The organism is Staphylococcus ureilyticus (assembly GCF_002902235.1).
In the GTDB taxonomy this organism is placed as follows: Bacteria; Bacillota; Bacilli; order Staphylococcales; family Staphylococcaceae; genus Staphylococcus; species Staphylococcus ureilyticus.
In genome coordinates, this window is record NZ_PPRL01000012.1 from 1 (window position 1) to 54,705 (window position 54,705).

The 54,705-nt window shown below is 33.4% G+C and carries 77 protein-coding genes and 1 riboswitch (1 of these 78 only partly in view); of the genes, 66 read left to right on the top strand and 11 right to left on the bottom strand.

The features are described 5' to 3' along the window. Positions 1–194 precede the first annotated feature (194 nt). The 3 genes from CD150_RS01350 to CD150_RS01360 all read right to left on the bottom strand — a co-directional run bounded on the left by CD150_RS01350 (position 195) and on the right by CD150_RS01360 (position 2,123). Positions 195–461: a hypothetical protein gene (locus CD150_RS01350; RefSeq protein WP_046207485.1), complete on the bottom strand. Its 267-nt coding sequence runs from the start codon at positions 459–461 to the stop codon at positions 195–197. Positions 462–673: 212 nt separating this feature from the next. Next, positions 674–1,210, bottom strand: coding sequence for a GNAT family N-acetyltransferase (locus CD150_RS01355; RefSeq protein WP_103161263.1), 537 nt, complete (start codon positions 1,208–1,210; stop codon positions 674–676). Between the two features lie 487 nt (positions 1,211–1,697). Continuing rightward, the gene (locus CD150_RS01360; protein ID WP_046207487.1) at positions 1,698–2,123 is read right to left on the bottom strand and encodes an organic hydroperoxide resistance protein; all 426 of its coding nucleotides are present in this window, start codon (positions 2,121–2,123) and stop codon (positions 1,698–1,700) included. Positions 2,124–2,297: 174 nt separating this feature from the next. On the opposite strand from CD150_RS01360, the gene aroD reads away from it, so the two are divergent. Both aroD and CD150_RS01370 read left to right on the top strand, forming a co-directional pair. Further along, positions 2,298–3,017 (top strand): type I 3-dehydroquinate dehydratase, encoded by a 720-nt coding sequence (gene aroD / locus CD150_RS01365; RefSeq protein ID WP_103161264.1) that lies wholly within the window; start codon positions 2,298–2,300, stop codon positions 3,015–3,017. A 66-nt stretch (positions 3,018–3,083) separates the two neighbouring features. Further along, positions 3,084–3,629: a nitroreductase family protein gene (locus CD150_RS01370; protein WP_073342933.1), complete on the top strand. Its 546-nt coding sequence runs from the start codon at positions 3,084–3,086 to the stop codon at positions 3,627–3,629. Positions 3,630–3,751: 122 nt separating this feature from the next. Here the strand turns inward: CD150_RS01370 and CD150_RS01375 are convergent, their stop codons facing one another. Next, on the bottom strand, positions 3,752–4,072 hold the full coding sequence (locus tag CD150_RS01375) for a thioredoxin family protein (RefSeq protein WP_046207490.1): 321 nt from the start codon (positions 4,070–4,072) through the stop codon (positions 3,752–3,754). 143 nt (positions 4,073–4,215) lie between these two features. On the opposite strand from CD150_RS01375, the gene CD150_RS01380 reads away from it, so the two are divergent. The 7 genes from CD150_RS01380 to CD150_RS01410 all read left to right on the top strand — a co-directional run bounded on the left by CD150_RS01380 (position 4,216) and on the right by CD150_RS01410 (position 8,853). After that, entirely contained in the window at positions 4,216–4,569 is a 354-nt protein-coding gene (locus CD150_RS01380; protein WP_046207491.1) for an arsenate reductase family protein, read from the top strand. A 179-nt stretch (positions 4,570–4,748) separates the two neighbouring features. Beyond that, positions 4,749–5,129 (top strand): glycine cleavage system protein GcvH, encoded by a 381-nt coding sequence (gene gcvH / locus CD150_RS01385; RefSeq protein WP_046207492.1) that lies wholly within the window; start codon positions 4,749–4,751, stop codon positions 5,127–5,129. 247 nt (positions 5,130–5,376) lie between these two features. Next, entirely contained in the window at positions 5,377–5,769 is a 393-nt protein-coding gene (locus CD150_RS01390; RefSeq protein WP_046207493.1) for a toprim domain-containing protein, read from the top strand. Beyond that, on the top strand, positions 5,766–6,065 hold the full coding sequence (locus CD150_RS01395; protein WP_046207494.1) for a thioredoxin family protein: 300 nt from the start codon (positions 5,766–5,768) through the stop codon (positions 6,063–6,065). Before CD150_RS01390 ends, CD150_RS01395 begins: the two co-directional genes overlap by 4 nt. A 53-nt stretch (positions 6,066–6,118) precedes the next feature. Continuing rightward, positions 6,119–6,224: riboswitch (SAM riboswitch) on the top strand. 81 nt (positions 6,225–6,305) lie between these two features. Beyond that, positions 6,306–7,331, top strand: a complete 1,026-nt coding sequence (locus CD150_RS01400; protein ID WP_046207495.1) for a methionine ABC transporter ATP-binding protein — start codon at positions 6,306–6,308, stop codon at positions 7,329–7,331. Beyond that, positions 7,324–8,019, top strand: a complete 696-nt coding sequence (locus tag CD150_RS01405; RefSeq protein ID WP_046207496.1) for a methionine ABC transporter permease — start codon at positions 7,324–7,326, stop codon at positions 8,017–8,019. The genes CD150_RS01400 and CD150_RS01405 overlap by 8 nt, the downstream gene beginning before the upstream one ends. A gap of 18 nt (positions 8,020–8,037) precedes the next feature. Continuing rightward, on the top strand, positions 8,038–8,853 hold the full coding sequence (locus CD150_RS01410; protein ID WP_046207497.1) for a MetQ/NlpA family ABC transporter substrate-binding protein: 816 nt from the start codon (positions 8,038–8,040) through the stop codon (positions 8,851–8,853). 699 nt (positions 8,854–9,552) lie between these two features. Here CD150_RS01410 and popT read toward each other — a convergent pair. Further along, positions 9,553–10,404, bottom strand: a complete 852-nt coding sequence (gene popT, locus CD150_RS01415) for a polyprenyl-phosphate transporter PopT (RefSeq protein WP_070039165.1) — start codon at positions 10,402–10,404, stop codon at positions 9,553–9,555. 365 nt (positions 10,405–10,769) lie between these two features. On the opposite strand from popT, the gene sufC reads away from it, so the two are divergent. The 5 genes from sufC (at position 10,770) to sufB (ending at position 16,320) form a co-directional block, all read left to right on the top strand. Beyond that, positions 10,770–11,531, top strand: a complete 762-nt coding sequence (sufC, locus tag CD150_RS01420; protein ID WP_046207499.1) for a Fe-S cluster assembly ATPase SufC — start codon at positions 10,770–10,772, stop codon at positions 11,529–11,531. Between the two features lie 98 nt (positions 11,532–11,629). Continuing rightward, entirely contained in the window at positions 11,630–12,937 is a 1,308-nt protein-coding gene (gene sufD, locus CD150_RS01425) for a Fe-S cluster assembly protein SufD (protein WP_046207500.1), read from the top strand. 171 nt (positions 12,938–13,108) lie between these two features. Next, entirely contained in the window at positions 13,109–14,347 is a 1,239-nt protein-coding gene (locus CD150_RS01430) for a cysteine desulfurase (RefSeq protein WP_397610341.1), read from the top strand. Further along, positions 14,337–14,786, top strand: a complete 450-nt coding sequence (gene sufU / locus CD150_RS01435; RefSeq protein ID WP_046207502.1) for a Fe-S cluster assembly sulfur transfer protein SufU — start codon at positions 14,337–14,339, stop codon at positions 14,784–14,786. The genes CD150_RS01430 and sufU overlap by 11 nt, the downstream gene beginning before the upstream one ends. 136 nt (positions 14,787–14,922) lie before the next feature. Continuing rightward, complete coding sequence (gene sufB / locus CD150_RS01440; protein WP_046207503.1) at positions 14,923–16,320, top strand: Fe-S cluster assembly protein SufB; 1,398 nt, start codon at positions 14,923–14,925, stop codon at positions 16,318–16,320. 68 nt (positions 16,321–16,388) lie between these two features. On the opposite strand, the gene CD150_RS01445 is transcribed toward sufB, so the two are convergent. The 6 genes from CD150_RS01445 to CD150_RS01470 form a co-directional block, all read right to left on the bottom strand. Next, positions 16,389–17,447: a site-specific integrase gene (locus CD150_RS01445; protein ID WP_073342926.1), complete on the bottom strand. Its 1,059-nt coding sequence runs from the start codon at positions 17,445–17,447 to the stop codon at positions 16,389–16,391. A gap of 56 nt (positions 17,448–17,503) precedes the next feature. After that, a complete protein-coding gene (locus CD150_RS01450) occupies positions 17,504–18,001 on the bottom strand; it encodes a restriction endonuclease subunit S (protein WP_073342923.1) in 498 nt (165 codons plus the stop codon). Then, positions 17,985–19,892: an HsdM family class I SAM-dependent methyltransferase gene (locus CD150_RS01455; RefSeq protein WP_103161266.1), complete on the bottom strand. Its 1,908-nt coding sequence runs from the start codon at positions 19,890–19,892 to the stop codon at positions 17,985–17,987. The genes CD150_RS01450 and CD150_RS01455 overlap by 17 nt, the downstream gene beginning before the upstream one ends. Continuing rightward, the gene (locus CD150_RS01460; RefSeq protein WP_103161267.1) at positions 19,889–20,380 is read right to left on the bottom strand and encodes an ImmA/IrrE family metallo-endopeptidase; all 492 of its coding nucleotides are present in this window, start codon (positions 20,378–20,380) and stop codon (positions 19,889–19,891) included. Before CD150_RS01460 ends, CD150_RS01455 begins: the two co-directional genes overlap by 4 nt. Before the next feature lie 158 nt (positions 20,381–20,538). After that, on the bottom strand, positions 20,539–20,787 hold the full coding sequence (locus CD150_RS01465) for a hypothetical protein (protein WP_073342914.1): 249 nt from the start codon (positions 20,785–20,787) through the stop codon (positions 20,539–20,541). Between the two features lie 88 nt (positions 20,788–20,875). Further along, a complete protein-coding gene (locus tag CD150_RS01470) occupies positions 20,876–21,208 on the bottom strand; it encodes a helix-turn-helix domain-containing protein (protein ID WP_073342911.1) in 333 nt (110 codons plus the stop codon). A gap of 193 nt (positions 21,209–21,401) precedes the next feature. Between CD150_RS01470 and CD150_RS01475 the strand changes: the two genes are divergently transcribed. The 52 genes from CD150_RS01475 to CD150_RS01720 all read left to right on the top strand — a co-directional run. After that, positions 21,402–21,653: a helix-turn-helix domain-containing protein gene (locus CD150_RS01475; RefSeq protein WP_103161268.1), complete on the top strand. Its 252-nt coding sequence runs from the start codon at positions 21,402–21,404 to the stop codon at positions 21,651–21,653. Beyond that, positions 21,654–22,556 (top strand): DUF3102 domain-containing protein, encoded by a 903-nt coding sequence (locus tag CD150_RS01480; protein WP_073342908.1) that lies wholly within the window; start codon positions 21,654–21,656, stop codon positions 22,554–22,556. Positions 22,557–22,558: 2 nt separating this feature from the next. Further along, a complete protein-coding gene (locus tag CD150_RS01485) occupies positions 22,559–23,326 on the top strand; it encodes a DUF6551 family protein (protein WP_069973581.1) in 768 nt (255 codons plus the stop codon). A gap of 131 nt (positions 23,327–23,457) precedes the next feature. Beyond that, complete coding sequence (locus CD150_RS13320; RefSeq protein WP_142219001.1) at positions 23,458–23,646, top strand: hypothetical protein; 189 nt, start codon at positions 23,458–23,460, stop codon at positions 23,644–23,646. Between the two features lie 69 nt (positions 23,647–23,715). Next, positions 23,716–23,949, top strand: a complete 234-nt coding sequence (locus tag CD150_RS01490) for a hypothetical protein (protein ID WP_046208794.1) — start codon at positions 23,716–23,718, stop codon at positions 23,947–23,949. 183 nt (positions 23,950–24,132) lie between these two features. Then, positions 24,133–24,339, top strand: coding sequence for a hypothetical protein (locus CD150_RS01495; RefSeq protein ID WP_073342906.1), 207 nt, complete (start codon positions 24,133–24,135; stop codon positions 24,337–24,339). A 4-nt stretch (positions 24,340–24,343) separates the two neighbouring features. Beyond that, positions 24,344–24,520: a hypothetical protein gene (locus CD150_RS13325; protein WP_169926873.1), complete on the top strand. Its 177-nt coding sequence runs from the start codon at positions 24,344–24,346 to the stop codon at positions 24,518–24,520. A gap of 61 nt (positions 24,521–24,581) precedes the next feature. After that, positions 24,582–24,806, top strand: coding sequence for a DUF2483 family protein (locus tag CD150_RS01500; RefSeq protein ID WP_073342903.1), 225 nt, complete (start codon positions 24,582–24,584; stop codon positions 24,804–24,806). Further along, complete coding sequence (locus CD150_RS01505) at positions 24,799–25,425, top strand: Sak single strand annealing protein (RefSeq protein WP_073342901.1); 627 nt, start codon at positions 24,799–24,801, stop codon at positions 25,423–25,425. The genes CD150_RS01500 and CD150_RS01505 overlap by 8 nt, the downstream gene beginning before the upstream one ends. Continuing rightward, positions 25,422–25,826: a single-stranded DNA-binding protein gene (locus CD150_RS01510; protein ID WP_073342898.1), complete on the top strand. Its 405-nt coding sequence runs from the start codon at positions 25,422–25,424 to the stop codon at positions 25,824–25,826. Before CD150_RS01505 ends, CD150_RS01510 begins: the two co-directional genes overlap by 4 nt. A gap of 13 nt (positions 25,827–25,839) precedes the next feature. Beyond that, the gene (locus CD150_RS01515; protein ID WP_073342893.1) at positions 25,840–26,514 is read left to right on the top strand and encodes a putative HNHc nuclease; all 675 of its coding nucleotides are present in this window, start codon (positions 25,840–25,842) and stop codon (positions 26,512–26,514) included. Then, positions 26,507–27,298, top strand: a complete 792-nt coding sequence (locus tag CD150_RS01520) for a phage replisome organizer N-terminal domain-containing protein (RefSeq protein WP_073342888.1) — start codon at positions 26,507–26,509, stop codon at positions 27,296–27,298. Before CD150_RS01515 ends, CD150_RS01520 begins: the two co-directional genes overlap by 8 nt. Positions 27,299–27,302: 4 nt before the next feature. Then, positions 27,303–27,659 (top strand): replicative helicase loader/inhibitor, encoded by a 357-nt coding sequence (locus CD150_RS01525; RefSeq protein WP_073342884.1) that lies wholly within the window; start codon positions 27,303–27,305, stop codon positions 27,657–27,659. Next, positions 27,652–28,902: a DnaB helicase C-terminal domain-containing protein gene (locus tag CD150_RS01530; RefSeq protein WP_073342879.1), complete on the top strand. Its 1,251-nt coding sequence runs from the start codon at positions 27,652–27,654 to the stop codon at positions 28,900–28,902. The genes CD150_RS01525 and CD150_RS01530 overlap by 8 nt, the downstream gene beginning before the upstream one ends. Then, positions 28,899–29,102, top strand: coding sequence for a hypothetical protein (locus tag CD150_RS01535; RefSeq protein WP_073342874.1), 204 nt, complete (start codon positions 28,899–28,901; stop codon positions 29,100–29,102). The genes CD150_RS01530 and CD150_RS01535 overlap by 4 nt, the downstream gene beginning before the upstream one ends. Next, positions 29,099–29,317 (top strand): DUF3269 family protein, encoded by a 219-nt coding sequence (locus CD150_RS01540; protein ID WP_073342869.1) that lies wholly within the window; start codon positions 29,099–29,101, stop codon positions 29,315–29,317. The genes CD150_RS01535 and CD150_RS01540 overlap by 4 nt, the downstream gene beginning before the upstream one ends. A 10-nt stretch (positions 29,318–29,327) precedes the next feature. Next, positions 29,328–29,729 carry a DUF1064 domain-containing protein gene (locus tag CD150_RS01545; protein WP_073342865.1) on the top strand — a complete coding sequence of 134 codons (402 nt, stop codon included), beginning with the start codon at positions 29,328–29,330 and terminating at the stop codon, positions 29,727–29,729. 195 nt (positions 29,730–29,924) lie between these two features. After that, positions 29,925–30,278 (top strand): SA1788 family PVL leukocidin-associated protein, encoded by a 354-nt coding sequence (locus CD150_RS01555; RefSeq protein WP_073342857.1) that lies wholly within the window; start codon positions 29,925–29,927, stop codon positions 30,276–30,278. Further along, on the top strand, positions 30,279–31,055 hold the full coding sequence (locus CD150_RS13655; RefSeq protein ID WP_240621207.1) for a DUF3310 domain-containing protein: 777 nt from the start codon (positions 30,279–30,281) through the stop codon (positions 31,053–31,055). Then, positions 31,056–31,736, top strand: a complete 681-nt coding sequence (locus CD150_RS01565) for an N-6 DNA methylase (RefSeq protein WP_103161269.1) — start codon at positions 31,056–31,058, stop codon at positions 31,734–31,736. A 4-nt stretch (positions 31,737–31,740) separates the two neighbouring features. Beyond that, on the top strand, positions 31,741–31,947 hold the full coding sequence (locus CD150_RS01570) for a hypothetical protein (RefSeq protein WP_103161270.1): 207 nt from the start codon (positions 31,741–31,743) through the stop codon (positions 31,945–31,947). Further along, a complete protein-coding gene (locus tag CD150_RS01575) occupies positions 31,948–32,337 on the top strand; it encodes a YopX family protein (protein ID WP_103161271.1) in 390 nt (129 codons plus the stop codon). It begins immediately after the preceding gene. A gap of 5 nt (positions 32,338–32,342) precedes the next feature. After that, positions 32,343–32,534: a hypothetical protein gene (locus tag CD150_RS01580; RefSeq protein WP_103161303.1), complete on the top strand. Its 192-nt coding sequence runs from the start codon at positions 32,343–32,345 to the stop codon at positions 32,532–32,534. Between the two features lie 12 nt (positions 32,535–32,546). Further along, the gene (locus CD150_RS01585) at positions 32,547–32,822 is read left to right on the top strand and encodes a hypothetical protein (RefSeq protein ID WP_103161272.1); all 276 of its coding nucleotides are present in this window, start codon (positions 32,547–32,549) and stop codon (positions 32,820–32,822) included. 1 nt (position 32,823) lies between these two features. Beyond that, the gene (dut, locus tag CD150_RS01590; RefSeq protein WP_103161273.1) at positions 32,824–33,246 is read left to right on the top strand and encodes a dUTP diphosphatase; all 423 of its coding nucleotides are present in this window, start codon (positions 32,824–32,826) and stop codon (positions 33,244–33,246) included. A 47-nt stretch (positions 33,247–33,293) separates the two neighbouring features. Beyond that, positions 33,294–33,446, top strand: coding sequence for a DUF1381 domain-containing protein (locus CD150_RS01595; protein WP_103161274.1), 153 nt, complete (start codon positions 33,294–33,296; stop codon positions 33,444–33,446). Beyond that, positions 33,443–33,571, top strand: a complete 129-nt coding sequence (gene rinB, locus CD150_RS01600) for a transcriptional activator RinB (RefSeq protein ID WP_103161275.1) — start codon at positions 33,443–33,445, stop codon at positions 33,569–33,571. Before CD150_RS01595 ends, rinB begins: the two co-directional genes overlap by 4 nt. 1 nt (position 33,572) lies before the next feature. Then, a complete protein-coding gene (locus CD150_RS01605) occupies positions 33,573–33,875 on the top strand; it encodes a hypothetical protein (RefSeq protein WP_103161276.1) in 303 nt (100 codons plus the stop codon). Position 33,876: 1 nt separating this feature from the next. Continuing rightward, complete coding sequence (locus tag CD150_RS01610; RefSeq protein WP_103161277.1) at positions 33,877–34,083, top strand: DUF1514 family protein; 207 nt, start codon at positions 33,877–33,879, stop codon at positions 34,081–34,083. Positions 34,084–34,096: 13 nt separating this feature from the next. Beyond that, positions 34,097–34,492, top strand: a complete 396-nt coding sequence (locus CD150_RS01615) for a hypothetical protein (RefSeq protein ID WP_103161278.1) — start codon at positions 34,097–34,099, stop codon at positions 34,490–34,492. 614 nt (positions 34,493–35,106) lie between these two features. Then, a complete protein-coding gene (locus CD150_RS01620) occupies positions 35,107–35,400 on the top strand; it encodes an HNH endonuclease (protein WP_103161304.1) in 294 nt (97 codons plus the stop codon). 171 nt (positions 35,401–35,571) lie between these two features. Then, complete coding sequence (locus tag CD150_RS01625; protein WP_103161279.1) at positions 35,572–35,928, top strand: hypothetical protein; 357 nt, start codon at positions 35,572–35,574, stop codon at positions 35,926–35,928. Next, complete coding sequence (locus tag CD150_RS01630; RefSeq protein ID WP_073342804.1) at positions 35,925–37,556, top strand: terminase TerL endonuclease subunit; 1,632 nt, start codon at positions 35,925–35,927, stop codon at positions 37,554–37,556. Before CD150_RS01625 ends, CD150_RS01630 begins: the two co-directional genes overlap by 4 nt. An 11-nt stretch (positions 37,557–37,567) precedes the next feature. Continuing rightward, positions 37,568–38,731, top strand: coding sequence for a phage portal protein (locus tag CD150_RS01635; protein ID WP_103161280.1), 1,164 nt, complete (start codon positions 37,568–37,570; stop codon positions 38,729–38,731). Then, positions 38,724–39,512, top strand: coding sequence for a head maturation protease, ClpP-related (locus CD150_RS01640; RefSeq protein WP_073342795.1), 789 nt, complete (start codon positions 38,724–38,726; stop codon positions 39,510–39,512). The genes CD150_RS01635 and CD150_RS01640 overlap by 8 nt, the downstream gene beginning before the upstream one ends. 23 nt (positions 39,513–39,535) lie before the next feature. Then, positions 39,536–40,747 carry a phage major capsid protein gene (locus tag CD150_RS01645; protein ID WP_073342790.1) on the top strand — a complete coding sequence of 404 codons (1,212 nt, stop codon included), beginning with the start codon at positions 39,536–39,538 and terminating at the stop codon, positions 40,745–40,747. A gap of 16 nt (positions 40,748–40,763) precedes the next feature. Next, a complete protein-coding gene (locus CD150_RS13330) occupies positions 40,764–40,934 on the top strand; it encodes a hypothetical protein (protein ID WP_169926874.1) in 171 nt (56 codons plus the stop codon). 5 nt (positions 40,935–40,939) lie between these two features. Further along, the gene (locus CD150_RS01650) at positions 40,940–41,227 is read left to right on the top strand and encodes a hypothetical protein (protein WP_040030417.1); all 288 of its coding nucleotides are present in this window, start codon (positions 40,940–40,942) and stop codon (positions 41,225–41,227) included. Beyond that, entirely contained in the window at positions 41,211–41,561 is a 351-nt protein-coding gene (locus tag CD150_RS01655; protein WP_073342783.1) for a phage head-tail adapter protein, read from the top strand. Before CD150_RS01650 ends, CD150_RS01655 begins: the two co-directional genes overlap by 17 nt. Next, positions 41,558–41,953, top strand: coding sequence for a hypothetical protein (locus CD150_RS01660; RefSeq protein ID WP_073342780.1), 396 nt, complete (start codon positions 41,558–41,560; stop codon positions 41,951–41,953). Before CD150_RS01655 ends, CD150_RS01660 begins: the two co-directional genes overlap by 4 nt. Further along, on the top strand, positions 41,954–42,364 hold the full coding sequence (locus CD150_RS01665) for a hypothetical protein (RefSeq protein WP_103161281.1): 411 nt from the start codon (positions 41,954–41,956) through the stop codon (positions 42,362–42,364). It abuts the gene before it with no gap. 61 nt (positions 42,365–42,425) lie between these two features. Then, on the top strand, positions 42,426–43,046 hold the full coding sequence (locus CD150_RS01670) for a major tail protein (RefSeq protein ID WP_103161282.1): 621 nt from the start codon (positions 42,426–42,428) through the stop codon (positions 43,044–43,046). A gap of 103 nt (positions 43,047–43,149) precedes the next feature. After that, the gene (gpG, locus tag CD150_RS01675; protein WP_103161283.1) at positions 43,150–43,476 is read left to right on the top strand and encodes a phage tail assembly chaperone G; all 327 of its coding nucleotides are present in this window, start codon (positions 43,150–43,152) and stop codon (positions 43,474–43,476) included. A gap of 41 nt (positions 43,477–43,517) precedes the next feature. Beyond that, complete coding sequence (locus tag CD150_RS01680; protein ID WP_073342768.1) at positions 43,518–43,718, top strand: hypothetical protein; 201 nt, start codon at positions 43,518–43,520, stop codon at positions 43,716–43,718. Between the two features lie 38 nt (positions 43,719–43,756). Beyond that, entirely contained in the window at positions 43,757–43,987 is a 231-nt protein-coding gene (locus tag CD150_RS13660) for a hypothetical protein (protein ID WP_103161284.1), read from the top strand. 45 nt (positions 43,988–44,032) lie between these two features. Continuing rightward, positions 44,033–45,325 carry a coiled-coil domain-containing protein gene (locus CD150_RS13665; RefSeq protein ID WP_103161285.1) on the top strand — a complete coding sequence of 431 codons (1,293 nt, stop codon included), beginning with the start codon at positions 44,033–44,035 and terminating at the stop codon, positions 45,323–45,325. A 222-nt stretch (positions 45,326–45,547) separates the two neighbouring features. Next, entirely contained in the window at positions 45,548–49,351 is a 3,804-nt protein-coding gene (locus tag CD150_RS01695) for a peptidoglycan DD-metalloendopeptidase family protein (RefSeq protein ID WP_103161286.1), read from the top strand. Then, positions 49,352–50,179, top strand: a complete 828-nt coding sequence (locus tag CD150_RS01700; RefSeq protein ID WP_103161287.1) for a phage tail family protein — start codon at positions 49,352–49,354, stop codon at positions 50,177–50,179. It begins immediately after the preceding gene. After that, complete coding sequence (locus CD150_RS01705) at positions 50,180–51,754, top strand: phage tail protein (RefSeq protein WP_240621209.1); 1,575 nt, start codon at positions 50,180–50,182, stop codon at positions 51,752–51,754. It begins immediately after the preceding gene. Beyond that, positions 51,747–51,965, top strand: coding sequence for a hypothetical protein (locus tag CD150_RS01710; protein ID WP_103161289.1), 219 nt, complete (start codon positions 51,747–51,749; stop codon positions 51,963–51,965). The genes CD150_RS01705 and CD150_RS01710 overlap by 8 nt, the downstream gene beginning before the upstream one ends. A gap of 4 nt (positions 51,966–51,969) precedes the next feature. Then, entirely contained in the window at positions 51,970–53,925 is a 1,956-nt protein-coding gene (locus CD150_RS01715; RefSeq protein WP_103161290.1) for a glycosyl hydrolase family 28-related protein, read from the top strand. Positions 53,926–53,927: 2 nt separating this feature from the next. Further along, positions 53,928–54,705 carry the 5' portion of a BppU family phage baseplate upper protein gene (locus CD150_RS01720; protein WP_103161291.1) on the top strand. Its footprint extends 647 nt past the window's final position, so only the first 778 of its 1,425 coding nucleotides appear in the window; it begins with the start codon at positions 53,928–53,930; its stop codon lies off the right edge, out of view.

Below are 54,705 nucleotides of genomic sequence, written 5' to 3' on the forward strand. Positions count from 1 at the left end.
AACCGAGAATTGCTAAGTTCATATATTCAATTTTCCCCCTTTGTTTTAATCATTATATACTTTTCAGAAAATTTTAAAAATAAAATTTTTTTCTTTTTTAAAAAATGTATATAGAAAAAACACTTCATAACTAAAATGTATAGTTATGAAGTGTTTTGATAATTAAATATTATAAAAAATATGTATTCATAAAATTAAATGAAAAAGTTTATTACATACGATTTCCAAAATGGATAACTTAATAATGCGAATGAAAATAACGATACCAACATTGCAAATATATTAGCAATACGATCCCCACGTAAACATGCATATAAATTAATGAGTAGTACGCCTAAAATGAATAATAGACCAGCTAATAATTGCATATCTTCTTCTAAAATTTTATTAACAGCTAATAATGGGGTAGTTAATGTAATTAATGACAAGAACAGTGATAATAATGTCGTTGCATATTTCAAATTGTTCAGTCCTCTCTAAGAAATACTTTTATTAATCTAATGTTTTAAATGATAGCTTAATAAAATAATATTTGCTTAACAATTTAATTGCAAGTCATTTTTAAATATGTCATAACATTTATTAAAAAGGTTATTAACAAAAATGCTAAATAATCATAGGTAGTGGAACGTATATTGATTGAAAGAGGTGGTTTCAATAACTAGGTCATATGTTATTCGAATAATGCCATATCTTCTCCGTTGAAATAATAAATCAACCAGTGTTCGTCAACATAACCCACTTCATATTTCCGAGCAAATTTTTCTATTGCAAGTAATTCAAAATTTAAATTGCTAAAAAAAACTTTGCCACTAATATTATTTGATATAAGTGAAGTCATTAGAATTTCAATTTGTTTTTTTTGACAGATTTGGAATACATATTCCATTAATTGTTTAGCAAGATATTCTCTAGATTCATGGTTTTCACCCATAACACACATATTCTCAATAACTGCTTTGTGTACCAAGCTATAACTCTGATTAAATATAAGTGTTACAGCACCTATCAAAACGCTATCTTGAAAGGCTCCAATGACAATTGATTTATTTGAATTGGTAGAAAGTAAATCTTGTAAATTTAGTTCGGCCAAGCAGCGATCATTTTGCAATTTCCATGCAAATACGTCAAGATCTTCATGAATGCCACGTTTTAATAATGTTCTATAGTTGGATATATCATCGATTGATAAGTAACGTATATTTGTCATTGAGTGCCTCCTAAATTTTATAAACCATTTATATAATAGTTTAATTAATTTTAACGCCGTATTAAATTTGATTTTAAGGGAAAAAGTAAAATTGAGCAACACTATATTTAATTTTATTCAAAAACATGGAATCATGTTTATTTCGAAAGCCAAAAAAATATAAAATTATTAAGTATATAATTGTATTTTATTTAATTTTTAAATGACGCGAATGGATAGGATGGTTATGGTATAATATGGTGAGTGATATATTATGAGCGGAGGCACGATAAGTGGAATCTTTAATGACTATTATAGTTTCGCTAATTTTGCTTATCTTGATTTCTTTTGCCATATTAATGATTTACATATGGATTAATTATAAAGATGAAGACAATTAAAAAAAGAGGAAATAATCAAAAGACATCATGACATAAGCATAAGCAGTATTAATTTAACAATAAAAGCCCCCAAAATTCGATTAGAATTTTGGGGGCTTTTATTGTTACTATTCTACTACTTGTACATTTAAATCTACGTCAATATTACCGCGTGTCGCTTTTGAATATGGACAAAATTCGTGTGCATCTTGTAGATATTTTTCAGCATCTTCTTGTGATAAAACATTTTTAACTTTTGCATCTATTGAAACACTTAATTTAGGGCTTTCTGCATCTGGGTCATCTTCTAAACGTACTGTTAAAGTGACTTCAGGTTCAGCGCCTCTGACTTTGTTTTGTTTAAGAATTAAATCAAATGCACCATTAAAGCATGATGCATAACCTGCTGCAAATAATTGTTCAGGATTAGTACCTTTTTCAGCATCAGCTTGTGCTGGAGGAATGACTGCTACATCAATTGCTTTATCATCTGTTTGCACGTGACCGTTACGACCACCTGTATTCGTTGCTTTTGTTTCATAATTTACTGCCATTATATTACCTCCTAAATTACTTATATAACAACAATACCCTTAAAATTAAATTTAAATCATATAAAAGGTGAATGGATTTTTGTTATTTGTTTAAATGTACGCTTTAAAGATTGTGTAAGTTCTTAAGATTGTTATACAATAATTTTAATGTTGATTGAAAAGGAAGTTTTTAAAATGTCTGAAGTAAAAATTGCGGTAACGATAGAGCCAGAAAATAAAATTTCACAAACTTTTTTACATGAATTAGTAAAATATCAAACTTCTATCGATATAATAGAATTGAGAGTTGATCATTGGGCAACACCAGAGATAAATGATATAGCTAATGTCATTGATAAATTATATGAATTAAATTTAAATAAAAAACTTTTAGTTACGTATCGGACACAATCACAAGGGGGTAAAGGTGATTTGACGTTTGATTCGTACATTAAATTACTTGAAAGCATAATTAAAATAGATCACGTAGATATGATTGATGTAGAATTTGAAATTAACCAACAATCTCAATATATATTGAACTTGATTGACCAAGCACACAAAAATAATATTGAAGTTATATTGTCTTATCATGATTTTCAAAAAACACCAGCACTCACACAGCTAAAACATTTATATGTTAAAATGCATCAAATGAATCCAGATTACTTAAAAGTCGCGGTCATGCCTTTAAGTAAAGAAGATGTTTTAAATTTATTATATGCATTATCAGCAACAGTAGATACAGTTCCGCAACAAGTCATTGGCATTGCAATGTCAAAATTAGGCACCATTTCGAGAACTGCACAAGGTTTATTTGGAGGCGCAGTATCATATGGTTGTTTAGATAATCCTAAAGCACCTGGACAGATTCAAGTTGAAACTTTAAGCGCGCAATTAAAGTTATATCAGTAGTTTGAAAATCTTATCGTCCTGTCTTATAATTGAAAATAGTTATCAATAGTGAAAGGGCGATATTAGATGGAACTACAAGATGCAATAGCTCAACGAAGAAGTATAAAGGTCTTTAGAAGAGATATGAATATAGATGACGATGCTTTATATGAAGCGATACAGCGTGCTACAGATGCACCGAATCACGGTTTGAGAGCACCTTGGAGAGTGGTTCATATCGCAAAACATAGATTGGGAGATATGAGTAAGCAATTAACTGAAATTGCTTTTCCTAATCTAAGAAAAAAACAGGAAGATCACTATAAAGTTGCTACTAATTTAGGTGGTATGCTTGCTTTAATCGTTAAAGAAGATCCAAGACAAAAAGAAAGTTTAGAGAATAATATGGCATTTGGTGCATTTGCGCAAAATCTCATGTTATTACTTTTTGAAGCAGGTATTGGTACATGTTGGAAGTCTCCGGCTTATATATTTAATCCTGAAATACGTAAAATATTTGGTGTGAAAGATGATGAGCGTTTAGTAGGGTTATTATATTTAACAGATTTGGAAGATTTAGAAAGAATGCCACACAGAGAACGCCAACACAATCAAATCATTGATAAGTTCTAATTATGAAAAAAGGGAGTGGGACTGAAATCTTTTAATAAAAAGATTTCAGTCCCACTCCCTAATAATGTCTATTTTAAAATTTTGATTGTTCAAAAGTTAAAATAAAAGAATTAAACCAAAAATTACTCAAATGTTTCAGCTAAGAATGATTCAACTTGTTCAGGAGATTTTGCATTTGCTGAATGTAAATGTGCTAATTTCTCCCCATTTTTAAAAACTAATAAACTTGGAATACCCATAACGTCATTTTCAGCCGCTGCATCTTCTAATTCATCGCGATTTACAGTATACCAGTTATAATTGTTGTATTTTTCTACAATTGGGTCAATCCACATGTCCATAGCTTTACAATCTGGGCACCATCCTGCTTCAAATTTAACGATGACTGGTGCGTCGCTTTGTATTGTGCTTTTAAATTGATCATTAGTATTAATAGATTCCATAATTAGACTCCTTTATAAAAGATATTAGTATTGACATTATAACTGACAAATTGCAGTAAATAAAAAAATCAGCTTAATAATTAGAGCGTTTTTGTTATAAGTTTGTTATATTAGTGTTAACTAAGCATAGGAGGTTCTGAAAAATGATAAAATTTTACCAATATCCTAATTGTACAACTTGTAAAAAAGCAGCTAAATTTTTACAAGAATACGGGGTAAGTTTTGAACCCATCGATATTGTGCAACATACACCAACTAAAAATGAGTTTAAAGAAATCATAAATACTACAGGTATAGATATCAATAAACTATTTAATACACATGGTGCAAAATATCGTGAACTAGGCCTTAAAGATAAATTGAAAGACCTTTCTGACGAAGAAAAACTAGATTTATTATCCTCAAATGGTATGTTAGTAAAACGACCACTCGCAGTATTAGGGGATAAAGTAACGGTAGGTTTTAAAGAGGAACAATACAAGGAAACTTGGTTGTAAACACACATGCTTTTACAATTCATTTTTAACAACTTTTGAAAAAACCGTTATATACTTCAGAAAAGTTTTGTGCGATGAATTGTAAAACATGAGAAGTATTGTAAAATCAATTAAATAGTTGATTGTAAGCCTTTCATATGGCATCATGAATATGTAAAAACATTTAGGAGGGGATTATCGTGGCAGTACCAAGTGAATTAAAATATTCTAAAGAACATGAATGGGTAAAAATTGAAGGAAATACAGTAACAATTGGTATCACTGAGTATGCGCAAAGTGAATTAGGTGATATCGTATTCGTTGAATTGCCTGAAACTGATGACGATATTGATGAAGGTGAATCTTTTGGCAGTGTTGAATCAGTGAAAACAGTTTCAGAACTTTATGCACCTGTTTCAGGAAAAGTTGTAGAAACAAATGATGAACTAGAAGATAGTCCAGAATTCGTTAATGAATCACCATACGAAAAAGCATGGATGGTTAAAGTTGAGTTAAGCGATGAAAGTCAATTAGACGAGTTAATGTCAGCTGACCAATATTCTGAAATGATCGGTGAATAATATGAAATCAAACTCCACGATACGATATATCATGGAGTTTTTATTTTTCTATAACAAAAGATTAAATTTCACTTGAATATATTAATTGATTTTGAAGTATCAAAAACATTAAAAAGTTCAATGGTACAAATGGATGGTTCAATTATAAGATTTTAATAAGAAACTATAATAAATGTTTATGTTGATAATGTATGGTGTAGAACTAAATATAAAATTGAATTTACTATCACATTTAGAGGTGACTGTCATGGCGATATTAAACCAAGTTATAATTGTCGAAGGTAAAACAGACAAGAAACGGGTGAAGCAGGTGATTGACCAACCGATTGAAATCATTTGTACAAACGGTACTATGGGAATTGATAAGTTAGATGAGATGATAGAATCGTTATACGACAAGCAAGTTTATGTGCTTGCGGATGCAGATGATGAAGGTGAAAAGATACGTAAATGGTTCAAAAAATATTTAAGTGAAAGTAAACATATTCGCATAGAGAAACAATATGGTGAAGTAGCGAGATGCCCTAAAGCCTATTTGTCAAAAGTGTTAGCAAAACATGGTTTTATAGTGAAAGATGAAGAAAAAGTAGCAAAAGCCAAATTAGATTATATTGCTGAAAGGGTCAGTTTATTAACATGAATGTAAAGAATGAAACGCGTGTTAATGTTTTCGAACACGTAGATAAAGAGAAATATCTAATTTTTGGTTATACGCCAACTTGTGGCACATGTAAAGTGTCAGAACGCATGTTAGATATTGCGAATGAAATTTTAAAATTACCAATTACTAAAATAGATTTAAATTTTCATCCTGATTTTAGTCAACAACATGAGATACAATCGGTACCGATACTTATGCTTATGTCTAAAGGTGAAGAACAAAAAAGAATTTATGCATTTCAATCAGTGCCGTATTTGTTAGAAAATTTAAAATAATTATTGACGAATCTTTAGTACAATGGTAGGATTATGGATAATTAAATAATGTATTCTTATCACGAGAGGTGGAGGGATGTGCCCTATGAAGCCCGGCAACCGTCTGTAATAGAAATGGTGCCAATTCACATAAAGTAGATAAACTTTAGAAGATGAGAGAAGCGACATTGCTTTCTCTATTCTTCAGTGAAAAGAGAAAGCATTTTTTAATTGAATGAGCAATACAAGGAGGAAACGACAATGATTGAATTAAATCAAATCGTTAAGAGATACAAGACGAAAAAACACGATGTGTTAGCAGTAGATCATGTTGATTTAAGTATTCAATCAGGCTCGATTTTTGGTGTGGTTGGTTTTTCGGGTGCAGGTAAAAGTACTTTGATAAGACTTTTAAATAATCTTGAACAACCAACTTCAGGAGATGTCATCATTGATGGAGATACGATTGGGAAATTATCAAAATCAGAATTGAGAAAAAAACGTCAAAAAGTGAGCATGATTTTTCAACATTTTAATCTATTGTGGTCACGTAATGTTTTAAATAATATTACTTTTCCATTAGAAATTGCTGGTGTATCACGCAATGAAGCCAAAAAAAGAGCGATTGAACTGGTGGAATTGGTAGGACTAAAGGGTAGAGAAAACGCCTATCCATCAGAGTTATCGGGTGGACAAAAACAACGTGTAGGTATTGCCCGTGCGTTAGCAAATGAACCTAATGTTTTACTTTGCGATGAAGCTACAAGTGCATTAGACCCGCAAACAACGGATGAAATACTAGAATTATTATTAAAAATTAAAGAAGAAAGAAATTTAACAATAGTTATTATCACACATGAAATGCAGGTCATAAGACGTATTTGTGATGAAGTGGCAGTGATGGAAAATGGTCGCGTCATTGAACAAGGACAAGTGTCAAATGTTTTCGAAAATCCACAGCATGAAGTAACAAAACGCTTTGTGAAAGAGGACTTAAACGATGAGTTTGATGAGTCTATTTCTGAATTAATCGAATTAGATGAAACTGCTTATATCGTACGATTGAATTTTACAGGAAATAATACAACTGAACCATTGGTATCATACATAACAAAGACACATAATATAGATGTTAATATTCTTGAAGCAAATATTAAGCATACTAAAGATGGTGCTCTAGGATTTTTAGTATTACATTTATTAGATGTGAATTCTGAAAAATTCGAAAAGTTCAAAAATGATTTAGCAGCACAACATGTTTCTGTGGAGGTGTTAAAGCATGGGTAGTTCATTCGGCGAGATTCTACAGGAAATGCTAACAATGCCTAATGTAAGTTGGGATGAAGTTTGGTTAGCTACATATGAAACAATTTATATGACATTGATTTCTACAATATTTGCTTTTATTTTTGGTTTGATACTTGGTGTGCTTTTATTCTTATCTGCTAAAAGCCAATCACCAGTAGCTAGAGTGTTTTACAGTGTCGTATCGTTTATTGTGAATTTATTCAGAGCAATACCATTCATTATTTTAATTTTACTACTTATACCATTTACGAGTTTAGTACTTGGAACAATTAGTGGTCCAACAGGTGCATTACCTGCACTAATTATCAGTGCAGCACCATTCTACGCTAGATTAGTGGAAATTGCTTTTAAAGAAATAGACAAGGGTGTTATAGAAGCGGCTTGGTCAATGGGAGCTACAACATGGACAGTAGTTAAGAAAGTGTTGTTACCTGAAGCTATGCCAGCATTAATATCTGGAATAACTGTAACAGCAATAGCATTAGTAGGCTCTACTGCAGTAGCTGGTGTGATTGGAGCTGGAGGTCTAGGTAACTTAGCATACCTAACTGGCTTCACACGAAACCAAAACGATGTCATATTCGTTTCTACAATTTTAATCTTAATTATTGTTTTTATCATCCAATTTATTGGAGATCAAGTTACTAATAAAATAGATAAACGTTAAGTTAAAGGGGACAATTATATGAAAAAATTATTTAGTTTAGCTTCAATCATCGCTTTAGCATTAGTATTAGCTGCTTGTGGTAATGGCGGCGGAGGTAAAGATAAGACAATTACAGTTGGCGCTTCTCCGGCACCACATGCTGAAATATTAGAAAAAGCAAAACCAATTCTAAAAGATAAAGGTTATGACTTAAAAATTAAAACGATTAACGATTATACAACACCTAACAAATTATTAGATAAAGGTGAGTTAGATGCAAACTTCTTTCAACATACGCCTTATCTAAATACTGAAAAGAAAGACAAAAACTATAAAATTGAGTCAGCAGGAAATGTACATTTAGAACCTATGGCTGTTTACTCAAAGAAATATAAAAGTTTAAAAGAATTACCAAAAGGTGCTACTGTTTATGTTTCAAACAACCCTGCAGAAGAAGGACGTTTCTTAAAATTCTTCTCTGACGCTGGATTAATTAAAATTAAAAAAGGTGTTAAAACTGAAGATGCTAAATTTGATGACATCGTAGAAAATAAAAAAGATATCAAATTTAATAATAAACAATCGGCAGAATACTTACCTAAGATTTATCAAAAAGAAGATGCTGACGCAGTAATCATCAATTCAAACTTCGCAATTGATCAAAAATTAAGTCCTAAAAATGATTCAATTGTTTTAGAAAAAGCAAAAGATAATCCATATGCTAACTTGATTGGTGTGAAAGAAGGCCATAAAGACGACAAAAAAATTAAAGCGTTGATGGATGTATTACAGTCTAAAGAAATTAAAGATTACATCAATAAAAAATATGACGGAGCCGTAGTACCAGCAAAATAATAGCAACACAATTAACAAACCCTTTAACTTCAATAGTTGAAGGGTTCTTTTTGTTTGAATTTAGTAAAAGGGCAGTGTGTGAAATTATCAATATAACTCGGAAAATTCGTCCGAACAGTTATATTGATCTAAATTTATTCACTCAAGATGATCATATTTTCTTATCAAAAACTATTTGATGAAAGTAACTTATGAAATATTGCTCTATGGGCTTAATGGTCTACAAAATGGCTTTTAAGTTGAAGCGGTATTCATTTGTTTTGTTTACAAGGTGATTTTATATAGAAAAAGTCCATATTTGAAAATTAAAGTTTTATAGACTAAAATTAAATTATGTTTGAGTGAATTGCTTTAAAGCACGAAAATATTGAAGGCGTTATTCAATATTATATTATCATTCAAACTGTGACAGGGAGAACTTAAAATTGTGCGTAACTTATATCATGATATAGGTTGCGTCATTATATATAAGCGTTCATCATATATCATTTCGCTGTTGATGTATAAGCATGAATGTAAAATAGCCCGGATATGGTATGGATTTGTAACTAAACTACTTAACTAGTTATTGCAACGAATCATTACCATTCCGGGCTTTTAATATTTTAATATGGGGAGAAATCAAATGTTATTACGTGATTTCAAAGTCAAAATCTTAGTAAGCTAGTGATAAATTAATATGATTTCTGCATAGAAGTATTAAAAATCATCACTCGTAATATGTCCTAGTTTATAGCTAATAAAGTAACCTGAAATTATTGTGATAATAGAAATAATCCATGTAGTAACATCGCTTGGTAACCCAGGAAATACTGCATACAGTGATCCTACAACAAAACCAATGATAATGGCATATGTTAAGTATGTGTAATGGTTTAAAAGGTACTGAATCAATTTACTAGAAAATAAGAAACCACAAATAATTCCAATACCTACAATCATTAAGATAGGTACAGCGTTAAAATTTAAAGACATAAATTCTGAAATTGAAAACATTACAGTACCATATACACCAAATACTAATAGCATAAAGGACCCTGAAATACCTGGTAGTAACATTGCACTAGAAGCACAAACACCTGCAATAAAATATTTAATAATAAGACCAGTTGATAATTCAAGTGTTTCTCCTGCATGTTTATCACCATCATTTAATAAGGTAATCACTACAATGATTATAATACCAAGTAAAACGAGTAAATAATGAGAAGTTTGAAATGTTTGTTTAACTCTTGCTGTGTTTAATAAATAGGGTATGATGCCTGCTATTAGACCAACAAATAAAAACATGGTTGGCACGGTATGTTCACTTAAAAGATAATTAATTACTTTACTTAATAAACCTATGGCAATGACCATCCCTAACCCAATAGGAATCAGGAATTTTAAGCTTTCCCAAAACTTCTTTGAAAATATTCCACTAATAGAGCGTATAAAATCATCATAAATACCTAGAAGTAAAGCGATAGTTCCTCCGCTTACACCGGGTACTAAATCTGATGTGCCCATTGCAAATCCTTTCCATAGATTTGACCACTTAATTTTTGACATATCATAATCCTTTCTATCTAAAATATATTAAAAATGATAGCACAATTTGTCATAGAACTATATTAAAAACAAAAGTTAAAATGAATAAATGATTATAGAATATGCTTTGTTCATAATGAATAATATAGGGATAAATGAGTTGAGAACATCATATCTTATATTATCAGTTAAAGAATTCTTTAATGCACTAACAAAAATCATTGTATTTTGATAACAATTTTAATTTAGCACTTGAAAAGGTTTATATTCCAACACAACTGCGTTATAATTAGAAGGTGTAACAAGGGCTCAGTCTTTTGACTGTAGATTAAAATTATTATAAACTGGATAGGAAAAACATATCATATAATACGGAGGGAATATGTATGCCATCAACATTAGAAATTAAAGACCTACATGTGTCTATTGAAGATAAAGAAATTCTTAAAGGTGTTAATTTAACAATTAATACAGGAGAAGTACATGCAGTAATGGGACCTAATGGTACAGGTAAATCGACGTTATCATCTGCAATCATGGGACATCCAAGCTACGAGGTAACACAAGGTGAAGTATTATTAGACGGCGTTAACATTTTAGAGTTAGATGTTGATGATCGTGCTAAAGCGGGATTATTCCTTGCTATGCAATATCCATCAGAAATTACTGGTGTAACGAATGCAGACTTTATGCGTTCAGCGATAAACGCTAAACGTGAAGAAGGCGAAGAAATTAACTTAATGCAATTCATTAAAAAGTTAGATAAGGAAATGGACTTTTTAGATATTGATCAAGATATGGCACAACGTTATTTAAATGAAGGATTTTCAGGTGGGGAGAAAAAACGTAATGAAATTCTTCAATTAATGATGTTAGAACCTAAATTTGCTATTTTAGATGAAATAGACTCAGGACTTGATATTGACGCATTAAAAGTAGTTTCAAAAGGCATCAATCAAATGCGCGGAGAAACGTTTGGTTCATTAATCATTACGCACTATCAACGACTATTAAATTATATTACACCTGACCATGTACACGTTATGTACGGTGGTAAAATTGTTACTTCAGGAGGACCTGAATTAGCGAAACGCCTTGAAGAAGAAGGTTATGAATGGGTTAAAGAAGAGTTTAATGCTGCAGAATAAGTCTTAATTCATATGAAAAAATATTATAGATGAAGATTTAGGTTTTGATTTATACCGATGAGTTAAATCATACAATCATCAAATGGGAGGAAAAAAGTATGACGACTGAAACTTTGAACATTTCTGAAGCACAACTTGTTGAATATTCACAAGCCCATAATGAACCTTCTTGGTTAACTGAATTACGTAAAGAAGCGTTGAAATTAACTGAAACTTTAGAAATGCCAAAACCAGATAAAACAAAAATCACGAGATGGGACTTTGATTCATTTAAACAACATGAAACAACAGGTAGCGTATATGAGTCATTAGAAGAATTGCCAAGTGAAGTTAGAGAGATAATTGATGTTGAAAACACTGAAAATTTGGTTATTCAACATAATAATACTTTAGCGTTCACAAAAGTTTCTGATTCAGCTCAAAATGATGGAGTTATCGTTGAAGGCTTAGCAGATGCATTAATAAACCATCCAGATTTAGTGAAAAAATATTTTATGAATGAAACTGTTACAGTTGATGAACATAGATTGACTGCACTACATACTGCATTGTTAAATGGTGGCGTATTTGTATATGTTCCAAAAAATGTAGTAGTTGAGCATCCAATTCAATATGTAGTATTGCATGACGATGAAAATGCCAGTTTCTTTAATCATGTCATTATTGCAACTGAGGAAAGTGCTGAAGTAACGTATGTAGAGAACTACTTATCAATCGCCAGTGGAGAAGGCAATCAACTTAATATTGTTTCAGAAGTGAGTGCTGGTGCTAATTCGAAAATCACATACGGTTCAGTAGATTATTTAGATAAAGGTTTCACTGGGCATATTATTCGTCGCGGTGTTACTGAAGCAGATGCCACTATCAACTGGGCGTTAGGTTTAATGAACGAAGGTAGCCAAATCATTGATAATACAACGAATTTAATTGGTGACCGTTCTGAAAGTGAACTCAAATCAGTTGTTGTTGGTACTGGTAGTCAAAAAATTAATTTAACTTCTAAAATTGTTCAATATGGTAAAGAAACAAATGGTTACATCTTAAAACATGGTGTAATGTTAGAAGGTGCGCAAACAGTATTTAATGGTATTGGTTATATTAAACATGGCGGTACGAAATCTATTGCGAACCAAGAATCTCGTGTTCTGATGTTATCTGAGAAAGCACGAGGAGATGCGAACCCTATCTTACTTATCGATGAGGATGATGTAGAGGCTGGTCACGCTGCATCAGTTGGTCGTGTCGATCCTGAACAATTGTATTATTTAATGAGCCGTGGTATTTCACGTCAAGAAGCTGAACGTCTCGTTATTCATGGTTTCTTGGACCCAGTTGTACGTGAATTGCCAATCGAAGATGTTCAACGTAAGTTACGTGAAGTTATCGAATTAAAAGTTAATAAATAATAAACACTGAATACAATTGAACCCGCAGCAAAATAAGATTAAGAGAATGTTATTGAACATGACTATAAAATGCTCAGATTAAATGAAATAATATACGTTAGTTTGTTGTATTTCTTAAATTGCTACGGTTTCTTTATTGATTTTTTAAATTAAGAAAGGTCTGTGGATAATTTGACCCAATCATTAAATGTTAACGAAATATTAAAAGACTTTCCAATTCTCAACCAAAAAGTTAACAATAATCGCCTTGCTTATTTAGATACAACTGCTACTAGTCAAACACCAATACAAGTTATTGATGTTATAGCGGATTATTATAAGCGTTATAACTCTAACGTACATCGTGGTGTACACACACTTGGATCATTAGCAACTGATGGTTATGAAAGCGCACGTGAAACAGTCAGACGTTTTATTAATGCAAAATATTTTGAAGAAATTATCTTCACTCGTGGTACTACAGCATCAATTAATATTGTTGCACATAGTTATGGAGATGCGAATATTTCAGAAGGTGATGAGATTGTAGTCACTGAAATGGAACATCATGCCAATATCGTGCCTTGGCAACAATTGGCTAAGCGTAAGCATGCATCTTTAAAGTTCATTCCAATGACAGATGATGGTGAACTTACAATTGAAAATATAAAAGCAACAATTAATGATAATACAAAAATTGTCGCTATTACACACGTTTCAAATGTATTAGGTACAATTAATGACATTAAGACTATTACTGATATTGCTCATGAACATGGTGCTATCGTAAGCGTAGACGGCGCACAAGCAGCACCACACATGGATTTAGACATGCAATCACTAGATGTTGATTTTTATAGTTTTAGTGGCCATAAAATGCTGGGACCTACGGGTATCGGAGTATTATATGGTAAACGCGCCTTGCTAGATAAAATGAAGCCAGTCGAGTTTGGCGGAGATATGATTGATTTTGTTGAAAAATATGATGCTTCATGGGCTGATTTACCTACGAAATTTGAAGCGGGTACACCATTAATTGCGCAGGCGATTGGTTTGGCTGAAGCAATCCGTTATATTGAAAACCTAGGTTTTGATGCGATACAAGCACATGAACATGAATTGACGACGTATGCTTATGATAAGATGTCTGAAATTGAAGGTATAGAAATATATGGGCCACCAAAAGACAGACGTGCGGGTGTTATAACGTTCAATATGACTGATGTTCATGCTCATGATGTAGCGACTGCAGTGGATACTGAAGGTGTTGCAGTTAGAGCAGGCCATCACTGTGCGCAACCATTGATGAAATGGTTGAATCAATCGTCAACTGCACGTGCAAGTTTCTATATTTATAATACTAAAGAAGATATTGATCAATTAGTAGAATCCTTGAAGCAAACGAAGGAGTTTTTCTCATATGAATTTTAATAATTTAAACCAGTTGTATCGTTCAGTCATTATGGATCATTATAAAAACCCTAGAAATAAAGGGCGTTTAGATACTGGTGCAATGACAGTTGATATGAATAATCCAACTTGTGGGGATCGCATTCATCTTACGTTTGATATTGAAGACGGTTTTATCAAAGATGCAAAATTTGATGGAGAAGGTTGTTCAATTTCAATGTCTAGTGCTTCAATGATGACTGAAGCAGTAAAGGGTCACTCTTTAGCTGAAGCAATGCAAATGAGTCAAGAATTCACAAAAATGATGCTTGGTGAAGATTATGAAATCAGTGAAGCAATGGGAGATATTGAAGCGCTGCAAGGCGTTTCTCAATTCCCAGCTAGAATTAAATGTGCTACTTTGGCTTGGAAAGCTTTAGAAAAAGGTACAGTTGAAAAAGAAGGAAATACAGAAGACTAATCCATGTTGATACGTTGACATTGTGTAAATTTCCATTCACACTAGACATAACACCAAGATTAGTTGTAATACGATGTAACTACAAACGAAGTTGTCTTGACGCGAGTCGTTTTAATATATAAAAGGAGTGATTTAAATGGCTAAAAAAGCACCTGATGTGGGTAATTACCAATATGGTTTCCATGATGAAGATGTTTCCATTTTTAGATCAGAACGCGGTTTAACAGAAAATATCGTCCGTGAAATTTCAAATATGAAAGAAGAGCCAGAATGGATGCTTAATTATAGATTGAAAGCATTAAAACAATTCTACAAAATGCCTATGCCTCAATGGGGTGGCGATTTATCAGAATTGAATTTTGATGATATCACTTATTATGTTAAGCCATCTGAACAAACTGAACGTTCATGGGATGAAGTGCCTGAAGAAATCAAACGTACATTTGATAAATTAGGTATCCCTGAAGCTGAACAAAAATACCTTGCCGGTGTTTCAGCCCAATATGAATCCGAAGTTGTTTATCACAATATGGAAAAAGAACTTGAAGAAAAAGGTATCGTCTTTAAAGATACTGATACTGCATTAAAAGAAAATGAAGACCTATTTAAACAATATTTCTCAACAGTTGTGCCAGCTGGAGATAATAAGTTCTCAGCACTTAATTCAGCTGTTTGGTCTGGTGGTTCATTCATTTATATACCGAAAAATATTAAGCTAGATACGCCATTACAAGCGTACTTCCGTATTAATTCTGAAAACATGGGACAATTTGAACGCACACTCATCATTGCAGATGAAGGTGCTTCAGTTAACTATGTAGAAGGTTGTACAGCTCCGGTTTATACAACAAGTTCACTACACTCAGCTGTAGTTGAAATTATCGTCCACAAAGATGCCCATGTGCGTTATACTACAATTCAAAACTGGGCTAATAACGTTTATAATTTAGTTACAAAACGTACATTAGTACATGAGAATGGTAATATGGAATGGGTTGATGGTAACTTAGGTTCTAAATTAACGATGAAATATCCAAACTGTGTACTTATGGGTGAAGGTGCTAAAGGTAGTACGTTATCTATTGCCTTCGCTGGTAAAGGTCAAGTTCAAGATGCTGGTGCAAAAATGATTCATAAAGCACCTAACACTTCATCTACGATTGTATCTAAATCAATTTCTAAAGACGGTGGTAAAGTAATTTATCGCGGTATCGTACACTTTGGTCGTAAAGCTAAAGGCGCACGTTCAAACATCGAATGTGATACTTTAATTTTAGATAATGAATCAACTTCAGATACAATTCCATATAATGAAGTATTTAATGATAATATTTCATTAGAACATGAAGCTAAAGTATCAAAAGTTTCTGAAGAACAATTATTCTATTTAATGAGCCGTGGTATTTCTGAAGAAGAAGCTACAGAAATGATCGTTATGGGCTTCATTGAACCATTTACTAAAGAGCTTCCAATGGAATATGCTGTTGAAATGAATCGTCTTATCAAATTTGAAATGGAAGGCAGTATTGGATAGCTGTAAGTACTATCACTGAGCCATTTTACTTGTGGATAAGTGTCTACTGATACCATTTTGATACCATTTTATTTTTGAAAATTCTCGAAAACAGCGATAGCATCGTGTTTTTTCTGGGTATATAAATGGCTATAAGTTTGCATTGTTTCTGTTATTTGAGAGTGACGCATTAAAGATTGTAAGACAAAAATATCTACACCGTTGTTGGCTAAATAAGATGCGTATGAGTGTCTTAAAGTATGAACATCGTATTGTGGAAATACTTCTTTATATTTCTTTTGTAAGTGCTTATAGTGCTTAGGTTCCATTCCACCAAATATAAAGTAAGAAGTTTCATCAAAATATTTGTATTTTACTTTTTCTCGTTCGTATCTATTAGCTAACATTTGGTTTATGAAGCTTGGTAATGGTACAATGTCTTCAGAAGATTCGTTTTTGGCACGATTATAAATTTCTCTATTTGAGGTATCCATCGTTTTATTGATGGATATCTCTTTTTTATATTTGTTGTAATCCACCCAAGTTAAAGCCATAGCTTCGCCCACACGTAAACCCGTATAAAACATTAAATAAAGCAACTCTCTATAATCATCTTCTTTAATATTATTTATCTTATCTTCAAACTCCTCTCTTAACATATATTTAGGTTTAGGTTTCACTCTAGGAATGGGTGTAATTGAAATAGTCGGATCTATACGCAAACCAAAATGTTTTTTTGCGTGATTAATAACAACTTTGAAACTAGACCATATTGCTCTTGCTGTATTTGGGCTATCTACGGCACTCATTAAATATGTTCTGAATTCTTGGCATTGGTTTTGTTTAATTTGATTCATTTTAATATGACCGAATTTATCTTTAATATGTTTGTTATATTCATTTACTTTTCTTCGGCGTGTCTTTTTTCTCAAGTCCGTGTGTTCTAAATAATGATTAAATACATAATCAAACGTATTAGAATCACTGTAACCCGTCTCTATTTCTGTTAGAAAATTTGCTTCTGCTGATTTAGCTTCACGTTTTGTATTGAAACCACGTTTCACTTTCCGTTTGTTATTACCATATACATCTTTATAACGAGTGGAAAAATACCATTTATTTGTATTATCATCTTTATATATTGGCATAATTATCTATTCCTCCTAAAAAAAGTAAAAAATAATAAGGGTAGGCGAGCTACCCGTTAAATTCTATCTAGTATTTCATTCTCTTTTCGTTTCATGTATTGTTCCATGAACTCGTAATCAGGTTGACAAGCATTAACTGGTAACATTATTTTTTGTCTTTTAATTCTTGTTTGTGAAAATTTATAACCATAACTATATTTTTTCTTTGTAGCTTTTTTAATGGAAATAACGATAAACAAACCTATATATTTATTTAATTTAAACTTCGGAATTAATTTTTCTACATGGTCTGAAGCTGAAAATTTATTTAGTTGGTAAAAAATATATCCATCTGTTGCACTATCAATAGTTATCACGTTGCCTTCTTCTGTATACTCACTAAAAAAATTATCTATACCGTTATAGGTTGATTTAGTTGTAACATAAGGAAGTTGTTTCTCTCTTTTATTATTATTATTTTTAAGTAAATTTAACGGAGTTGTTTTTGTGCCTCCTATTGTAAATAATTCCTCTAACATAAACTCTTTCCATTCTCTATCACTCAGTTTCATCATCGAACAAATACCCCCTGCCGTGCAATTTCATATCAAATTCAAAAGATAAGTAATCAGCGATTGTCTTTTCAAAATCTTCTTCTGTAGGGATTTCTTCATTATAATAGAAGAAACTATGCAACCATTCGTCTTCCCATGTAATAGGGGCTTTAACTAAAAAATTAGTGTCAGCGTCTTCATAGTCATTGAGAACATTTAACAGATACTCTTTTTTAGATTTCTCTGTACCGTCTCCAACTAGCCCAACATGTTTACGTACGACATATCCATCATCAGAAAAGTTAACAAAGTTAACACGTTTCTTATCATCCTGTGGAATACCAGCGTTAAATATTGCTATACATGGATTAACACCTACACCATAGAAGGTATCTTTATTAAGTGTGATTACAGTTTCTAATGAGTTATTATCTAGTATTTCTCGCTTATAATTTTTATCATTCTTAGTTTTTCCTATCATTGTACTTTGTGGAACAATGGCAGCCAATTTAGCCCCAGATTTCATTAAAGATAATGTTTCATTAATAAAACTGATTTCTGACAGGTGGCTTAAATTTTTTGTTTTTGCTTGCGAGTAGGGTGGATTGATTAACGCTTTTGTAATTTTATCTGTATAAAAATCTTTTTCAACATGAAAAATGTCATCCCGCTTTAAATTACTTTTACCATCACCACGTAAAATCATATTAGTGGTAGCGATAGTAAATAGTTTTTGTTGCAATTCAATTCCATGTAGTTGTTTTTGTTTGATGTGAGCTTGTTTACTTTCATCTGTTGTTTGATTTAACATCTTATTCATTGCAGCAATTAAAAACCCACCAGAACCACAACACGGGTCTAACACATAATCATTTTCGTTAATGTCTATTAATTCGCACATTAAATTTGTAATGTGTCTTGGTGTTAATACAATACCTAAAGAATTTCCATCACTACCACCATATTTTACAAACTCACCGTAGAAGTTACCTAAAATATCCATATCAGAGTGTTTAATATTTTTCTTTAATTTTTCATTCAATTTGATGGTGAAGTATTTTAAGGGTGTCATTCCTAAATCTTCTCTTATTCTATTTAAAGTTAAGTCGTTTTGTATAAAAATAAAGTTATCTTTTAGTTCACCAATTTTAGCGTGAGGCATTAAGCTTTTATTTCTTAAATACTTATCGATAGCATCAAACAAAATTTCACCATCTTTTACGCCTTCACCTTGTAATCCTTGTAATTTATCAACATTAAAAATTACATCTTCATTTTCTAAAGCCAATAAAATTGCAGATACTACAGATGCTTTCTTTTCTCCTTCAAGCGACCCATAGTTTCTTAAATCTTCATGTAGATCAGCAGCTATTTTATTAACTTCTTTTAATTCTCTTTCTTCTTTTGGAAGCTCTCCTAGAACTGAAACAAGGTAAAATTCTTCTATATTTTCTTCTTTAAGATCATTAAGATTGTTTATATCAGAAATAAATTTGTATTCTTTTTGATCCACATAATAAATACTGATTTTGTTTGAGTGGCCATTTCCCGAAGCTCCAATAGCAAATGCTTTATCTATGATGTCAGTATTTTTGATAATATGTCTAGCGTAATGAATAGCTCCATTCACTGCATATTTTGGAACTATTTCAGGATTATCCAACGTTACATTGTCATCATTTGAATATATATGTAAATTGATATCATTTTTATCTTCTACTACAACAAAAAAATCATTACTAAAAAATGTGAATTCCGGTTTTCCTACATTGCCATTCAAACGTTTACTTGCTGTTTTTAATGCATTTTGTACCTCGATGTTACCACTAGACTCACGATAGTATTTAACGCCTAACGATTTTATTTCGTCGTTCATATATTCATCTATCCCAGATTTTTCGTTTGGTTTCATATGTATTCATCTCCTTTATCTAATAAATATAACATTTTATATTCAAACACACGTAACGGCTCAAGTTGTATTAAATAACCATTATGAAGTGTGGATAATCCATATCTGACTTTATAATGCTCAATACACTGTTGCACAAAACTTTCAGAAACCTCAAAAAAATTAGCCATTTCATATAAGTTATGGCAATTGTGTCTGAAGGCATCAATAATTCCTTGCAGCGAAACGATTTGTTCCATTGCATATCGTCTAGCATATCCTTCAAATTTTCTATTAATAAATTGTGTTTGGTCAGTGATATTACCATATGTAAGTTTGTGATGTGCTAATTCTTCTGCTAATGTTTCTAACTTAACTGCGTTGGATCTATTACTGTTGATATAAATTTCGTTATTGTAATACATACCTGATTGAAAACTAGGTAGCGTATCAGTTTCTATGATTGTTAAATGGTTATATTTACTAATTAATGCTTCGTATTTCCCCATATAAACACCCTTTATTATAAAAAGTTATAATTGGTAATAAGTTTGTGTTATAATATTGTTGATAGGATATCGGGCGCTCGTGGCTTCGTTATTTCAGAAACTATGCGTTGCACCTTCCTTATAAAAGGCTTGGCTCAAAGTTACCTTATCCAATGGACTTAGGCTTCCTTTGAATTCACCCGATGCAAACTATACATTACTGTATAGTAGGGCAATAAATTACCAGATAGCGAAACTTGTGGTCTTTCAAACTTAGGCGCTGTTATACGAGGAGATTCAAAATTACTGAATGATGTGATAGATTTGATAGCTTTATCCACTTCCTCTTTATGATTATTAACTTTAATGTTTAAGTCTAACGGCTTACCTAAAATTTTAGATGCATTAGTAGTAGTTCCGTTACTCAATTATGTTATCGCCACCGTTTTTTATCGGTGGCTTCTTTGTGTTTCCACAAAGTTCAGCATATGTCTTTATCCTATTAAACTATTACTTCTATTTACGTTTACTTTTTAGGTAGTTAATAAAATCTTCAACTTCTTGCTTTTCTTCATCAGTTAAATCTTCTTTATCAAAATGTGCTGCAATTGTGTCTTGTTCTGGTTGTTCTTGTTCATTTTCTTCAAACCCAAGTAAATATTCAGTACTAATATGAAGTGCTTTAGCAAAATCTTCTGCACGATTCAAAGGGAACTCTCTAGTTAAATTTAAATAACGTGATACAGCAGATTTAGCCATTCCCACACGACGAGCCAATTCACTAAGTGACATGTTTTGTTCTTTTAATGTTGTTTTAATTACCGTGATTATTTCATCATTTGTTCTCATTTTTAGTATCTCCCGAATAATTTATTTGTTCTTTTAAGTGAACATCTTGATTATAACATCGTTCCCAAAAGAATACAATATATAGGAAGAAAAAACTTTTTTGAGTAAAAAAAAAACAAAAGTGTTGACTAACGAGAACGAAGCGTGTTAAGTTATATACAGTTCTCAAACGAGAACGATTGGAGGTGACAACATGATACTGAATCTCAAGCGATTGAGAGCCGAAAGAATTGCTTGTGGAATTACGCAAGATGAGATGGCTCACAAAATGGGGTGGAAAACAAGAACACCTTATGCCAAAAGAGAAAACGGATTTGTAGATATCGGTGCAAATGAGTTTATAAAAATGGCTAAAATATTAGGTTACGAAACTAATAATTTAGATATTTTTTTTACACACAATGTTCTCGATAGAGAACAAAATAAAAACAAGGAGGTAAATTAATTGAATGAATTACAACTAAGCGATGACTTAACAACTATTGAAACTGAAATTAAAAGTTATCAAAACATTGCGGGTCAATCGATATTCGAGATTGGGAGAAGATTAAAGCATGTAAAAGAGAATGACTTAGTACATGGAGAATTCAGAAATTGGGTTGAAAAAATTGGTTTGAGTAAAAGCTCTGCAAATAGATTTATGAAAATAGCTGATAATCCAAAACTAAATGACCCATCGCTGGGACATTTAGGAACCAGTGTACTTTACGAATTAGCAACGTTAGACGAAAAGGAACATGACAAAGTCTATGAAACAAAAAGCGGAGAAAATAAAAAAGTTACTGAAATGTCCCAAAGAGAAATTCAGGAGTTAAAAAAACAACTAAAACAACGTGAAGAAGAAAAATCAGAACTCGAATCGCAATTAGAACAAGCGCAACATTCGGAATCAATCGCACGTAAACAACTAGAAGATGAGGAAAACAAGGAACCAGAAGTAGTCGAACGATACATGGAACCTGACGATTACGAAACAGCGAAGGAACAAGCAAAGAAATTGAGTCGAGAGAAAAAGGAACTCGAACAAAAAGTTAAATTCTACGAATCACAACGTCATAAGGAGGAGCCAGTGGTTGAAAAACAAGAGGCAGAACAAGATAAACCTATCGACGCAAGAGAACAAATCAATAGAGACTCAAGAGCAGTAGAGCCTGAAGTTAGACGCATGATGCAATATGAAACTTCGGCAAACGCATTAGTAAGTGCATTAGAAGAAATTATCGATATACACGATAGAGAAATAGATGATTTCGAAGTTTTCGATAAAGTCTTATCAACTTTAAATTACAAATCATTAAAACAAGCACAAGAAAAAATAAATCACTTTATAAAAGTAGGAGGATATTAATTATGAAATTAAGAAATTTAAACGTAAACGAATTACAAACAGATATGAGTTATCAGTCGCCAGTAAAAGAGGTGCAAGTCAAGCGTATTGTGAATAACTTTGACGAGGCTTCAATTGACTCAATCGTAGTTAATAGACGAGATAACGGCTACTACTACATCATTGATGGTCAACATAGAGTACAAGCATTAAAAGAACTAGGAATTGGAACAGTACCTGCTAAGGTTCACGAAGGATTAACTGTTACAGAAGAAGCTAAACTTTATAAAAACATCAACACTAGACCTACTAAATCTCCAAACTCAATGGCAAAAGCAAGTTTGAAACAAGGGGATGAAAATGCAGAACTAATTTTGTTCAGTGTATTAGAAGCTGGTTTAGACATCGATTACGACAATAACAATCCAACACAAAATTATATAACTGCTTATCGTTCACTAGAACGTGTGTACAACAAATATGGTAGTCGTGGTTTGACTGAAACACTAACTTTCATTAAAGACTCATTCGGTGTAGAAAGAACATTCTTTCAAGGATACATTATGGAAGGTTTTGCTAAGTTTCTAGCAACTTACTACGACGTTCTAAAAAAGGATAACTTACTGAAGAGATTACAACAAAAAGGTTTCGACAACTTAATGGCAGATGTTAATAAGCAACGTCCAAATTTTAATTCAAAAAAAGAATGCCTGCCATTTGTACTGACAGACATCTACAACAAAAATCGTAAAAAAGATTACAAATTAGACAAGAAACTCTTGTTTATCTAATTATACCACATGGGGTGGTTACTTGCCACCTCAATTATTACACATATTGTGTGTAGAAATAAAAGGCTGTCCATAATGTGGACACCCTTAAAGAGGACCACATCACAAATCGAACAATAGGAGGAAACGGAATGAACAAATTACAACCAATCAAAAAAGCAATCATCCTATACACTGCTGTAACAGTAATAGAACAATTGCTTAATCGACCTAAGAATTATCTAAAAGACAATTCATTTGTTATACCAAGTGATGCTAAAAATGCTACTAATTCTGCTCGTCGTCTTTTAAAAGCAGCATCGCAGTATTGTAAGAAATAGATTGAGAGTATTTTTTACTAAGTTCGTAGAGTGATAAATAAAAAAAATAGAAATATAGGAGAAAACGGAATGAACAAATCAATTAAAAAAGCACTCTTAATAGCAACTACTGCAATAGTTACTAAAAAGGTGCTTGATAAAACAAGAAACAAAGTAGTACATCATTTAATTATTAATGAGAAAGACCTTGAGATAAAACAATTAAAAATTAAAAAAGCGATTCGTGAATTAGAAGAAGCTGAATCGACAATAAATTCATTAATTGAAGAAGGGTTCCCTTTTAATACTACTTTTTCAGAGTGAAATCGAGTTTACATCTTGAACAACGGTTATGTTTTTTCTTAGTAGAAATTTTCATACGTTTACCACAATTAGGGCAAGATGTCTCAATAGTCACATGATCTTTGGACATAAGTATCACCACCCACTATCGCAGTAGCGATAAAAATAGTATAGCACAACCTAAAAACGAAAGGAGTGATCGTAATGATTAAAAACGTACTAACTTCAAAAGAAGTAGCAAATGTATTGGAGGTCTCTGCCTCTACCGCATGCAAATATATCAAGCGCATGAACGAAGAAATGGAACAACAAGGATACTTTACTATTTCAGGCAGAGTGCCAGTTAAAATGTTCCAAGAAAAATTCCCGTACCACAAAATACCGGAAGAAATATTAAAAGGAAAGGAGTGATTACATGAGAACACTATTAACATTTCTATCAATGCCATTCTCAACAATAGCGATAGGCTTAGCAACAAACGATTTCTTCATTGGTATGTTGTTAGCAGTAATGGCAGGTTTCGGATTGTATTGGTTCTGGGATAAGTTTTTCGATGCATTAAAAAAGACTGAAAGCAACGGCAATTGCTAACAGTCAAACGATTTACAAAATATACAACTTAAATATACACGGAATTGAGGTGTTTCGTCAAATGGCGAAGGAAACGGTAACTTATATCATTCGGCACAGAGAAATACCAATTTATATAACGAACAAACCTAGTGATGCTAATCCAGATACAAATTATTCCACTAACATAAGTAGAGCTAGAGAATTCGATGGAATGGAAGAAGCAAAAATTAATATGGACCATCACATAGCTATAAAAAAGACGGTCATAGAAACAACGGAATACGAGGAGGTACAAGATGACTAGCTTTATCGAAAAATTTAACGAACTTAATTCACGTAACGTAAACGAACACGTTGAACAAAAAAATGGTCTCAACTATTTATCTTGGGCATATGTTCAACAAGAATTAACTAAATTAGATGAAAATTTTCAACACAGATTCATAGAATTTCCTTATACAGACAGTGAACGTGACGACATTTTCGTGCCTTATTTAAAGACAGATGAAGGTTATATGGTTTGTGTGGAAATCACATTATTTGGCGTTACCAAAAGAGAGTGGTTACCAGTATTAAATTACAAAAACCAAGCAATTCCTAAAGGATCAGCTACAACTTTCGACATAAACAAAAGTATGAAAAGAGTAATGGTAAAATGTGCAGCTCAATTTGGTCTAGGAAACTATTTATATTTGGGTGAGGATGCACCAGATGCTAGTGATAATGACAGAACAGAATTAGAAGATAAGATTAATCAATTTGTTAGTATCTCGCAAGAAAAAGGCCGTGACGCAACATTAGACAAAACAATGCGATGGTTAGGTATATCGGACATGAACAAAGTATCACAAAAAGAAATAGCACAAGCACACGCGAAACTAGATGCAGGACTAAAACAATTAGATAAGGATGATGAACAATGAACCAATTCAACGGAGTAGGAAACTTAGTAGCAGACCCAGAATTAAAAGGACAAAACAATAATGTAGTTAATTTCAGAGTAGCAATACAACGAGCGTTTAAGAACAAGCAAACAGGAGAATACGAAACAGATTTTCTAACTTGCGTAGCATTTGGCAAAACAGCAGAAATCATCGCTAACAACTTTAGTAAAGGTCAGAAAATAGGCATTACTGGTTCAGTACAAACTGGAAGTTATGAAAACAAAGAAGGTAATAGAGTTTTCACTACTGATATTGCAGTTAATCAAGTAACTTTTGTAGAACGCAAACAGCAAGGTAATAAACCACAGCAAGCACAAGCTAAAGATAATCCATTTGCTAATGGTGGTGCAGATATTTCTGAAGATTCGTTACCGTTCTAAAAGGACTGATTAAATGGCTCAAATTAAATCGTACATCCAGCAAGATGATGGCACAATAACTGCTGTCATCACTGGATTAACTTTAGAAAATAAAGACTACTTACTGTTAGATAATGGATTAGAAGTAGAATGCGACGTAATCGTAAGTGATCCTTACAAGATAACTGATAAACAACGTCGAAAAGTGTTCGCAATGATAAGAGATATATTCAATCACTATGGACAACCAATGGATTATTTAAGGTATATGTTCCAAAAACAACTAGAGTTCTTGCACGGCTATGAACCTATTTCATTAAGTAACTGCAGTAGACGACAAGCCAGTGAATTAATCGAGTTGATACTTGATTTTATATTCACAAATAATATACCTATCCACAAAGCCACTAGCGACCTTATGAGCAACGATAAGTATTTTATATATAAATCTACCATAAACAGAATATGTGTCGTCTGTGGGGCTAAGAATGCCGATTTAGCACATTATCAAGCAGTAGGTAGAGGACGCAACAGAAACAAGATAGATCATTACGGAAACAAAGTATTAGCACTATGTAGATTCCACCACAATCAACAACACAACATGGGAATGGATAGCTTTAATAAGTTACATCATTTAGAAAACTCTTGGGTGGAAGTGGACGAGAAACTGAATAAGATGCTGAAAGGAGTAAAAGTGAATGACTGAAGTGTCATGGATTAAGTTGAAAGTTGGAATGTTCGATGATAGCAAAATTAAGTATATAGAAGCTTTGCCTGAAAGAGATACAATCATAACAATTTGGGTTAAGTTATTAACTTTAGCTGGCAAGTACAACGAACAAGGTTACATCATGTTATCGGAAAACTTACCTTACAACGAAGAAATGCTAGCGAATGAATTTAATAGACCACTTAATTCAATCAGACTAGCATTACAAACATTTGAAAAATTAGGAATGACAGAGATTGTTCAAGGCGTAATCAAAATATCTAATTGGGAAAAACACCAGAACATTGAAGGTTTAGATAAGATTCGTGAACAAAATAGATTGCGTAAACAAAGGCAACGAGAAAAAGAACGACTATTAACAGATGGTCACGTGAAGTCACGTGACAGTCACGCAACAGAAGAAGAATTAGAAATAGAAGAAGAAATAGAAGAAGAAAGAGATAAAACACCTTCCCTTCCTTACAAAAAAATAATCGAACATCTTAATAATAAGGCTGATAAAAAATACAAACATACAACTGGTAAAACTCAAACGTTAATAAAAGCTAGATTTAACGAAGGATTTACCGAAGATGATTTCATAAATGTTATAGACAACATGGTTAAAGAGTGGAAAGGCGATAACAAAATGGACAGATATCTAAGACCAGAAACATTATTTGGTACAAAGTTCGAAAGTTATCTAAATCAAACAACAACAATTACTAATAAGAGCGATGGAGATAGTTTCTTTAATCAACTTATCAACGGGGAGGATTAACTAAATGACTATGAATAAAAAAGAAGCTGCAACAATCATGAGTTTAGTTGATTCTGCTTACAACATGAATTTTGCTAAAGACGATTTGAAAGCTAGATTGTGGGTTGAACAACTTACTAAGTATGGTGATTACGATAGATCATTACACAAGACTAAAAAATATATACGTGAACATAAATTTAAACCTACTGTTTCAGAAATTATGGACAGTAAACCTAAACAGTCAAATGACATCGTAATACCAGAAGAAGAAACTCACGAGTACAGAATGAAACATGATGCTGAATATGCCAAAAATCGTGAAGCATTAAAAAATAAATGGCAACAAATGAAACAAGAATGGATGAATGAAGATGACTAATATAAATGTATTAAGCACCGAAGAAGCCATTGTTTCCAATCTTATGCGTAATCCAGACTTACTAGGCAAGTTGAAACTTAAACCACAAATGTTCACAGATCAAAAAATTCAAGAGTTTATCAAATATGTAATGAACAACGGGAAAGTTGATGTAAACCAAATTTATTACAAAAGTCGTGAAGATAAGAATTTTATATCCACACAACGATTAGGTGATTTATACAATTCGGACGGCACATCTAAAGTTTTCTTTATGCAGGATCAAATGAACTTGCTAGAAAATTATGTGATAAGAGAAGCTGCACAACAGACATCTGAATATCAATTGAGGCCTAACCGTACTAACTTTAAGTATCTGATAGAACAGTTACAAGAATTAGACAACATGACAATTGATAAAGACAATCCTACTGATAATTACTTGGTGGAGGTCATGGACAACATACTAAGCGACAAGCCAAAACAGTTTATCAAGACTGGTATTAATTCGGTAGATAACAGAATTATGGGGTTTGAAGCCGGGCAACTGAATGTGTTAGCTGGACGCCCAAGTACTGGAAAGACATCTTTAGCGTTAAATATCATGTGGAACATTGTCTTAAAAGGTTATCCTACTACATTCTTTAGTTTGGAAACTGGTGGTAATAACATTGTTGAGCGTTTGGTATCGAGTATAACGAACATTCCGTTGCACAAAGTTAAACAAGCTGATGGTATAAGCGATAAAGAAACAAGCGACATCATGACTGCGATAGACAAAATCAAGAAACACAACAACTTGCGCATAGAAGATACAGCACAGATTACACCACAAGATGTGAGAGAAAGAGCAACGGCTCAATCAGATTTACCACATGTAATATTCATCGACTACCTTACATTGATGCAACCAGATATACCACAACGTGATAGACGACTAGAAGTAGAAAAAATATCACGTGACTTGAAAATCATTGCTAAAGAAACAGGTAGCGTAATTATAGCGCTATCGCAATTAAGTCGTGGTGTTGAATCAAGACAGGATAAGCGACCAATGATGAGTGATTTAAGAGAAGCTGGTGGCATTGAACAAGACGCTAATATGATTTTCCTGCTATATCGTGATGATTATTACGATAAAGATCTAGTAGATAATGAAACAGGCAAGTCTGATATAGAGTTTATCATCGCTAAAAATAAAGACGGTGAAACAGGAACGGTCGGATTAGAATTTTATAAAAAATCACAGAGGTTTTACGGATGAAAATAGCAGAGTTCCAACAATTACTTGGATATCTATTCAGAACGACATACAAAGGTGATACAGACGTTCAAACGTGTTTATTGGAATTAGGCTACGCAGTTAAGAGATTGCTTGAAAATGGACGTCTAACGCCCTTTGACGACTATGACGAAAACAAGCAAATGATTTTCAAAGAATATAGAGGTGTGAATATAAAATGATGCAACAATATTTTTTATATAGAGATAATGACGAAAAAGTGATTTCGGTTGTACCACTAGAAAACGGACTGAATGAAGTAGGCAATTTCACTGGTGCTTACTTTGCAGGACCAACCAAAGAAATGACAGACGATGAATTAATGCATTTCAAATCAGTACACAATTTGTATTACGAACAAGAACTTGGATCACAAATAAATATATTCGACTTGTAGGAGTGACGGAATGAGCAAATACAACGCTAAGAAGGTTGAGTACAAAGGGATTGTATTCGATAGCACAGTAGAGTGTGAATATTATCAATATTTAGAAAGTCGATTGCATGTAGACGGTTACGACTATATTGAAACACAACCAAGATACGAGTTGATACCTAAGTTTGGTAAGCAACGTAAATCAGAATATATTGCAGATTTTGCATTATGGAATGATGGCAAATTAATCGAGGTCATAGACGTTAAAGGAATGGCCACAGAAACAGCTAAATTGAAAGCGAAGATATTCCGATACAAATATCAAGATGTGAAGCTAACGTGGATATGTAAAGCTCCTAAATACACAGGTAAGCAATGGATAACTTACGAAGATTTAATTAAAGCTAGACGAGAACGCAAGAAAGCGAAGTGATCTAAATGAATGAAGAAACAGCAACAATTCGATATAAAGTCTACGTTGAGAAGCGAGTGTATGTTAATCACGATGACGATGATAATACTGCCGCTGATAAGATACACAATCAGATGTGGACGAATAAAGAAGATTACATGGACGCAAAACCATTAGAGTTTGACGACGTAAAAATTATAGATAGGGGTTATTGAGATGGTTAAAACAATTAGAGTACACGATGCAATATATGAAATCAAAGGTGATAACTACGAACTAGCAGAGAAGTTGGATATATCAGATAGTTTATTAAGAGGTCGACTGTTGAAAGGCTGGTCGTTAGCAGAAGCATGCCAGGTACCTAAAGGTATTGACCCTAAAGATTTAGTTTATATCAACTATGCCAAACAGTATGAAGCAGATAACACACAAGCGAAGATTAATTACAGAGAAGAAAAGCATAAGGAAGAACGTCCTTGGTTATACGATGGAACACCACAAAACCATGACAGAGGTAAGTGGTGCCAGTATTTAATGAATACAAGTATTTTTCCTAAGGCGGTGCATTAGATGAAAATCAGTGATTTAAAAATAGGTAACTACGTTGTTGTGAATGACTTAGGTGCAGGTAAGTATAGCAGTGGTATGCGTGTGATAGGTAGAGTGGTTGAGATTGACGATAAAGGAAACTATGCGATTATCGAATCGCTACCTAAACACAGATATGAAATCACAGACTTCAACGACTTTGAGTTGTGGAGTAAGCAGATAGAAGATAAGACGGAGAGCATGAGTGACTCTGAAGGTTTAAGTGGATTTACTGTTGATAAAAAACTTTTAGAGGAAGCAAAGGAAAAAGGTATTGATGAACTCAGAAAAAGAATAAACCAATCCAACGACCTACAACAACGTAAGCGTAAAGATGAAAATGTAGGATTATTTAAAATTAAAGATTTAAAAGTCGGTTACAAAGTCAAAATGCTAGATGATGATATGACAGGTGAAATTTCTGAAATAGCCGATAATGGTAAGTATGCTGAAATAAAAATAGATAATGGCGTGTATAGAGGTATCAACGATAATTGTGATTTCACAATAACAGAGTGGAATTCAGTGCCAGAGTATGCAGAGGACACAGTTAACAGTCCTTCACATTATAACTATGGTGATATAGAAGTTATAGATTTCATAGAGCAGGTAACGAAACACTACAATCCTAACGTAGCTTATCACATTGGTAATGCTATTAAGTATCTTGCACGATCACCACACAAGAATGGTAAAGAAGATGTGGCTAAAGCTAAATGGTATATCGAGCGTGCGTTTGAAAATTGGGATGTGAAGTAGATGGCAGAAATATTAACTAAGATTAACAACATATTAGGAATAAAAGAGAGTTATAAAGCACCAGACAGATTAATGGAAATATTGTACATGGACAAACCAGAACGCGATAAGTATTTCATGGATTTCTTGAATGCATTTGATAAAGATGTAACTTATGACTGGTTTCACGATTACTTCCAAGATGAACATGCAGATAGAAAAAACCAAAAACAAGATTTCACGCCTCAATCGGTCAGTAAATTATTGACTCACATAGTTGGAAGTGAAGGAAACACATATTATGAACCGGCAGCAGGTACAGGAGGCATCCTTATCGAGCGCTGGAATTATGACAGAATGCAACATTCTCCATTTGATTACGAGCCTAGAGATTATTACTATACTGCAGAAGAATTGTCAGATAGAGCAATACCGTTTCTATTATTTAATATGTTAATTAGAGGTATGAATGGAAACGTTGTTCAATGTGATGTATTAACTAGAGAAGCAACAGGAGCTTTTTTCATACAGAATGATGTAAATGATTTTATGGGATTCTCAAGTTTGAACCTACTCCCTTATAACGAAGATACGGAAAAGGAATTGAACATAAAGTTTGTGGAGGAGAAATATGAACCCATTAAACAAACAAAAGGGATACCGAACTGGTTGTTTGGTGATATTGAGTTAGTAGGTGATTAAGCACATGGTCCTATCAGAAACTATCAAAGTTAAATACAAAATTGATACTAAAGGCAGAAATACTGTCGAAATGGCAAAGCTACTAAGAGATTGTGGAGTTAAAGGATTCTTATACTCGATTAATCCACGTAGCATTGTCATGGCAGTGTTGCCAGAGGATAAAGCACATAACAGGAAAGTATTAAATGAATTGAAAGGGCTGGTGGAGTAGATGATTAAGTTTAGAGCGTGGGATAAAGAAGAAAAAGAATGGTTAAGTATTAGAACAATAGGATTTGATGATGATGGCTCACTTTGGTATTTACAAGCTTGGGATGATAATGAAAACGACATAGACCCACCATATTTAGAAGATGATTTAGGAGTGAAATGGGAGCTTCTCCAATCCACAGGGCTTAAAGACGCACATGGAACGGAAATATATGAAAAAGATATTGCAAGAGATTCTTATGGAGATGTTTTCTTAATTGAGTGGTTAGACGGTAGCTTTGTACTAACTGACTTTTTCAGTGGTGGATATGACCATTGCAGTATAGATGATTCAGAAGTATATGAAATTATTGGTAATCAATTTCAACACCCACATTTACTAGAGGAGTGATGGCGGTGGCTACAGATAAACAAGTGAAGTATGTCCAATCATTACAAGAACAATACGGTGCAGAAGATTACACAGAAATAGAAATAAAAAGCATGAGCCATAACGAAATAAGTATTGTTATAGACGAGCTTAAAAAGGCGATTGCAGAAGATGAATTGTACAACGAATGTATGAGCTATGGATTACCTAATCAATAAGGAGTGTTAATTATGAATTCGGAAACGAAATTTCATGTCAGCGTTATGGATGCAAGGTTGAAGAAAGTGAAAAAGCAATGCGACCAATACAAACAAGCATATCAGCACTGTGTAGATGATTTAATCGTCTTACGTGCGAATAATAAACGGTTGGAACGACAAAATGCAGAACAACTAGCATTGCTGAAACAGTTTAGAAAGCTCATAGATTATAAATTAACACTGCATCAAGGCAGTTTGATGTATAGAGAATATCGAAGTAAGTTAGATCAATTGGGGGTTAAGTAGGATGAAAAAACTAATATTCAAACGTAATCATGAAGATGCAATCAAACCATATAGAGCAAACGCTAGTGATAGTGGATTAGATTTATTCACATGTGAAGCTAAGTCACTAGATCCGGGTGAAACTGCAATTATCGATACAGGTATTGCAATTCATTTAGACGAAGGGTATGAAGCGCAGGTTAGACCTAGAAGTGGTGTGACTGCTAAAACTAAGTTAAGAGTACAGTTAGGCACAATAGATAATTCATATCATAAGAGTATAGGTATTATTGTGGATAATATTGGCAAGCGACCAATTTCAGTAGACAAAGGTAAGAAACTAGCACAGTTAGTTGTACAGCGTGTAGCATTACCAGAAATAACAGAGGTGGAAAGTTTTGAGCAAGAATCAGAAAGAGGCGGATACGGATCAACAGGATACTAAAGACATCGTTGAACGTGTACGAATAATATTAGGCAAGGAGTGACGACATGCAATTTCTAGTACGCAAAACACACCACACAACAGGTGAAGTGTTCTTGGATGCAACCAGAGCTAAGGAGAATGAAGAATTTGTTGTAGTGGATGCAGAGAATAAAGAAGATGCGAAAGAGAAAGTTAAACATAAGGAGGACAACCAATGAAACAAATACTCAAACTATTATTAACGTTGGCGCTATATGAACTAAGTAAAGAGATCACATACGAAATCATTTGCCGTATGCAAGCGAAAGATATGGTACCTAAAGATTATGAGGAGGAGAAGTAATATGATTAAAAAAGCAATTAAAAGACCAGATGAAATTGAATACATTGAGTTTAAAGGTAGAGAAAATTTTGAAGAAGTTTGTGAATTCATTGGACGTTCAGAACCATTACTTACACGTATAGATGGCACAGAGTATTTGTTAATGAATCACTTTAACTCAAGTGAAAAGTCAGTGCCAGTAGATCCAGGTACAATATTCTATAAGTGGAACAACTTTGGAAACGATGAAAATATTTATGGACCAACATCATGGGATGCTATAAGTAAAAATGAATTCTTTAAGCGATTTATGGAGTGTGAATAACATGTGGATAATAACAACAATCGTGTTAGGTAGTATTGCGATACTCACGCTTATATACAATGCCATCAAAGACGCAAAGATAAAAGCGTTAGAGTATGAAGTAGGTTATCTGCTATACACAATATTTGAAAAGGACCTGCCTAAGAGAGAGTTGGATGATAAAAATATACGCAAGATTAAAGGCGAGTCAAATAAACGTATGAAGTAACTGGAGGTATAAGATGTTTACACCAACTGAAGTAAAACAGATCATAACAGATTATCATTGGATGAAAAGATTAATTGACTCACAAGTATATGAGTATGATAGTACATCAACAGGACAGTATGGTATAGAAGCAGCTATGCCTAAAGGGCAAGGACAGACAGGCGATAAGGTGTTGGTTAGAGTTATACGTAATGATAATGATAGACGTAAGACACAGGAGCTTATAGAGAAGGTAGCATTCATTGATGGGCATGAGCATATGATTACTAATGATAAGAACTATCACATACTCCAACTACTTAAGCAGGGAGAGAGTAAGAATAGAATCATGGTACTGATGCAGATAAGTAAGGATAACTTATACAATAGGATAGATGCTATCACCGAAGTATACATGAACCAACAATAACCAGACACATCGTACGAATCGTACACATCGTACACTATTATGTACTGTACATAGGTGTGGTATATAATATCGATATACGATAAGTTCCAGTGACTTATTATAAATAACAATACTATATTATAAGTAGGCACATCACTAAGTGGTGTGTCTTTCTTTATATGGAGGTAAGTAATGTGAAACTTGTTATTGTGTATGGCTCACCCATGAGTGGTAAGACAACATACGTTAATGAACAATTAACTAATGAAGATATTGTGTATGACTATGATGCTTTAGCAAAGACTATCACTAATAGTGAATACCAACAATACAATGACAATGCACACGAGTTACTTCTTACCATAAGAGATAGCATGATTGATTATGCCAAGTGGAATGATAAAGGAACTATGTACATCATTACGACATTCTTATCTAAAGTAATACTTAATAGACTTAAGACATTATCTATAGAAGCGAAGTACATCAAGATGGATGTAGATATAAATACTTGTCTTAAACGTTTGTACGAAACAGACAGACACGATGCACATGAGGTTGAAGAAGTCATACATGATTGGTATGCAAGACATGATAATAAACCAGCAAGTGATCGTGTTGTTGATAAGGAGACAATGCGTTTCTACAAATCTAAAGCATGTCGTGATACAAGGCTACAAGTATTAAAAAGAGATAACTATGAATGCCAACATTGTAAGGAACAAGGTAAAGTGACAACTATTGATAAGAGCAAACATAAATCATTAGATGTTGACCATATAAAAGAGTTGGATACACATCCAAATTTAGCATATGACATGGACAATTTGGTTACATTGTGTGTATCTTGTCATAACCGTAAACACAATCGAAGTTATAATCGATGGAATCGCAAGCCTAATAAATGGGATGGAGATGAAAAATGGTAATTGTGTTTTTCGTGAATACAAAAACCTAAACAATTGTCCTCCCCGGGTGGAAACAAATTGGTTTTGTCCACGTGAGGAAGAAACGGCGAAGAAGGTCCCGATTGCTTAACCGTAAAAATAAAACATTACATAACCCCCTTAGGGTATATTGGCGTGAAATGAGGTGAAAACATGAAAGTAAGCGACAATGATAAGCAAGTAATTAAAGAACGCAAGCGATTGCTCGAAATATACAAAGATATTCCTGAAGATAAGTTAAAAGTCGCAGAAGGATTGATAATTCAAGCTGCAAGATTAAGGATAATGCTCGATTATATGTGGAATGATATACAAGAAAACGGTGAATACGCGATGTTCCAACAAACGGATAAAGCTCCACCATATGAAAGAGAACGCCCCGTTGCTAGATTGTATACGACGAGAGATCAATCTTACCAAAGAGTAATTAAACAGTTATCCGATTTACTACCTAAAGAAAACAAGGAAGAAGATAATAAAAAAAGAAGAACGTCGAGTGATTTATTATGAAGATAGTGGATGAAGTAAAACAATACATCGAACAGTGGCGAAAAGGTTATATAAAATTTAATAAAGAACGAAGAATGTTGGTCGAACATCTCGAAAAACACGTATTTAATAGAGATGACATTTACTTTGATGAAACACATATAAAAAACTGTATTAGTTTTATCGAAAAGTATTATTTCAAATTGAATAGTTTCCAAAAATTCCTAATAGCGTTTATTTTCTTAAAATACAAAGAAGATGACGCGCTTTTTTACGAGCAATTTTTCATCATGATGGCAAGAGGTGCTGGTAAAAATGGTTTAATCAGTGGACTTAGCCATTATTTCATTAGCGGTTTACATGGAATTAACCACTATAATATTTCTGTTGTTGCAACATCAGAAGAACAAGCTAAAACATCATTCGAAGAAATATTCAACTGTATTAAAGAGAATGAATTAGATGATATTTTTGATAATCGTAAAGCACACATCACTGCATACGATACAGGTTCGTATATCAAATATCGTACATCAAACGCAAGTACAAAGGATGGACTACGTGATGGTTGTGTTATATACGATGAGGTTGCAGCGTATGAAAATTGGGATACGGTAAACGTGTTTAGTTCTGGTTTAGGTAAAGTTAAACATCCAAGAGAGTTTTTTATCAGTACAGATGGATTCGTTCGAGATGGCTTTATCGACAAGATGAAAGAACGTTCAATGGAAATTTTAAAAGGTGAAGAATTAGATGATCCTATGTTTCCATTCATTTGCAGATTAGATGACCCCAAAGAAGTAGATGACAAAGAAATGTGGGAGAAAGCTAATCCGATGTTTTGTGAACCACGTACTGAATATGCTAAAGGTCTTTTCAGAAAAGTGCTAATTCAATATAAACAACTACCAAACAATCCTTCAAACAGACCTGAATTTATGACTAAAAGAATGAATTTACCTGAGGTTGATTTATCCCTTTCTATTGCTCAATGGGAAGATATATTAGCGACAAATAAACGAATACCTCCATTAGATAACCACACTTGTGTTGGTGGTTTAGATTTTGCGGATATTCGAGATTTTGCGAGTGTCGGTCTGTTGTTTAAAGAAGGTGACGAGTACATTTGGAAATCACATTCATTTGTAAGAAAAGGATTTTTAGAAAATGTAAGATTGAAAGCTCCAATACATGAATGGGAAGAAAAAGGATTATTAACAATTCTTGATGAGCCAGTTATTGATATCCATCACATTGTAGATTGGTTTAAAGAAATGAGAGAAAAATACAATCTGACTGTAATATGTGCAGATATGTATAGATTAGATATTGTAAAACAACAACTTGAAAAAGAAGGCTTCCAATTTATATATGTTAGAAATCCGAAATCCATCCAGTCTATCTTAGCGCCGCGTGTTGAAACGTTGTTTAGCCAACATAAAGTTGTATACGGAGACAATCCATTAATGCGGTGGTATACAAACAACGTTCAAGTAACTGTAAAAAAAGATGGTAATAAAATTTACGAGAAAAAAGATGAAGTCAGACGTAAAACTGATGGATTTCAAGCCTTTATACATGCTTTGTGGATAGCGGACACATATTTAAAAGATGAAGAACACTTCATAATGGCTGATATCGATTTCTAGGAGGTGAGAATTTGAGTATATTTGACAAAATAATGGGAAGAAATTCTGCAATTGAATTTTCATATGATTTAGAACTTGTTAGAGAAACTTCCAACAAAGCCTACATAAAACGTTGGGCGTTAGACACATGTATCAATCACATTGCTAGGACAATAAGTCAAACAAAGTTTGAAATTATAGATGGTGAAACTAAAGATAATTCTTCTACAACACATTATAAATTGAATGTTAGACCAAATACTGATGAAAGTGCAGCTACATTTTGGCAAAAAGTTATTCGAAAGTTAATTTATGATAATGAAGTATTAATTGTAGTTACCGATTCTAAAGATTTAATAATTGCCGATGATTTTGTTCGTGAAGAATATGCTTTATATGATGATATTTTTAAAAATGTTATGTTAGGTGAGTTTGAATTTGAAAGAAACTTTAAAATGAGTGAAGTTATTTATTTAGAATACAACAATGAATCTATTACCAATATGTTGATGGGATTATTTAAAGATTACGGTGATATTTTTGGTCGTGTTCTTACTTATAATATGATGAGTAATCAAATAAGAGGGACAGTAGAAATGGACGCTTCGCTAGCGTTAAACGAAGCATCAAATGAAAGTATGCAGAGATTTATTAACAAAGCATATGAAGCATTTAGTAAAAATGATGTAGCAGTTGTACCAATGCAAAAAGGATATTCATACAAGGAACATTCTAATAGTAATGGTACGAAAGCCTCATCACAGATTGATGATTTAGCTAAAGTACCTAACCAACTGTTAAGTTACGTCGCTAGAAATTTAGCAATACCAGTAGGTTTGATAAACGGAGAAACAGCCGATATTGAAGCGATGACTGATAATTACATGAAGTTCTGTATCAAACCTATTATTGAAAAAATCACTGATGAATTGAACGCTAAGTTGTTTAGCGAACGAGGTTATAAAGAAGGTAAACGAATTAAAGCTATATCTATAGACCAAAAAGGACCATTAGAAGTGAGTGAAGCGATAGACAAACTCATTGCTAGTGGTTCTTTTAATAGAGACGAAATTCGTGAGCTAACTGGTTATGAACCCATTGGCAGTGAAGAGATGCAGAAATTTATTATCACTAAAAACTATCAAACTGTGGATGAAGAAACAACAGGTAGTGAAGGAGGTGATATAGATGAGTAATAACGAAATCGATATTTACGGTTTTATTGATTCAATGACAGTCGAAGGTATGACGATTAGCCCACAAACAGTTAAAGATCAACTGAAAGAAATGAGCGATGAAAAAGAAATTATCGTGAATATAAACAGTCAGGGTGGTGATGTGTTTAGTGGAGTTGCTATATATAATATGCTTCGTCGTCAAAACGCCCATATCACCGTAAATATTGATGGTTTGGCAGCATCGATTGCTTCAGTCATTGCTATGGCTGGTGACACAGTTAATATGCCAAATAATGCAGTACTAATGATTCATAACGCGTGGACGAATGTAACGGGAGATTCAAATGAATTTAAAAAACAAGCCGATTCATTAGAAAGAATCAATTCTGTTGTGTTTAACAGTTACATCGATAAAAATCCTGATATTGATCATGCGCTTCTACGTCAGTATATGGACGAAGAAACATGGTTTACAGCTAAAGAAGCAGAAGAATTAGGGTTAATCGATAATATAACTGAAAGTACACGTGTTGCGGCTGCAACAACATCAGTCTTACTAGGAGGTGACAACAATATGTCAAAACGTTATAGAAATGAAGGTCCAGGTGAGCCACAAGAACCTAAAAAACAAGGTGAAGAAATTACTGTTGAAGATGTGATGGATAAATTAGAAGAAATCTTGGCAGAAATTAAAAAAGTTTCTGACAAAGACGGTGAAGGTTCAGAACCTAAAAAACCTGAACCAAATGAACCACCTCAAAACAGTTTTGCAAGATTATTTAATATGCAAACAAAATAAACAATAAAAGGAGAATGAAAACTATGGCAATTGATTTAGAAAACAGAGAGCAATTCCAAAACTCACAAGAATTGTTAAAGCAATTTTCAAATATGAGTCCGAATGCATCGGATGAACAAGTAAAGGAAAAGTATACAGAATACATGAATGCATATAGCGAAGATTTAGCTAATGCTATTCGTAAGGATATGCAAAATGAACAAGGTGACAATGCAGTGTTAAACGCACGCAAAGTTAATCGTTTAACTAACGAAGAAAAGAAATTCTACAACGCATTAGTTTCTGAAGATCATGTTAATACTGATACAAACTGGAAAGATGGTGAATTATTACCAGAAACAGTTATTGACCGTATCTTCGAAGATATTGAATCAGAACACCCATTATTACAACATATCAACATCAACCGTACAGGATTAAAAGCACGTGTAATTCGTTCTGTGCCTGAAGGACAGGTTGTATGGGGTAAAGTGTTCGGAGAAATCCGTGGACAACTTGAAGCTACTTTCTATGAACAAGACGTTTCATTAGGTAAAGCTACAGCGTTTGTTGTTGTTCCTAAAGATTTAAAAGATGCTGGTGTACAATGGGTTGACCGTTATGTACGCGCGCAAATCAAAGAAGCTTTTGCAGTAGCAATTGAAAAAACTGCAGTTGTTGGTGAAGGTGCTGCTAAAGACCAACCAGTAGGATTAATGAAAGAAATTAACCGTACAAACGGTGCTGTTTCAGATAAAGCAGTAGCTGGTACTTTAACTTTAGCTGATGCAGATAAATCAATTTCTGAAATTGGTGGCGTTATTAAAAACTTATCCACTAAAGAGTACTATGATAAAGACGGTAACGTTAAAAAATCTAAAGGCGCTAGTGTATTAAATAATGTAGTTATCGCATTAAACCCTGCAGATTACATCTATACTGGTGTAGCATTTATGCAATTACACAACGGACAATTTGTAAGCCCAATTCCATTTAACGTAACATTTGAACAATCTGAATTTGTACCTGCTGGTAAAGCAGTAGCATTTGATAAAACACGTTACAACTTCTATGCTGGTAGCGAGGTTATTGTACGTGAATTTGACCAAACATTAGCATTAGAAGATATGGATCTTTATACTGCAAAACAATTCTTATATGCAGAGCCTGACGATAATAAAACTTCATTCGTATATGATGTAGACTTTTCAAGTTTAGGTTCTACTGATAATGCATCAGTTACACCAGAAGCATAATAAGGAGGTTTTATAAATGGCAGAGTATAAAGTGCTAAAAGCTTATAAAGATAAGCAATTAGATAAAAAATTAAAAAAGAACGAAAAAGTAGAAATGACTGTCAAACGTGCTGATGAAGTTGAAGAAATTTTAAAAGCAAATGGTTTTGACGGTCCTTTTTTAGAACGAATTAAAGAGAAGAAGTGATGTAAATGATTACTTCAGAACATGTTGAAGAATTTAAAGCACGTAATCGTATTTTTTATGATATGGAAGATGAACGCATTAAACGTGATTTAGAAATGTCGTATGAAGATATAAAACGGAAATGCGGTAATTTTTCAATGAAAGATATTTCGCTTGGTCGTGAATTGGTATATGAACGTACAAGATATGTATTCAATGATAAATTAGAAGAATTTCACGATAATTTTTTATCGAGCATTGTCCAATTTCAAATAATCAATATGGAGGTGCCAGAAGATGGCACAACAACGTAGACAAGTAGTAACTGGTGGAGAAATGCGCACACCGGTTATTTTTTATATCGCAAAACCAAGTGATGATTTCTTGCCAGGTGAATCTGTGAGCGAAGTTTATTATAAATGTTTTGCGAATGTTTATCCTCCTTCTCAAAAAGACTTGGACATGACAGATAATAAAGCAAGTATAACGATGGTGACATGGTATCCAATGGGTAAGGAAATCATTGACGATATGTACTTTGAAATTGACTTACCTAGATATAAAGGTAAACATTTCAATATTGTACAAATTGATGATGATACAGATTACCACATGAATATTAAAATTATTGGAGAATACTCAAAATGAGTGTAGAAATAGAAGGTACGCATCAAATGTTACGTAAAATCGGCGAGAAGTATGGGGAAGCTAAGATGCTTAAAGCTCAAGACAAGGCTTTAAATAACGGGGCTAAGTATTTTACATCTGTATTGAAAAGTAATTTTGAAGTCTTTAGAGATACAGGTGCAAGTATAGGTGAAATAACCGTTACGGACCCATATTTCATTCATGGCAATACACGTATGGTTAAAGTTCATTGGGAAGGTGCTCGAAACCGTTATTCCATTATTCACATAAACGAATGGGGTTCGGTTAAAAAACCTAATCCACGAGGTAAAGGTGCGATTGCTAGAACAATGTTCACAACAGAAATGCCATATAGATCAATTATAAAAGAAACGTTAGAAGGTGAACTGTAAATGTTTGATATGTTGAAAACTTTACAAAAATATTTATTAAAAAACGCAACAATTGCTCAACATTGTACAGGTCGAATTCGAGCGTATCATTATGATGAAACTGCCGATACTTCTGGACCCTATATACTCATTAGTCCATTGATAGCACCACAACCGTCAACCTATGCGAGTGATATAAATTTATCGACTGAATATTTATATCAAATAGATGTACGTGGACCTAATTACGACATTGTTAAATTACTGCAAGAAGAAATAAGAAAAACACTGTGGCAGATTGGTTTTCGTCAACAAGATGGTACTGATCAATACGACCACGAAATTAAAATCTATATGGATGCACGAAGATATCGTGGTAATCCATATACGATAGATGGATTAAGACATATCGATAAAGAATTAACTGAATAGGCAAGCCTTTCGTAATCACGGAGGGCTATTTTTTATGCCTAAATTTAAGGAGGAAATATAAATGGGTAGATATAATGCTGCGACAGGATTAGGAAAAATGTACTATGCAGTTTTAACTGAACAACCAGATGGTTCAGTAGAAATTGGAAATATAAAAGACGTGGACTATGTACAAGAAATGGAATTAGAGTTTGGTGAAGAATTAGAAAGAGCTTATGGGTCAAACAAAGTAGCAGAAATTGCGAAGTCTGCTGGAGAAACAACACTTTCACTAACATTCCACAAATTACCTATTGACGTTCAAAAAGACTTATTAGGTTTAGTTGAGCATAGCGAGAACAAAAACGTATATGGATTTAGTAATTCTACAGGTATTACTTATGCGGCTGTTGCTATCCCACGTACGATGGAAGATGGGTCAATGGAATGGTTTGGATTATCTAAAGGCGTATTCACACGTCCGAACAAAGAAGGTCAAACAAAAGAAGACGGCGTAGAATTCGGTTCAGATGAAATCGAAGGTCAATTCATGGAACGTGAAGTTGGCGGTTTCGAAGAAGAATTAGCAGTTATGATGGCATATGAGCCTAAAGGATCTACAGAAGGTAAAGACTCTGTATTCCAATCTATTTTTGGTAAATCTGAAAACAATACAGTAACAGACACAGTACCTGAAGCATAAAGACATTAGACGACTTTAACCGGTCGTCTATTTTTGTATACAAAAATAAAAATCTAAAATAATCGGTCGAATATAAAACCCGATGAAAAGGAGTAAATAAATTATGGCAAAAGCATTAGTATTAAATATCAACGGTGAAGAAAAGAAATTTTATAAAGCAGGTAGCTTTACAGGTAAACAAGCACGTAAAGGTACACGTTTATCAATGCGTATGAGTGCTTTAAGCACAAACCCTGAAGGTTTAGACATTGAACAAGCAGAAAAATTTGAAGAAACATTAGATCAAATTGAAAAAATGGTTGTTGAAGATTTATATGATAACCAATTTACTGTAGATGAATTACAAGAAGGTGTAGATGGAGATAAATACTTTGAAACACTTATCACTGAAGTAAGTGGAGCTAACGAAGAAACGGGAAAGAAAAAATAGATAGTAGCTCACTTAAAAATGAAGATTTAACGTATGAAAAAATGGCGAAGAATATCGATGTTATTTATCAAGACTTGTTAGAAGCAGGTTGGAAAATGACGGAGATAGATAATACTGAAATTTTCGAGCTATTACGAATCTTACAGGATAAAAATAACAAACAAAGTAAAACTAAGAAAGTAAAAGTCAACGAGAGTCTAATTGGAGCAATTACTGGGAAAGACCCACGTCAATCCAGTTAGGCTCTTTTTTTATTATGCAAAGAAAGGAGAGTGATTAAATGGCGGATGATATTAAAGGTTTTACGATTGGTTTAGGTATCGACACCTCCGATATTGATAGAGGGATGGCTAATCTTCAACGTAAATTAAAAACTGCTGATGCTCAAATGAAAGCTAACCTTTCTACTTTTGATAAGGCTGAAAAGTCAGTGGACAAATTCGAAACTGAATTAGAAGGATTGAACAAAAAACTAACACAACAAGGGCGTGCAAGCGAACAAGCACAGTAGAAACTAGATCAGTTAAGAAATGCCCAAGATAACACTAACAAGAAGATGAAAGAAGCAGCAGTTCAAGCTCAAAATGCTAAAAGTCGTTATGAATCATTGGCTGATAGTTATGACAATTTAAATAATGAACTTAAAGAACATCAAACCAATGTTAAGAATGCGCAAAATGCACAAAAACAAATGCAGAATACTGTCACAGCACTAAGTGCGAAAATGAAAAACGCTAAATCTTCTGTAGATGGTTTACAGGAAGAATTTGACCAATTAAATGCATCAGGCAAAGCGTCTAAACAAGAATTAACTTCGTTAGGCAATCAGTTAGCTAAAGCTAGAGCTCAATACAATAGTTTATCTAATGCTGTAGATAGTGCTAAGCAAGATTTAAATGAATCTAAAGTAGCAACAGCAAATGCAAAAAATGAATTGCAAAACTTTAGTGATGCCAACAAAGAAGCGATGACTAGTGCTAAAACTGCAATGCAGTCTGCGAAGCAAGAAGCAACTAATGCTGAAAAATCTTATGCATCATTAAACAGAGAAGTTGCACAACTCCCTAGCAAACTTGATAAAGCTGAAAAAGAAGTTTACGAAAATGCTTTAGCTTATAACGTATTGCAAAATCGTATTGACGAAGCAACTGATGAAATGCGTGAATTCCACAGAGAACAAACAAAATTCTTCGGTATGGGTCCTGCAATTGCTGCAATGGGTCAACGTTGGGAAGAAGTAAACGCTAAAATCAATAAAATTGGTAATAGTTTCAGGAACGTTGGCTATGTAGTTCGAGGTATTGGCATGGGTGCTTTAATTTCTAACATTTCTGCTGTAATACCTGTGGCTGGTAGTGCAGTTAGTGCTATTGCTGGAATAGGTGGTGCTGCTACTGCAGCTGCTGGTGGTGCGATTGGACTTGGTGGTGCTTATGGTGTTGCGTTAGGCGGCATCATGGCATTTAGTGGCCAAGCTACAACTGCTTTGCAAATGTTAGAAGATGGCCAAATAAAAGTTACTAGTCAAGTTCGTAGATACCAAACAGCATTAAGCGGTTTGCAAAATCAATGGAAAGGTCTTGTGCAGTCTAATCAAGCGGCTATATTTAATACAATGGCCAATGGTATTAATATCGCAAGAACTGCGTTAACTAGATTAACTCCCTTCATTACGACAACTACAAATCAAATAGCCCGAGCATCAAAAGAAATGCGTAACTGGGTTACATCTTCTAAAAATGCTAACAACGCATTCAAACTTATTAATAATATTGGTCCACCGATATTCCAAAACTTACTTAACGCTGCAATGCGTGTGGGCGATGGTATCACACATATGTTCACTTAATTTGGCCCTTTATTTACTTGGACAGGTAAAGGTATAGAAAGTTTAGCTAATAAATTTAACGCATGGGCTAACAGTGCAAGTACAGATAAAGGGATAGCCCAATTTATTCAATATACTAAAACGAATCTTCCTATTGTAGGACAGATATTCGGGAATGTATTTAGTGGTATTGTTAGTTTATTCCAAGCATTTAGTGGTCATTCACATGATGTGCTAGTAGGGATGCAAGGTGTAACCAAAACATTTAAAGATTGGGCTGCTAATTTACAAGGAACTGAAGGTTTTAAAAACTTCATAGCTTATCTTAACGCAAATGGTCCTAAAGTTTGGCAATTACTCAAAAACATTGGAAACATTTTTGTTGGTCTTGTTAGAGGTATGGCACCAGTTGGATCCGTAGTGCTTAGTATAACAACAGCTATAACTGGATTTATAGCCAAAGGTGCAACAGCTAACAATACAATGGGTCTAATGACAGGTGTTTTAACAGCTGTTGGTGGTGCATTAGCAGCAATTCTTCCTATGTGGGGCGTATATAAAACTGTAATGGGTGGTGCTTCGTTAGTAACTCGTGCATATAACACCATAGTTAATATAACAAAAACATCAATGGCTATTTGGACAGGTGTAACACGTGCTTTAGCCTTAGCTCAAATTTTAAATGCTAGAAACACTTCTTTAGCAACTATTATGACTGGTAAATATTCAATCGCTACAAAAATTGCTGCAGTTGCTACACGAGGACTAGGTTTAGCTCTTAGATTTATGACTGGGCCAATAGGTTGGGTTATAACTGCTATCGGTGCATTGGTTGCAGGTATTATGTATCTTTGGAAAAACAACGAAACATTCCGTAATTTTGTCATAACTGCTTGGAATCAAATTAAAGCCACAGCAATCTCAGTTTTTGGATTCTTAAAACCATATTTAGTTGCAATATGGAATGGTATAAAAACATCTGCAATTGTTGCATGGACGATTTTGAAAACTGCAGCATTTGCGACATGGAATGCAATTAAATTTGCAATTCAAAATCCAATTTTGGCATTAAGGAACGTTTTATCTGCTATTTGGGCTGGAATTAAATTCACAGCTATAGCAGTGTGGACAGGAATTAAGACTGCTGTATTGACAATTATTCGTACATGGTTAGCAGTAGCTAAAGCATACTTTAACGTTTGGAAAGTAGCGCTTACTGCGATATGGAATGGTATAAAAACTGTTGCAATAGCTGTATGGAACGGTATTAAGAACTCAATACTATCAATCATTCGAACTTTAGTTGCAGTAGCTAGAGCTATTTTAAATACAATAAAAACTGTTGTTTCAACGGTGTTTAATGGTGCTAAAACGATTGCTATAGCAGCGTGGACAATCTTAAAAAATAGAGTGGTTGCAATAACACGTGCAATTTGGACGTTAGTTAAAGCAATATTTACAGGATTAAAAAATTCTGTTGTAGCTATATTTAATGCAGTGAAGAACTTTGCTATAAGAATTTGGACTTTAATGAAAAACAGAATTATAGCGAATGCTAGATTGCTATGGACAGGTGTTAGAAATACGTTCAACGCTCTTAAAAAAGGTGTTATTGCCATATTCAACGCTGTTAAAAACTTTGCTATCAAAGTTTGGACAACGCTCAAAAACGGTGTTATAGCGAGAGCTAAATCATTGTGGAACGGTGTTCGTAACACTTTTAATGCATTAAGAAAAGGTATAACAAACATATTCAACGCAGTGAAAAATTTCGCGTTGAAATTATGGACAAACATGAAAAATGGCGTTATTTCAAGGGCTAAGGCATTATGGTCTGGTGTAAGAAATACTTGGAACAATCTTAAAAAAGGTACAACTAACATATTCAAGTCTGTTGGTAGTTTCATGAGTTCTAAATGGAATAGTATTAAATCTGGAACAGTAAATAAAGCTAAATCACTTTGGTCAGGCGTGAAAGGTGCTTGGGGTTCCTTATCTAAAGGAACACGTAACACAATGAATTCCGTCGGCGGTTTCATGTCTAAAAAGTGGCGTGACATCAAGAATGGAACAGTTGATATAGTTACTGGAATGAAAGATAAAATCACTGGCGTCATGAACAAAATGGGTGACGTTATCAAGTCGGTAACTGGTGATATTAAAGGTTTCTTCTCTGGAATGATAGACAAAGTTAAAGGCGGATTAAACAAACTTATCGATGGTGTGAACTGGGTTGGTAAAAAACTTAATATGCCAAAAATTGACCCTATCAAACTTCACACTGGTACAGAACACACTAACACGACTACAAATGTAGTTAAGAACGGTAAGATTGCTCGCGATACATTTGCTACTGTAGGAGACAAAGGACGCGGAAATGGTCCTGGTGGCTTCAGACACGAAGCTATCAAATATCCAAACGGTAAAATGGCACTTACACCAAACAGAGATACAACAGCATTCTTACCTAAAGGCTCATCTGTTATGAATGGTGCGCAGACACATTCTATGTTGAGTGGTATGCCTAAATTCTCAAATGGTACTTTATCTAACAAAAAGCCTAAGAAGAAAAAGAAAGGGGATAACTTCTTTGGCGATGTAACTACTGGCCTAAAGACAGGCGCAAAAGTTGCTACTGGTAAAGTTGTAGACGGTGGTAAAGCGGTGGTTAATAAAACACTGGAAACTGCAGCCAAAGGTAAGAAATGGATGGAAGATAAAATTGGCGATGTAATGGACTGGATAGACAAACCAGGTAAATTACTCGACAAAGTTCTTGAAGGTATTGGTTTAAACCTTGACGGTTTTGGAATTAAAAAAGCGGCAGAACTACCTTATAACATGATGAAAGGTATGTTCGGCAAACTTAAAAAAGCTGCTATAGATACATTCACATCATGGATGGCAGATGCTGCAGAAGGTGACGGAGGTTATATAGACCTTTCAAAAGGTATTAACTTCCCATTCAGTCCTAACGGCAGAGCACCAGGTTATCCTTTTGCAGGTCCTCACATGGGTGTAGACATCAACTACGTTTATGACAAACTATATTCAGTTCTAGCTGGTAAGGCCACTGCTCGCAAAGGTTGGAACGGTGGTTTTGGTAACATGGTTGACATTGTTAAAGGCAACACGAAAGTTATCTACGGTCACATGAGCAAACACGCATTCAGTGGAAGTAAAAACGTAAAACCAGGTGACTATTTAGGTGTATCTGGTAACTCTGGTCGTTCATCAGGACCACACTTACACTTTGAGGTTCAGAAAAACGGAACGCCAATCAATCCATTGAAATGGTTAAAAGCTAATGATGGTGGCGGTGGCAAGTCTGGTAAATGGAATGGCGATATTAAAAAAGCGCTTAAAATAGCTGGATTACCTACTTCTAAAGCTTATGTTAATGCTTGGGCTAAACAGATCCAAACGGAATCAGGTGGCAATCCTAAAGCTTTAGGTGGTACTGACGGATTAGCTGATGGTCGTGCAAAAGGTTTAGTACAAGTTAAACCTGGTACGTTCAACGCTTATAAAGCTAAAGGTCACGGAAACATTTGGAATGGTTTAGATAACCTAATTGCTGGTATGAGATATGCTAAAGCTAGATACGGTAAAGGTGGCATGTTAGGTGTTATTGGTAAGGGTCATGGATATGCCACTGGCGGATTAATTAATTCATCAGGTTTATATAATTTAGCCGAAGGTGGTTATCCGGAATGGGTAATACCTACTGACCCTAGTCGTAACTCTGATGCAATGAAATTATTGGCATTAGCTGCACAAGATATAGACAGTAAAAATAAACGTAATAAACGACCTAATCAAATGCGTACACCTGCTACTAGTAATAACAGTAATAGTAATGAAATGATTAACTTCATGGCTAGACAGTTAGAAGCTACACAAAAACAGGTAGAATTATTAACACAACTTGTCGCAAGTAATCAACGTTTAGAACAGAAACCTACAGGTGTGAGTGAAAAACAAATTAGCGAACAACAAGCTAAAAGATTAGGTTTTGAATCCTATAGTTTAGGAGGGAGTTTTTAATTGAAAAAACGAGTACGAATATTTGATGATTCGAAGAGTTTTTATTTAGATGAAGTAATACCACGTTTGAGGTTTTTAGATGCTAAAGAAGAAGATGTTGAAACTATTGTTAATTCTTTGGAAATAAAAGGAACTGACGGGGTAATGATGGGGTCGAGTAACTTCGGCCCCTTTAAATTAGTATTAAGATTTTCATATATAGGTGAAGATATAGAAGATTACAATTTAGTCAAATCTAAACTAAGAAGTATTCTTTACCAAAGAAAACCATATTATGTATTACATTCAGATATGCCTGGTAAAAAGTATGCAGTATATTGTGAATCTAATGCGATAGAAAATTTAACCAGTACATTCGGAACATTTGAAATTACCTTTCAAGTTTATAAAGGGTATTCTGAATCTCTATATAAGACGGATCAATACAGTTTGTTATCAGATAAATGGCAATTTGAGAATGGCATAATGCCAGATAGAGAAATAAGTTATACACATAAACGTCAAAAATTCTCTATATACAACGGAAGTAGTGACACAATTAATCCACGTATGCGCCACGATTTGCAAATATGGATTAGGTTGAACACTAGTACTGGTTTTAGATTAGTTAATAAAACAACAGGAGATATATTCGAATACAAAGGAAAATTAGCCAAAAATCAAAGTTTTTTAATAGACGGTGCTTACCCTTATATTGAAAAACAACGATGTGGTAGGTTGACCAATAAATCCATTATCACATTAGCTCCTGGTTATAATGATTTTGAAATATGGGGAAGTGTTAGCAGTGTTAATATTCAGTTTATCTTCCCTTTTATTTACAGGTAGGTGAAAAGGTTGAACACAGACATTATAGTTACAGATATTAACGAAACCATGTCAGAGTTATTGCTAGATTTTGCATATGATACTTTCAAATATGAATACGAACGTAATAGTACTCGTCAAATTTCATTTATCGCTTATAAAACGAGTAAAAATGAAGATGTGTATAATTTGCTTCAGAATGAATCCTTCATTGATTATGCCGGTCAACGTTATGTTATAAAAAATGCTACGCCGTCCTTTGATGGAGTGCTTCATACTAAAGAAGTGACAGCGACACATATTATGTTTGAATTTCAAAATCATTATGTGAGCAAAGATATAGACAATGAAACAATCAACGAAGACACAAGCGAGGACAAAAAAACTACACTAACACTCAAAGAATATTTGGATTATGGTTTTAAAGGTAATAAGCAAGGTTATTCGTATGAAATTAAAGGTACATTCAATTCTAAAGTGACTTTAGAAGAATTAGGATCTAAAAATGGTCTTGAATATCTTGTGGAAGGTGCAGAGTTGTTTGGATATATTTATTATGCAGATAATAAGAAAATTTACATCCACGATGACAACTCATTCTATATACCTACTGAAAAAATAATTCGTTATAAATTCAATAACAGTGAAGTGAAAGCAAGTATTGATACTAAGGATTTAAAAACTGTGATTAAAGGCTATGGCAAAAAGCTAACAAGCAAAGATACTAAAAACTACTCACCTGTAAAACCGAAAAATCTAACCTATAATGGCAAATTTATAAAAGATGGCACATGGCGCACCGAAGAAGTCGGAGCGTCTTTTTCATATGAATTGGAATGTAAATACGGTAATGAAACCATCGTATTCTCATTAAAGAAAATGAGTAAAGGTGGATTGCTCGATTTGTATTTTGATGGCGAAAAAATTGGTGAATATAGTTGTTATAGTAAATCGGCTACTACGCAAAATATCACACTATCAAAAAATACAAAAAAAGGTAAATACACTGTTAAAGCCGTTTTTAAAGGTAAAAAAGCTGGTGTAGATTATAAAAAGTCGGCACCTTGTATGTATGTAGGTACCGAAAAAGCTACAGTTATTAACACAACAGCTGTTTTAAAAGGTGATGACTTATACAGTTCAACCTATGTTCATAAATCACCTAAAAACTATGATGTGTTCGGACATAGAGAAGCTCCTGATCATTTTGACGAAAATATCACTGACAAGGATGAGTTAAAACATAAGTTAGAAAATGAATTGAACGACGAACCTAATGTTGAATTAGATATTAACTATGTTGGAGATGAAAAGATTGAAGAAAGAGATGCGATTTGGTTTATCCATGAGCTTATGGGTTACGATACTGAATTGAAAGTTGTTTCCCTTACGCAAACACATCCACTCAATCCATCACCCGACGAAATCGGTTTTAGCAATGACAAGAAAGACATTGTTCAAATCAGTAATGTATTAAATCGTAAAATGAAAAGTGTGAGTGCTGCATTAAATAAAAGCAAGATAAATAACATTTATAGCCCTTCTACTGGTTATTCTGGGGGCTCAATTGTTGGGAGTGTATTAGTAGATGAGTAAAGAAATTCCAATTATAAGAATGAGTTATGAGGGCGAAGACGCTTTTCCACAAACCCATACAGAGGGTGTTATAGGCTTAGAAGAATTAATCGAATCTATCGTCACACAATATTTAAGAAGTGATTTAATCGTTCAAGCACCAACTGGGCAAAAATTTAAAATTGTTGTAGACGACAAGGGTGTATTAAAAACTGAAAGAATGGAGGGATAGTTTCATGTTAAATTTACAAACGAATATGAGTAATCAACTAGATCAACGTTGGAGAAGCGAAACAATTAGCAACTTTAAAAAGATTCTCAACTTCAATAATCTTATTGAAGATAAGATGATCTACCACCAAATTGAACAATTAAAAGCACATGATAGTAAACAGATTACACACGCTAATACTACACTAGATAAGATGATAATTTATTTATTGAATGAAGTTAAAAATTTAGTTGTAGGTGTAGATGGTGATGGTGTTAAAGAAGTAACAGATGCACGTGTAGGTCAAGATGGAACAAGACACGATATCTTATCACAAAGGTTGTTTACTGATTTTGCTGATGTCTACACGGATATAAACCGTGTGGAAGAAAAAATAAGTTCTATAAACATTGATGAATATCACCCTGATAAGACTGGTAAAACGGATGTATCGGATTATATTCAAGATGCTTTAAATCGAATTCATAATAACGGTTCAGGTACGCTTTATATCCCTGCTGGTAAATACTTAATAGGTAAAAGACTTATTATTTATGAGAATACAACAGTAAAAATGGATAACAACGCAATTCTGCTTCGTGGTTGGGGCGGTGGTTTCTTCATGAATGGGCCGAGTGAAGATGCGTTCTACGGTTATGAAGGTCGAGGCAACATTCATTTTGAAGGTGGTACACTAGATTCAAATTATGAACAAATTGATAAGTTTAAAACAACTGCCATTGATATGGTTATATTAAAACACGCAGAAAACATTACTTTTAATAACGTGAGATTTAGAAATTTAATTAGTTATCACTGTGTGGATGCTAACGGCATTAGAAATTTAACATTTGATAATTGTACATTTGAAGGGTTTATAAATCTAGCAGGTAGTAGTTTCAAAGAAGCTATACAAATTGGTGAATATACGGCTGAAGGTATTGGTGGTGCAGGTCACCACGATGGAACACCTTGTAAAGAGGTTTCGGTAAAAAATTGTGTATTTAGAAAATCAGACATATTAGATAGTTTTGATGTTGCAATAGGAAATCACTATAGTGTGCATAATATCTATCAAGAAGATATTAAAGTTGTAGGAAACACTTTCGAAGATATCAAACAAGTAGCTGTTAGACCTTATAAATGGGTGAACACAAAAATTACAGAAAACTCATTCCGAAGATGTTATGAAGGTGTTCGCATTTCTTCTGTTGGTGGCGAAGATAAGAGTGCAAACGATGTAAACGGCATTCCTTCTGGATCACCACAAGCAGGGAGATTATTTGCAATCAACAACAACTCATTTGAAGAATATAAGAAAACAGGCGTTTCTGTATTTGGCCAACAGTATAATGATATTAATGCTCCCGTACAAAACGTAAAAATAACAAATAATTTCTTTGTTTCCGATAATAACGATATTGGTGAAGCTATCGTAATGACGATGTGTGACGATGTTCATATTAAAGATAATACAATATCCTATGCTTATCGAGGTGTTCGTTATAAAGGATGTATCAATGTATTTATCGAGAAAAACTATATTAACAATATAAAGACAGAAGCCGTTTATAATGAAGTATCACCTTATACAGGATATTATGCGCAAAATAAATATATTAACATTTTAAATAATCTCATCAATACCACTGGTAAAAACGGTATATACGTTCAATATGTAAGTTACTCATTTATTAGATCTAATACGGTGTCAAATCCTAATACAGATAACATTGATGGTAATGAACGTGGTGGTATCTACTTAAGTAATTTTGATACGGGAGAAGTAGCACACAACCATGCTTATGGTTCAGATAAATCATTCGCTATACGTGGTGTTGGTATGAAAAACACTACGATATTTAACAATGGTGGTTCAGGCGGTATATTTATAGATGGTGATGATAACACGAAAATCGGCTATTGGAACGTATCGAATTACAACAATATTATCAAAACAAATACGAAAGGTGTGTATTAATAATGAGTATGGATAAACAAGCAAATATACCTTTAGAAACAACAGCAAGGTATCAACCCTTATCTGATTTAGATGTTAATTTTTACACAAGAGATATTCAAACTTCAATATTGAATTTCATTGTTACTAGAAACCACACACCATTACTACTTGGTAAAAGTAATGTGGACACAAGTATAAGTTTCGAATTTGAAGATGGTTCAATCGTTAGAGATGATCTAACAATAAAAGATGGCATGAATGGCATTTTATCTTACACCTTGTCAGATGAAATGTTACGACATACAGGTAAAGTTACAGGACAAGTAGATATTGCAGTTAAAGGTAAAGAGGACATTGTTGTTGAACGGTTGTTCTCTTTTAATATATCTAAAATGTTAATCGATAATATAGATGCAGAAACAAAATTAATACACATCAAACGTTTTGCAGATTTAGAGAAAAACATCACTGAAAGATATGAGCGAATGGAACAAACTTTTGCAGATGGTGAGAATTTAGCACAAGCTGTATTAGATGCATCAGAAAAAGGATTAGATGACCTTAATACAGCAAAGACACAAAGTTTAGAAGAACTTAATGCGTCTAAAGCTAATACATTAAAAGAAATCACAGATACAGGAAGTAATTATACCAACCAATTAAACACAGTCTATAACACGATGGATGAAAAGATTAATAAGTTTAACAGCGATGTACAAGCTGGAGGTTATGTTAAATCATCAGCTACAGATAATTGGCAAAAGTATAAATTAACTAAAGATGATGGAACATCTAAAG

What these genes read in the sequence shown, in the direction of transcription:
- CD150_RS01450 (WP_073342923.1), bottom strand. Translation starts at nt 18,001, where the DNA reads ATGATGAAACTGAGTGATAGAGAATGGAAAGAGTTTATGTTAGAGGAA.
- CD150_RS13655 (WP_240621207.1), top strand. Translation starts at nt 30,279, where the DNA reads ATGAAAATCAGTGATTTAAAAATAGGTAACTACGTTGTTGTGAATGAC.
- sufB (WP_046207503.1), top strand. Translation starts at nt 14,923, where the DNA reads ATGGCTAAAAAAGCACCTGATGTGGGTAATTACCAATATGGTTTCCAT.
- sufC (WP_046207499.1), top strand. Translation starts at nt 10,770, where the DNA reads ATGCCATCAACATTAGAAATTAAAGACCTACATGTGTCTATTGAAGAT.
- CD150_RS13325 (WP_169926873.1), top strand. Translation starts at nt 24,344, where the DNA reads ATGAGAACACTATTAACATTTCTATCAATGCCATTCTCAACAATAGCG.
- CD150_RS01495 (WP_073342906.1), top strand. Translation starts at nt 24,133, where the DNA reads ATGATTAAAAACGTACTAACTTCAAAAGAAGTAGCAAATGTATTGGAG.
- CD150_RS01620 (WP_103161304.1), top strand. Translation starts at nt 35,107, where the DNA reads ATGCGTTTCTACAAATCTAAAGCATGTCGTGATACAAGGCTACAAGTA.
- CD150_RS01490 (WP_046208794.1), top strand. Translation starts at nt 23,716, where the DNA reads ATGAACAAATCAATTAAAAAAGCACTCTTAATAGCAACTACTGCAATA.
- CD150_RS01630 (WP_073342804.1), top strand. Translation starts at nt 35,925, where the DNA reads ATGAAGATAGTGGATGAAGTAAAACAATACATCGAACAGTGGCGAAAA.
- CD150_RS01555 (WP_073342857.1), top strand. Translation starts at nt 29,925, where the DNA reads ATGGTTAAAACAATTAGAGTACACGATGCAATATATGAAATCAAAGGT.
- CD150_RS01505 (WP_073342901.1), top strand. Translation starts at nt 24,799, where the DNA reads ATGACTAGCTTTATCGAAAAATTTAACGAACTTAATTCACGTAACGTA.
- CD150_RS01380 (WP_046207491.1), top strand. Translation starts at nt 4,216, where the DNA reads ATGATAAAATTTTACCAATATCCTAATTGTACAACTTGTAAAAAAGCA.
- rinB (WP_103161275.1), top strand. Translation starts at nt 33,443, where the DNA reads ATGAAACAAATACTCAAACTATTATTAACGTTGGCGCTATATGAACTA.
- CD150_RS01640 (WP_073342795.1), top strand. Translation starts at nt 38,724, where the DNA reads ATGAGTAATAACGAAATCGATATTTACGGTTTTATTGATTCAATGACA.
- CD150_RS01515 (WP_073342893.1), top strand. Translation starts at nt 25,840, where the DNA reads ATGGCTCAAATTAAATCGTACATCCAGCAAGATGATGGCACAATAACT.
- CD150_RS13665 (WP_103161285.1), top strand. Translation starts at nt 44,033, where the DNA reads ATGAAAGAAGCAGCAGTTCAAGCTCAAAATGCTAAAAGTCGTTATGAA.
- CD150_RS01475 (WP_103161268.1), top strand. Translation starts at nt 21,402, where the DNA reads ATGATACTGAATCTCAAGCGATTGAGAGCCGAAAGAATTGCTTGTGGA.
- CD150_RS01610 (WP_103161277.1), top strand. Translation starts at nt 33,877, where the DNA reads ATGTGGATAATAACAACAATCGTGTTAGGTAGTATTGCGATACTCACG.
- sufD (WP_046207500.1), top strand. Translation starts at nt 11,630, where the DNA reads ATGACGACTGAAACTTTGAACATTTCTGAAGCACAACTTGTTGAATAT.
- CD150_RS01375 (WP_046207490.1), bottom strand. Translation starts at nt 4,072, where the DNA reads ATGGAATCTATTAATACTAATGATCAATTTAAAAGCACAATACAAAGC.
- CD150_RS01660 (WP_073342780.1), top strand. Translation starts at nt 41,558, where the DNA reads ATGAGTGTAGAAATAGAAGGTACGCATCAAATGTTACGTAAAATCGGC.
- CD150_RS01510 (WP_073342898.1), top strand. Translation starts at nt 25,422, where the DNA reads ATGAACCAATTCAACGGAGTAGGAAACTTAGTAGCAGACCCAGAATTA.
- dut (WP_103161273.1), top strand. Translation starts at nt 32,824, where the DNA reads ATGAAAAAACTAATATTCAAACGTAATCATGAAGATGCAATCAAACCA.
- CD150_RS01650 (WP_040030417.1), top strand. Translation starts at nt 40,940, where the DNA reads ATGATTACTTCAGAACATGTTGAAGAATTTAAAGCACGTAATCGTATT.
- CD150_RS01570 (WP_103161270.1), top strand. Translation starts at nt 31,741, where the DNA reads ATGGTCCTATCAGAAACTATCAAAGTTAAATACAAAATTGATACTAAA.
- CD150_RS01530 (WP_073342879.1), top strand. Translation starts at nt 27,652, where the DNA reads ATGACTAATATAAATGTATTAAGCACCGAAGAAGCCATTGTTTCCAAT.
- CD150_RS01470 (WP_073342911.1), bottom strand. Translation starts at nt 21,208, where the DNA reads ATGAGAACAAATGATGAAATAATCACGGTAATTAAAACAACATTAAAA.
- popT (WP_070039165.1), bottom strand. Translation starts at nt 10,404, where the DNA reads ATGTCAAAAATTAAGTGGTCAAATCTATGGAAAGGATTTGCAATGGGC.
- CD150_RS01520 (WP_073342888.1), top strand. Translation starts at nt 26,507, where the DNA reads ATGACTGAAGTGTCATGGATTAAGTTGAAAGTTGGAATGTTCGATGAT.
- CD150_RS01500 (WP_073342903.1), top strand. Translation starts at nt 24,582, where the DNA reads ATGGCGAAGGAAACGGTAACTTATATCATTCGGCACAGAGAAATACCA.
- CD150_RS01445 (WP_073342926.1), bottom strand. Translation starts at nt 17,447, where the DNA reads ATGCCAATATATAAAGATGATAATACAAATAAATGGTATTTTTCCACT.
- CD150_RS13660 (WP_103161284.1), top strand. Translation starts at nt 43,757, where the DNA reads ATGGCGGATGATATTAAAGGTTTTACGATTGGTTTAGGTATCGACACC.
- CD150_RS01485 (WP_069973581.1), top strand. Translation starts at nt 22,559, where the DNA reads ATGAAATTAAGAAATTTAAACGTAAACGAATTACAAACAGATATGAGT.
- CD150_RS01595 (WP_103161274.1), top strand. Translation starts at nt 33,294, where the DNA reads ATGCAATTTCTAGTACGCAAAACACACCACACAACAGGTGAAGTGTTC.
- CD150_RS01645 (WP_073342790.1), top strand. Translation starts at nt 39,536, where the DNA reads ATGGCAATTGATTTAGAAAACAGAGAGCAATTCCAAAACTCACAAGAA.
- CD150_RS01390 (WP_046207493.1), top strand. Translation starts at nt 5,377, where the DNA reads ATGGCGATATTAAACCAAGTTATAATTGTCGAAGGTAAAACAGACAAG.
- CD150_RS01655 (WP_073342783.1), top strand. Translation starts at nt 41,211, where the DNA reads ATGGCACAACAACGTAGACAAGTAGTAACTGGTGGAGAAATGCGCACA.
- CD150_RS01395 (WP_046207494.1), top strand. Translation starts at nt 5,766, where the DNA reads ATGAATGTAAAGAATGAAACGCGTGTTAATGTTTTCGAACACGTAGAT.
- CD150_RS01405 (WP_046207496.1), top strand. Translation starts at nt 7,324, where the DNA reads ATGGGTAGTTCATTCGGCGAGATTCTACAGGAAATGCTAACAATGCCT.
- CD150_RS01525 (WP_073342884.1), top strand. Translation starts at nt 27,303, where the DNA reads ATGACTATGAATAAAAAAGAAGCTGCAACAATCATGAGTTTAGTTGAT.
- CD150_RS01670 (WP_103161282.1), top strand. Translation starts at nt 42,426, where the DNA reads ATGGGTAGATATAATGCTGCGACAGGATTAGGAAAAATGTACTATGCA.
- CD150_RS01400 (WP_046207495.1), top strand. Translation starts at nt 6,306, where the DNA reads ATGATTGAATTAAATCAAATCGTTAAGAGATACAAGACGAAAAAACAC.
- CD150_RS01410 (WP_046207497.1), top strand. Translation starts at nt 8,038, where the DNA reads ATGAAAAAATTATTTAGTTTAGCTTCAATCATCGCTTTAGCATTAGTA.
- CD150_RS01695 (WP_103161286.1), top strand. Translation starts at nt 45,548, where the DNA reads ATGCAAGGTGTAACCAAAACATTTAAAGATTGGGCTGCTAATTTACAA.
- CD150_RS13320 (WP_142219001.1), top strand. Translation starts at nt 23,458, where the DNA reads ATGAACAAATTACAACCAATCAAAAAAGCAATCATCCTATACACTGCT.
- CD150_RS01460 (WP_103161267.1), bottom strand. Translation starts at nt 20,380, where the DNA reads ATGGGGAAATACGAAGCATTAATTAGTAAATATAACCATTTAACAATC.
- CD150_RS01360 (WP_046207487.1), bottom strand. Translation starts at nt 2,123, where the DNA reads ATGGCAGTAAATTATGAAACAAAAGCAACGAATACAGGTGGTCGTAAC.
- CD150_RS01585 (WP_103161272.1), top strand. Translation starts at nt 32,547, where the DNA reads ATGAATTCGGAAACGAAATTTCATGTCAGCGTTATGGATGCAAGGTTG.
- CD150_RS01665 (WP_103161281.1), top strand. Translation starts at nt 41,954, where the DNA reads ATGTTTGATATGTTGAAAACTTTACAAAAATATTTATTAAAAAACGCA.
- gpG (WP_103161283.1), top strand. Translation starts at nt 43,150, where the DNA reads ATGGCAAAAGCATTAGTATTAAATATCAACGGTGAAGAAAAGAAATTT.
- CD150_RS01605 (WP_103161276.1), top strand. Translation starts at nt 33,573, where the DNA reads ATGATTAAAAAAGCAATTAAAAGACCAGATGAAATTGAATACATTGAG.
- CD150_RS01625 (WP_103161279.1), top strand. Translation starts at nt 35,572, where the DNA reads ATGAAAGTAAGCGACAATGATAAGCAAGTAATTAAAGAACGCAAGCGA.
- CD150_RS01710 (WP_103161289.1), top strand. Translation starts at nt 51,747, where the DNA reads ATGAGTAAAGAAATTCCAATTATAAGAATGAGTTATGAGGGCGAAGAC.
- CD150_RS01370 (WP_073342933.1), top strand. Translation starts at nt 3,084, where the DNA reads ATGGAACTACAAGATGCAATAGCTCAACGAAGAAGTATAAAGGTCTTT.
- sufU (WP_046207502.1), top strand. Translation starts at nt 14,337, where the DNA reads ATGAATTTTAATAATTTAAACCAGTTGTATCGTTCAGTCATTATGGAT.
- CD150_RS01565 (WP_103161269.1), top strand. Translation starts at nt 31,056, where the DNA reads ATGGCAGAAATATTAACTAAGATTAACAACATATTAGGAATAAAAGAG.
- CD150_RS01680 (WP_073342768.1), top strand. Translation starts at nt 43,518, where the DNA reads ATGGCGAAGAATATCGATGTTATTTATCAAGACTTGTTAGAAGCAGGT.
- CD150_RS01455 (WP_103161266.1), bottom strand. Translation starts at nt 19,892, where the DNA reads ATGAAACCAAACGAAAAATCTGGGATAGATGAATATATGAACGACGAA.
- CD150_RS01545 (WP_073342865.1), top strand. Translation starts at nt 29,328, where the DNA reads ATGAGCAAATACAACGCTAAGAAGGTTGAGTACAAAGGGATTGTATTC.
- CD150_RS01615 (WP_103161278.1), top strand. Translation starts at nt 34,097, where the DNA reads ATGTTTACACCAACTGAAGTAAAACAGATCATAACAGATTATCATTGG.
- CD150_RS01355 (WP_103161263.1), bottom strand. Translation starts at nt 1,210, where the DNA reads ATGACAAATATACGTTACTTATCAATCGATGATATATCCAACTATAGA.
- aroD (WP_103161264.1), top strand. Translation starts at nt 2,298, where the DNA reads ATGTCTGAAGTAAAAATTGCGGTAACGATAGAGCCAGAAAATAAAATT.
- CD150_RS01715 (WP_103161290.1), top strand. Translation starts at nt 51,970, where the DNA reads ATGTTAAATTTACAAACGAATATGAGTAATCAACTAGATCAACGTTGG.
- CD150_RS01535 (WP_073342874.1), top strand. Translation starts at nt 28,899, where the DNA reads ATGAAAATAGCAGAGTTCCAACAATTACTTGGATATCTATTCAGAACG.
- CD150_RS13330 (WP_169926874.1), top strand. Translation starts at nt 40,764, where the DNA reads ATGGCAGAGTATAAAGTGCTAAAAGCTTATAAAGATAAGCAATTAGAT.
- CD150_RS01540 (WP_073342869.1), top strand. Translation starts at nt 29,099, where the DNA reads ATGATGCAACAATATTTTTTATATAGAGATAATGACGAAAAAGTGATT.
- CD150_RS01575 (WP_103161271.1), top strand. Translation starts at nt 31,948, where the DNA reads ATGATTAAGTTTAGAGCGTGGGATAAAGAAGAAAAAGAATGGTTAAGT.